Source organism: Flavobacterium sp. AG291 (genome assembly GCF_003350375.1).
GTDB classification, from domain to species: domain Bacteria; phylum Bacteroidota; class Bacteroidia; order Flavobacteriales; family Flavobacteriaceae; genus Flavobacterium; species Flavobacterium suzhouense.
The window spans coordinates 1-57,671 of record NZ_QQAR01000020.1; the positions used below are offsets into that span (position 1 = coordinate 1).

The following is a 57,671-nucleotide window of genomic DNA, read 5'->3' on the forward strand; positions in this document are numbered from 1 at the left end:
GCAGCTGCACAGCTATATGAACCTGAAGCAGTTGATAATTGCGGTGGTGCTGTTAGTTTTACCAAGACCTCAGGAACATTTGTTCAAAGTGAATGTGAAAACTCGGGAACTTATACCAATACCTGGGTTGCTTTGGATTTACGTAGAAATGCTTCATCAGTATTTACTCAGATAATTACAATAGAGGATACCCAAGCTCCTATTTGGTCAACAGAGGCATCATCTCTAAATATAACGCTGCAATGTAGCGATTCAGAAGGACTTGCAACTGCTCAGGCACAATCACCTGTTGCTATTGATAATTGCGGCGGTGCGGTCAGTTATAATAGAAGTTCAGGAGAATTTACCCGAGGCGACTGTGATAACTCAGGTACTTATACCAATACCTGGGTTGCTACTGATGGCTGTGGTAATGTATCAGAGATCTTCACTCAGGTGATTACTATTGAAGATACCCAGATTCCGTTATGGTCAACAGAGTCAGTAGCCCTTAATGTTACTCTTGAATGCAGCGATACAGAAGGACTGGCAAACGCTCAGTCGCAAGCCCCGGTAGCTACCGACAACTGCGGCGGAGTAATCATCTATACCAAAACCTCAGGGTCTTTTATAGCAGGACCGTGCGCCAACTCAGGTACTTATACCAATACCTGGGTTGCTACTGATGGATGTAACAACACCTCTTTGGTCTTCACTCAGGTAATTACTATAGAAGATACTCAGGTTCCTGTTTGGTCAACAGAATCAGTAGCCCTTAATGTTACTCTTGAATGCAGTGATACAGAAGGACTAGCAAACGCTCAGTCACAAGCTCCGGTAGCTACCGATAATTGTGGCGGTACAATTACCTACATCAAAATCTCAGGTTCTTTTGTAGCAGATTCTTGCGCCAATTCAGGTACTTATACCAATACCTGGATTGCTACTGATGTTTGCGGTAACGTATCAGAAATATTTACCCAGATTATCACCATTGAGGACACCCAGGTTCCTGTTTGGTCAACAGAGTCAGTAGCGCTTAATGTAACGTTGCAATGTAGCGACTCAGAGGGATTGGCCAATGCTCAGTCACAAGCTCCTGTCGCAACAGATAACTGTGGAGGAGTAATCACCTATACCAAAACCTCAGGTTCTTTTGTAGCAGGAGCGTGTGATAACTCAGGTACTTATACCAATACCTGGGTTGCTACTGATGGCTGTGGTAATGTATCAGAGATCTTCACTCAGGTGATTACTATTGAAGATACCCAGATTCCGTTATGGTCAACAGAGTCAGTAGCTTTAAATGTTACTCTCGAATGTAGCGACTCAGAAGGCTTGTCAAATGCTCAGTCACAGGCTCCGGTTGCTACAGATAACTGTGGAGGAGTAATCACCTATACCAAAACCTCAGGTTCTTTTGTAGCAGGAGCGTGTGATAACTCAGGTACTTACACCAATACCTGGACTGCTACCGATGGATGTAACAACACCTCTTTAGTATTTACTCAGGTGATTACTATTGAAGATACCCAGGTTCCTGTGTGGGGTACCACAGCATCATCTCTAAATGTAACACTGCAATGCAGTGATACAGAAGGCTTGTCAACTGCTCAGGCACAAGCTCCGATTGCTACAGATAATTGTGGAGGAGCAATCGCTTATACCAAAACCTCAGGAGAGTTTACCCGAGGTGACTGTGATAACTCAGGAACTTATACCAATACCTGGACCGCTACCGATGGATGTAACAATACCTCTTTAGTATTTACTCAGGTAATTACTATCGAGGATACTCAGGTTCCGGTATGGTCAACAGAGGCATCATCTCTAAATATAACGCTGCAATGTAGCGATTCAGAAGGACTTGCAACTGCTCAGGCACAATCACCTGTTGCTATTGATAATTGCGGCGGTGCGGTCAGTTATAATAGAAGTTCAGGAGAATTTACCCGAGGCGAATGTGATAACTCAGGTACTTATACCAATATCTGGGTTGCTACTGATGGCTGTGGTAATGTATCAGAGATCTTTACTCAGATAATTACCATTGAAGATACCCAGGTTCCTGTTTGGTCCACAGAGTCAGTGGCTTTAAATATTACTCTTGAATGTAGTGATACAGAAGGACTAGCAAATGCTCAGGCACAAGCTCCGGTTGCGACCGACAATTGTGGTGGTATAATTACCTACACCAAAACCTCTGGAGAATTTACCCGAGGCGACTGTGATAACTCAGGTACTTATATCAATACCTGGACTGCTGCCGATGGATGTAATAACACCTCTTTGGTCTTCACTCAGGTGATTACTATTGAGGATACTCAGGTTCCTGTTTGGTCAACAGAGTCAGTAGCCCTTAATGTTACTCTTGAATGCAGTGATACAGAAGGATTAGTAGCCGCTCAGTCACAAGCTCCGGTTGCTACCGACAATTGTGGCGGAGTAATCACCTATACCAAAACCTCAGGTTCATTTGTAGCAGGCGCGTGCACCAATGCAGGCACTTATACCAATACTTGGATAGCCAATGATGGATGTGGTAATTCTTCAGTTGAATTTACCCAGATAATTACCCTTGAAGATATTACATCACCAACTTTTATTGGAAATCTACCAACTGATATTACGGTATCATGTGATGAAGTTCCAGTGCCGGCTACTTTAGTAACTTCTGATAATTGTAATTCAGAGAATGTATCTGCAACTTATAACGAATCGATTATAAGCACCGAATGTAAATCAGATTATACTTTGATTCGTGAATGGATAGCCTCTGACTGTGCGGGTAATACTACTTCTTATACTCAAACTATAACAGTTAGAGATACTACACCTCCAACAGGAACTGCCCCTGAGGATCTTTATTTACAAGACGTATCTGATATACCAGATGCAAGTCCTTCAGCAGTGACTAATGTTATGGACAATTGTAGTGATACTGTAGATATATCGGTTACTGATGAAGATAATGGAGGAGTAGGATGTGCAGATGATCCTTACATCATAACACGTACGTTTATACTTTCTGATTGTTCAGGTAATACTACTACTCTGGTACAGACAATTACAGTTATATTGAGCGATCTCAATGTTCAGAGGGTTAGTGGTACTGCATGTAACCAAGATACTGTACAGGTTGATTTAAACAGTTTTTTACCTAATGATATACCGGCAGGAGGTACCTGGAGAGGTACAAATAATAGTCTGAATGTAGATCGAGGCCTTCTTGATGTTTTTGGTCTGCAGGCTGGTATATATGAGTTTGAGTATATAAAATTAGCTGAAATTTGCCCTAGTCTTTTTATGAGTCTGAGAGTAAATGAAAACTGTAAAGTAGTTGAATGTGAGCCTATATTGGTACATAATGCATTTTCTCCAAATGGCGATAATATTAATGAGAAGTTTGTTATTGATAACATTGATAATACAACATGTTATACTGATAACACCGTAGAAATATATAATCGTTGGGGAATACTGGTGTTCGAAACCAGAAACTATAACAACACTACAAATGCATTTGAAGGTATTTCTAAAGGAAGAACAACAATTAGTCAGGCAGAAGGACTTCCTACCGGAACTTACTTTTACATCCTTAACTACTCATCAGTAGATGGAAACGGTACAATTCAGACACATAATAAAAGTGGCTACCTGTTCCTTTCAAGGTAAGCTGCATCTTTCCTAATTCTTCTTCGGAAATGTTTAATAAATCTGCTTTTATAGAAAAATTAGACATTTCCGAAGATAAAAAATGAGGTGGAAAATAATTAAATCGAAACCTATTATGAAAACTAATATATATTTTTTCGTCCTGGTATTTGCATCTGTAATGAGTTATGGGCAACAAAATGCACAATTTACACAGTATATGTATAATACCATAAACATAAACCCGGCTTATGCCGGTTCACGAGGAGCATTGAGTATATTCGGTTTATACCGTACTCAATGGGTAGGGCTGGATGGTGCGCCTAAAACTAGTTGCTTTTCTGTTAATACCCCATTAAATAATAGTAACTTAGGGTTAGGCGTATCATTAGTTAACGATAAAATAGGACCTACTAATGAGAACAATTTCTCTGTAGATATTTCGTATACTATACATCCTTCAGAAACTTTAAAACTTTCATTTGGTTTTAAAGCTACTGCAAATCTGTTTAATCTTGATGTTAACAAACTAAACCCTGTTGAACAATCTGACCCACAATTCCAAAATTTTAATAATGTATTCAAACCAAATTTTGGAGCAGGGGTTTATTTGCATTCCAATAAAGGTTATGTAGGCTTGTCAGTTCCAAATTTAGCAGAAACTAATCTCTATAATGATAATGACATTGCTATATACAAAAGCAGAATAAATTATTATTTGATAGGAGGTTATGTGTTTGACTTAGGCCCGGATGTACAGTTTAAACCGTCAACTTTAATTAAAATGGTAGAAGGTAGTCCTTTACAGGTAGACGTATCGGCTAATTTTAGAATAGTAGACAAGTTTGTAATTGGTGCTGCCTATAGATGGGATGCTACATTTAGTGCTATGGCGGCATTTCAAATCAGTGAATCTCTTAATATAGGTTATGGATATGATTTGGAAACAACCAATTTGAGAAACTATAATTCAGGTTCGCATGAAATATTCCTGCGCTTTGAAATCTTTAAAAATAATGGAAATATGACTACTCCGCGTTTCTTTTAAAATGTTTATTATGAAAAATTATATTCTCCTTTTAATGCTAATACCGGTTGCTTTTTCTTCCAATAGTTATTCTCAGGAAAAGAAAGTAGCATCAGCGGATAAAAAGTATGATAATTATGCCTATATCAATGCTATAAAAACATATGAAAGAGTAGCCAATAAAGGTTATAGATCAGAAGATATGTTTAAAAAACTTGCAAATGCCTTTTATTTTAATTCGCAATTCGACAAAGCTGCGAAATGGTATGGTGAGCTTTTTACTATGAATGCACAACTTGAGTCTGAATACTATTATAGATATGCACAATGTTTAAAATCAATTGGTGAAATTGAACAATCAAATAAAATGCTCGATCTGTTTTATGAAAAATCAAAGAATGATGCCAGAGCTAAGTTGTATAATAACGCCAGGGATTATTATAAAGAAATTAAGGCAAATTCAGGTCGTTATAAAATTGAAGATGCAGGAATGAATAGTAAATATTCGGATTACGGAACTGCTTTTTATCAAAATAAGATTGTATATACTACAGCCAGAGATACAGGTAATTTTTGCCAGCGTAAGCATAAATGGACTGGTCAGCATTTTACAAACTTATATTCATCTGACATTGACAAAGATTATAATAGTGGCAAGCCTCAAAAGTTCAGTGCGAAAATAAATTCTAAATTTCATGAGTCAACACCTGTTTTTACGAAAGATGGCAAAACTGTTTACTTTACCAGAAATAATTATATTGAAGGTAAGAAAGGAAAAGATGCAAATAAAACCACTCTTGTAAAAATATATAAATCAACCCTGGAAGATGATAAATGGAACAATATTACTGAATTACCTTTTAATAGCGATTCATACAGTTCGGCACACCCAGCACTTAGTCCGGATGAAAAAACATTATACTTTGCTTCCGATATGCCTGGTACATTAGGACAATCTGATATATACAAAGTAAAAATAGATAAGGATGGCAAATTTGGATCTCCTGAAAATTTAGGGCCAACAATAAATACTGAGGGAAAAGAAACATTTCCTTTCGTAACAGATGAAGATGAAATTTACTTCGCTTCTGACGGACATCCGGGTCTAGGAGGTTTAGATGTATTTATGGGGAAAATCGATGATAGTGGTGTTTCTAACATTCAAAACATTGGAGCGGATGTTAATTCTTCTTTCGATGATTTTGCCTATATAATTGACACTAAATCGAGGAGGGGATACTTTTCTTCAAATAAAGAAGGAGGGAAAGGATCTGACGATATTTACAAGTTTTTAGAAACAAGAAAATTGACCTGCTTACAGGAATTATTTGGTGATGTAACTGATCTGGCTACGGGTGAACTGCTACCTAATACAAAACTTAGCTTATATGACAATAAATTTAATTTGGTAGATACCGTATACTCTGATCCGGAGGGATTTTACACTTTTAATGTTGAGTGCCGCATGATATACAATGTTAGAGCCGAAAAAGAAAAATATACAACGAAAGAAGTTAGTATAACTATTCCGAAAGAAAACGGAAGAACCAATTTACCTATAGCCCTTGAAAAATCAGAATGTGTTGTAACAATTGGTGATGATCTGGGTAAATGCTTTGGTATTAAAATGATTTATTTTGATCTTGATAAGTCTGATATTCGTCCTGAAGCTGCATTAGATCTTGAAAAAATACTTGATGTACTGAATCAATATCCAAATATGAAATTAGATATACGTTCTCATACAGATAGTCGTCAGACTTTTAAATACAATGAGGAGCTATCCGACAGGAGAGCTAAATCAACAATTAAATGGTTAGTTAGAAATGGCATTAATCCGAATAGATTGACCGGAAAAGGCTATGGAGAAACCCAGCTGGTTAATGGATGTAGTGATGGGGTAGAATGTACCGAAGAACAACATCAAATGAACAGGAGAAGCGAATTTATTATTTCTGCTTTGTAAACGAAAACGCAGACACACACATTAATCATTTGCAATGAACTGCAAATTTAAAAAACCTGCAAGTTTTTAAACCTGCAGGTTTTATATTTCTATAAATTAATGGAATTTGTTTTTGTCGCTTAACAATTAAAATATTCCAAATATCGGCTTAATAGCAACATTATTAGATTGTTTTTAAATTAAATTTTTTGTTTAAATATTTTTATTTTATTATTTAACAATCAGTTTTTTATATGTCTTAAAAATATTTGAACTTATTGTCACAAGGTATATTCCCGAAGCAAAATTATGATTGATTTTTCCGGATCCTTTTAGTCTGTTGATTAAAACCTGTCTGCCATTTATATCGGTAATTGTTATTGTAGCTACATCGTCTGATTGTAATTCCGGCATCGAAATATAAAATTCATTGTTGGTTGAAGGATTCGGATAAATAGTAATCAAAGAGTTATTTTCTGTTGCCATTTGTTCATCTTCATTGCTCATGCCAATCCTGGCAGATATAGCTGTCTCAAATAACCATTGAGCACTTTCCCAATTATTTTGAGCTCCTATATATTGAGCTGAACCATTCAGGTTTTCAATATGTATCATACTTCCTGTCTGCCATCTGTTTTTAATTCTTACCCATGTACCATCAACATTTTCGCTAGACCATTGAGCGCTCCACCACGTGGTTGGTCCGGCAGTACATTGTACAGATCCTGTTAAGTTTTCGATGTTCATGATATCTCCAGTACCAACATTTTGCAAGACATAATAAGTGGCATCTATGGCAACTTTTTGCCATTTATAATTATTGTTAGCAATGGTTGCTCCATATCCAACGTTGGCTCCGGCATCGTACAAATAGTTATTAGTCCATCTGTTTTTTATAGTATAATAGTTTCCCGAAGGAGTGGTATTAACTGTAATTGCACAATTTGTAGTTTTATTGCCATCAACGGTTGTTACTGTAATTGTTGCTGTTCCGGCGGAAACGGCTGTTACCAGACCTGAAGTATTAACAGTGGCAACTCCTGTATTCCCAGAAGAATAAGTAACAGATTTATTCGTTGCATTAGAAGGAAGTACTGTTGGTGTTAACTGTAAGGTTGCTCCAATATTTAGTGTAGCTGATGTTGGTGTAACAGTAACACTTGTGACAGCAACAACTGAAGTGCCCGAACAGCCCGAACCCGCTGACCATGAAAATGTACCGGCTCCACTTGTATTTTCATTGGTAGTGGCATTACCGCCTCTGTTTGAGTAATTCATATTACAATAGGTTGCATTCCCATTAGGCGCGCTTGCTATGAGTACAAAATATCCACGTCCCCAATCCCTGTTTAAGGCATTATTATAAGGAAATTCTTTTCCTGTGCCATTGATAGTTATATTGTTAAAGCTAAGATTATAAATTCCATCTCCTGATCTTTTGCTTATTGAAATAGCATCATTTCTGGAATCAAGTATGTCTAGGTTATAGAGCTGTACATTTTTTACCTGAGTTCCGGCGTTACTTGCGCTAAAAATGTCTACTGCCGCTACAGGATTATTGTAGGTGTCATTAAAAGTACCACATGCTGTTATGGTAATGTCATGTATTTCGTGGCTGCCATCATTGCTAAATGGTGCTCCGTCAAAATTGTTACTTACACGGATAGCTGCTTCCAGATTGTCTTTTATTATCAAATTATAGGCCTTGTTGTTTTTTCCTCCATAAATAGCTAAACCACAGGCTCTCCAACAATTTTCGGATGTATTGTACCTAAAAGTATTATTAATACATTCCTGACCGTTAGCGGGCCATATTGCCTGATCATCATCACCATTATTTCTAAAATTGCAATGCTCTACAATTGCGTTTGAAGTTCCCTTACAAAGATTTATTCCATCAGCATAATTATTTCTGAAGCGGCAATGCGAGAGCGTAAAACCATCAGCAATTGCAGGTCCGCCAACATTATATTGTGCAATCCATGCACCACATTCAAAATGTTCTGCCCATATATTCTTTATTGTTGATGTTGAGGTAAACACACCATTTATAGCCTTATATGAATTACTTCTTGAAGTTGAATTAGTAGTTAAATAAAGATCAGAAAAAGAAATGTTAGTCGCATTGCCTCTTAATCCGCCGTTACCGCTGCTTGTAGCAGTAAAATTAATTTGAGTATACCACATTCCCGCACCTATTAATGAGGTGTTATTAACGCCAAAATATAACTCTGTACTAACGTTATATACTCCACTTGGAATATATATCTTACTACCACCATTTTGATCAATAAAGGATTGTAGATTACTTCCGTTTCCGGTGTAGGTAACTGAACCCGACGGAGCAGTTATAGCTGTAGGTACAGGTTCCATCTCAGCAAAATCAAGATGAATGTTTCCAGTTTCCCTAACTAGTTTTAAAATTCCGGATACAGGTATCTTGGCCGGTAGTTTGTAACGTACTTCATCAAATCTCATTCTTGGGTTTTGGTTTGTGATTCCGTTATTGTTGGGATTTCCGTTGCTCCAAAGGTATTCCCAAGACCATGTTGAGGTAAGGGTCAGTGTTGTAATTTTTGTATTTCCATTATAAACACCTAGTGTGGCTGACTGTCCGTCAGGTACACTATAACGTATTACAAGGCCTTCAGCGGCTTCCGTAATAGTCCATTGTACTGTAGCATTCGTGGCTGACAGATTTACACATTGCTGATCTGAAGCCTCAGACTGAAGATCGGCCTGAACATAAGACTTTGAGGTTACTGTAGCACCATTAGACAATTGTCCCAAATTTGCCTCATAACGTTTATAAGGTGCATCATAATAGCCACGTTGGGCATATATGCTTAAATGTATTAAAAAAATAAAAACAAGATAAAAATGTTTCTTCTTGATGAAAATGTTAGGTAATTGATTATTCATAATTTGGATTTTTTAAGTTGTTGCTAATTAAGGATATAGCCAAAATACATCTTTAAAAACTCATTGAAAAAAGATGGATTTAAAATCAAGTGTGCTACAACGATTTAGTAGTTTTAATATGTTGGTATTAAGTGCTTTATTTTTAATTGTTAAATAAAAAATCAAGAAAAAATATAGTTTAAAATTCACTATTTAAGTATAAAAAGTATTCCTTAAACAATCTTTGTATAGCTTAAATCTTAAATATGTAAATCAAGGAAGGTATATTTTTAAAATATATTTTTTCATGGAGAGTATGCATGCGGTTTAATCTCTCCGTTTTTAACGTTGTTTATTCATATCTTAAATACTCTTTTTGATGAATGTATAGGCACAAATAAAAGACCGTAAATACTACTATTTACGGTCTTTTTAGCTCTTTTAAGATATTTACACTGTTATAAAGTCAAAGAAGATGTAAAAATTCTCTCTTAAGAAATAATAAATTGTAAGTACTGTTCAACACTTTCATAATCATTAGTGATGAGCTTTTTTTTGAGCCTCATTTTACATGCTCTTACGCTTTGTGGTGAAATACCCAATACATTTGCCATATCAGTAGCATTAAGCTGTAATCGCATCAATACCAATACCCTTATTTCGGCTTCTGAAACAGGAATGCCTGACGCTCTTATTCTATTGAAAAAATCAGGATAAATGGCTTCAAATCGTAGTTTGAACTTATCCCAACCGTCATCAGTTAGTATTTTTTGTTCAAGAAGGTTATTTATATCATAGTCCGGCTCTGTAATTTCCCTTTCAGGATACTGTAATCTGTTAATAATGTTGTTTTTATTGGTAAGATCTATAATGTATGTTTTAAGCTCTTCTTCTTTTATCTGTATAAGTTGTAATGAATTTTGCAATTGTAGTTCTAATTGACTTTTTCTGAATTTTATAACTGATAGATAACGGTAAATAAAAAAAGCAGCAATTAGTAATGCAATTATAACGCTTACCGCTATAAGCATAAAGCGGGTATTGGCAATTTCTTTTTCATTCTGAAGGTTTGTTATTCTTAAGTTTTTAACCTCCATACCCAAATTTGCCTGATATTGTGAAAGAAGATTACTTTGGTTGGCCTCCATAATTTCCTTTTCAGCGTCATAATGTTTCTTATAATAGTAAAGAGCCGAATCCTGAACGTTAAAAAGGTCGTAATTACGTGATAATTCCCGAAGTCCTTCACTGATGCGCACTTTACTTTTTACCTCGTAACTTAATTTCAGACATTTATGGCCTGCCCATAAAGCTTTTACTTTATTACCCTGTTTAGCGTATACGGTACTCAGGTTTTGGTAGGCTGTAGCCATACCTTCAAGGTAGTTTATTTTTTTACATTCTTCAAGAGATAGAAGGTAAAACTTTAAAGCAGGGGGGAAGGCCTCAGAAAATCGATATATCTGTCCCTGATTGTTGTAGGCTATGGCCAGTTCCCGTGATTCTCCAAGTTCTTTAAAAATATCAATGGCTTTATTATTTTGATCAAATGCAGCTTTAAAGTCACGTTGTTCTTTGAGTATGAGTGCACGGTTGGTATGCGTAAGGCCCAATAGCCTTTTCATGCCGTTCTTTTCAGCCATAACAGCTGCTTCAGTATAGCATTCCATAGCGGCTGTATTGTTTTCCAGTCGCCATTGAACTAATCCAAGATTATTAAGTAGGGTTGCAGTTTCTTTCTGATCCTTAGAAGCTTTGGCCATTTTATATGCACGTGTAAAGTAGCTAAGGGCTTCCTGATAGTTACCAATGCGCCATTGGTCGTTGCCCATGTCCGTAAGCTTTGCCGTGTTGTTCTCTCCGGGCAGATCTTTTTGAATATGCTTATCAGTGCTGTTTTCATTGCAGGCTAAGACAAGCAATAAAAAACATAAGCCTATAACTCTTATCCATTTTATTTTTTTTATATCCAGCATGCCCCAAATTTAGATTTTAAAAGGCAAATAACATAAAAAGGCCCCGTTTTTATGACGGAGCCTTTACTTCTTGTTTTGTTATGCTATTTGATAACCATCTTTTTTGCCTGTTTAAAACCTTGTGACTCTATTTGGTAAAAGTAGATGCCAGGAGCAATGCCGTTCGGTTCGAATTCTATAGTATTTGCACCCGGTGCATAAGTTTCATTGGCGATTTCCTTTACAAATCTTCCTTGTAAGTTGTATAACTTTATTGCGGCTTTGCCTCCGTTAACAAGTGTAAAAGGGATTGTTGTTTTTTCTTTTACAGGGTTAGGATAATTTTGTCCAAGTAGGTTAAGCGCTTTGTTTGGTGTTAAACCATCCGGTAAGCTAAGCGTCCCGTCATGCTCAGTTTCAAAGAAATAAGTACCTTCATAAAATGCCTGATTACCAACACTACCAGCCAGTAGTAGTCTGTTGTCAGAATGTGGAATTAGTCTTTCACCAAAAAACTCTGCGTATTGAGGGCCTACAAAAAATTCTTCATTATCGTTTTGCCCATTAGCATCAACAGTAATAAGTGTTGCAGTAGGGAAGGGAGAACTGAAAATTTTATGAGGGAATGGATCTACAATCATCTGATCCATTATATAACACACATCAGATCCGTCAATGTGAAAATCATTATAATAACGCATGTTTTCTGACTGGAAATCCCAAAGCTTTTCACCGTTAGAATTATATTTTATAAGGGCATTATGTATGTCACCGCTATTTGCAAGACTATAACCTATAACAGCAATATCACCATTACTGAAAGGTTTAAGTGTATATGAACGTTCTTTTTTGTCTTCTTCTCCAAAAGTTTGACTCCACAAAATTTCACCTGTAGCGTTTATTTTTGCGGTCAGGATATCTTCGTTATACGTTTCAGTGTTTTGTGAATAACCGTTTACATAGATACTGTTATCTGCTGATATAAATAAGTCGGTACCTGAAGAAGACTGACCTTGAATTACAACAGGAGTAATCCAACCCGGAGTACCATCGGCATTAAACTGAACAACAGTAAGGTTTACGTTTTGTGACATAAAGTTACCGCTTCCATGAGCACCTGTTAGTATTAGTCGGTCGTTGGTATCTACTTTTCCAGAATTTATTGTAAAAATGTTGTTTCCACTTATACCAGGCATAAATGTTTTCCATTCCTGTGTTCCCTGAGCATTAATTTTAATTCCAAGGAATGATGCATTCTGACTGTCTTCAGTTTCATAGGCAGTACCGCCAAGAAACACAGATCCGTCAGCTTGAGGTTCTAATACATGAACGGCAGGTGAGTAAAGTTCTATTTCAGAAGACCATAACTGTGTGCCTTCCGGAGAAAGTTTAATAACTTTTAGTACTGGCGGATATTCTTCAAAACCTGGCAGAAGGCATACATAAGCATTTCCATCAGCATCTGTACGGCCTATGATACCATCAGCAGCATTGCCATTGGCGGCATTGTATGCTACATTCCATAAAATATTGCCTTCAGCATCATGTTTAACGATAAAGTAATTAGGAACAAGCATTCCCTCTGTGAAATTATAGTATGATCCGGTAGAAAAAGTATTACCATTGCTATCAGCAAAAGCATTCAGCATTGATGCAGCAGGAGAACCCAGATTGCTATACATAGAACTCCATTGGATTTCAGGACTAGTGGTGTCAAATCCTGATTTAACTGTTTCAAAAACAGAACCATTTTCACTATAAAATGAGTTGACAGAGAAGTAAACGTTGCCGTTACTGTCAATTCCTGTCCCGGCACTGCCAGTCATACTTGCAGTACCATCTGTAGTAGATATAACAAAAGCTGCCTGACCTAAAAGATTGCCATCAGGCGAATATTTATAGGCACGGGCAGCTACGTCTTGTTCCCATTCTTCAGCTCCGGGAGTCATACCATTTGCGGACACTATTATATTTCCAGTAGTATCAAAACCTAATGTTGCATTTGCTGTTTCTATTAGGTCTGTGGTTTCTTGAACCCAATTTTGTGTTCCGTCGGTATTATATGACAGCAATACTGTACCGTCATCAGAAAAGCCACCTAAATGACTTCCTGCCACATATAAAGTATTGTTTGTTACGCTAATTTTCCAACCCAGGGTTATCTCAGTACCGCTTTTATAAGTTTGAACCCACTGTTGTGCTCCAGAACTATCATATTTTAAAGTACCAATACGGTTAAGGAAGGTATCAAATGTACCGGTAACAAAAATATTACCATCAGCATCGGTAGTAATAGCACGAGGTACAGAATTTGTTACGTCAGCAATATTATCAGGGTCAGTGCTTTCATAATTATAAGCTTGCTCCCATAATTTTGTACCATCCAGATTATATTTTATAGTATGGTAATTTAGCCAACCATCGGGATTAGGACTGTAACCTGTAACGATTACATTCTGATCAGCATCGACAGCAATAGCAGTAGCCTCGTTCCAGGTTTCACTATTAGCAGGGTTTTCAGTAATGTGCCATTGTTCCTGACCGTTGCTGTTGTATTTTAGGGTAAGGTAGTCAACCGAATTTCCTGACCAGGTAATACCTGTAATGTAAACACTGCCATCTACTCCTATAACCATGGCATTAGGTACTTCAATACCTTCGTTACCGTTGTCAAACGTGGTTTCCCAAAGTTTGTTTCCCTCAGGAGAATACTTCATAACACGGATGTCCATATCGTTTCCGTTCCACTTCAATCCGGATACTACGATGTTGCCTGAATTGTCAAACGCTATATTCATACCATATTCTACCGCATACATAAGAGCCTGTTCACGTTTCTGCCAAATGACTGTACCATCTGCTCCTATCTTTTGAGTAAAGAAATCACCGGAAGGCTGGTTTTCATTAGAACTACCTCCGGTAATATACGTATTGCCGAATGCATCGGTTATAGCAGCATAAGGAACATTATTACCTTTATAAGCTTCACCTCCATAAAATTCATAATTAGTAGAGTAAGTAGTGTTTTTAGCTTTAGGTTTACTTCCTGTTTGTGCCAGTACTTTTTGTTGCGGGTCGACGATTGGTGATTTACTGTAGTTGGGTTTAAAAGCATCCCATTTGGATAACGAATAAACCGCACCACTGTTTTTAGAGATCTGATACCCATTTTCGGATTTCAGATCGTTTTGCGCGAGAGCATTAAAGCTCACCAGCGCCAAAACCAGTGAGCTCAAGCTGTTCTTTGTAGTGAATTTCATATTTATGTAGGTTTGATTCAAATATGTAAATTTAATGCAGACAGTCACTTTCTAAAGGGGATTAGGTGTAGACATTGGTGTAGACAAATTGAGTTTATAACCTTTAGAAATGAGGCTACAACAAGTTTTATCGTGTTTACTGACAGCTTTTGTATTTAGAATTTAATAATTCATAATAATGAAAAAAATGTAATTGTGGCCCTGTTTATGTATTTGATAGAATTTCTGATAATCATAAAAAAACTCCTTAGCATTGTAAGGAGTTTTTATTTGAAATTTTTGTTTCAATGTTTTTTTAATAAGGCATTTTCAAATTACTTCTTGTTTAAACCATTGAACTTTTAAACAATTTTACCTTTCCATCCGGCTATGCCTCCTAATAAATTATTAGTTTCATTGAAACCCATATCATCCATAATCTGACATGCCGTAATGCTTCGCTGACCGCTTCGGCAATACACATAATAATTTTTATTCTTATCCATTTTTGATAATTCAGAATTAAAATTATCTCTTTGAAAAATATCTATGCATTGCGCATTTAAAAGCATCCCATTGCTACATTCCTGTTTTGTTCTTACGTCAATGATTACCGCATTAGGGTCAGAAGAGACTTTCTGTTCCCATTCTTTTTGATTGAGATTTTTCAATGTTATTTAATTAAGTTGAACAATTTCATTTCCTTTTTCTACCCATTCTTTCATTCCTCCTGAATAGTTTTTAACTTTTATTCCATTGTGTGCCAGTATTGACTGCGCAATTGTCGCACGATCTCCGCTTTGACAGTGTATCAGGATTTGTTTGTTTTTATCAATCTTCCCAATATTTTCTTCCAGGTTGCCTACAAAAATATTTTCTGATCCTTTTATATGGCCTGCTTTGTATTCATTTTCTCCACGAACGTCTATAATATGGATATTATCTTCATTAAGCATGGTTTTAAATGATTCAATATCTATAACCTCACTGCTTTCAGAATTTAACTCTAGTGAAGTTATATCGTCAATAAAGCCATATATATTATCAAGTCCAATACGCATTAGTTTTCTGGTAAGTTCGTTCATTTCGGTTTCATCTGCTATCAGTATAAACTTTTCATCATAATCTAAAAACCATCCGCACCAGGTAGCGAATGAATTATTTCCCTGAATATTAATACTGCCGGCAAGATGGGCTTTTGCAAAATCAGCCTTATTACGAGTATCAATTATTTTCATTCCGTTTTGAAAAGCTTCTAAAAATGCCTCTTTGCTTAGTTTTTCATGTTTAGGTACTTCAGTCAGTAACGGACGATCAACTTTGTTAAGATGCTTCATCATTGCGAAATACTTTGGAGGCTCCGGTTGTCCTTCTAATAAGTAATCAACAAATCCCTTTTCATTATTTTCATATTGAAAGGCCCAGTTTCTGATTAATTCGTAACCAACAGTTGTACTTGGGACTGCGCCAAGTGCTTTTCCGCATGCTGAACCTGCACCATGCCCCGGCCATACCTGAACATATTCGGGAAGTTGAGTAAAACGTTGTATAGACTCATACATTTGTTTTGCTCCTTTTTCTTGAGTACCGGTAAATCCAGCAGCCTTTTCCAATAGGTCGGGACGCCCTATGTCACCCACAAAAACAAAGTCTCCGGTAAATACCATAACAGGTCTATCGGTAGCCGGATGGTCTGTAAGTAAAAAGCTGATACTTTCGGGAGTATGGCCCGGTGTATGTAATACCTCTAACTTTAGATTGCCGACAGTTATAATATCTTTATGTTTTAAACCTACGTGATTAAATTCATATTGCCAGTCTTCACCTCCTTCATCAGATAAGTATAATTTTGCACCAGTTACGGCTGCAAGCTCACGCGATCCTGAAAGAAAATCGGCATGGATATGTGTTTCGGCAATATGAGTGATCTTCATATTGTTTTGTTTTGCAATATCAAGATAGGTGTCAATATCTCGTTTTGCGTCTATTACAATAGCTTCTCCTTTTGCCTGGCATCCTATAAAATAGCTAGCCTGTGCAAGTGATTTATCATATACATGTTGAAAATACATAGTTATAGTTTTTAAATTAAAAGTGTTTCGATATTTATTTATAGTAAAATTACTGCCTCTGTTTAGGCTGTGCAGTAACAAAAGTTACATAAACATTATTTTATAAAAAGCTCTTTACTAATAATATAAGCTCCCATCAACAATATAAAATAACCAAACCCTTTCTTTAGTTTTTTACCTTCAATTTTACGGGAAAGAAGTATGCCTATAAAAATTCCGGTTATCGCTGTTAACGTAAAGGGTAGGAGGAAAGACCAGTCTATGCTTTTTTGAAAACCATCTCCGGCAAAGCCTGCTAATGACTGTATGGCTATTATAAATAATGATGTGCCAACCGCTTTTTTCATTGGTAATCCGGCAAGGAAAACCAATGCGGGAATAATAAGGAAACCGCCACCGGCTCCCACAGCACCAGCCAAAAATCCCGTTATTATGCCGCTAATGATTATCTTTAACTTAGAAATTTTTGTTGCTGTAGCATCATTAATGTTCGATCTGATCATTTTAGTGGCAGCTAAAAGCATTACTATTGCGAAGGTGAGCATTAATAATAATTCTTTAGTAATTATGACGTGTTTAGTTTCCATAATAACGTGTGGTATTACCGGTATAAGTAATGCTCTTACCAAATAAGCTGTAATTAAAGAAGGGATGCCAAAAAGGAAAACTATATTGAAATTGATGTTCCCTTTTGAAATATTTCTGATACCGCCTACAAGTGCGGTTAAGCCAACTACGAATAGGGAGTAGCCTGTTGCTGTAATGGCATCAAAGCCTAACAGATATACAAGTATAGGCACGGTTAGTATAGAGCCACCGCTCCCTACCAGCCCAAGTGAAATACCTACCAAAAGAGCAAAAAAATAGCCTGACATAGCTAAAAGATCCATAAGATTAAATTTTAGTAATATCAGGCTAAATTATAGCAGTTGTAGAAGCTGTGCAGTAACAAAAGTTACACAGTATATTTATTTTAAGAGTACTATGGTATTTCTGTTCAATTTGATTATACCATCATTTTCAAGCGCTTTTAGCAGGCGTGATATTACTACGCGAGATGTATTAAGTTCATAAGCAATTTCCTGATGAGTGTTGGCAATAATCTTAGAATTATTCACTTTTGATTTTTCTTTCAGATAACCAAGAAGACGTTCATCCATTTTCATGAAGGCAAGATTGTCAATAGCCGACAGCATTTCTGAGAGTCTTTTATTATAACTGCTAAAAACAAAGTTTCTCCAGCTTTTGTATTTACCCAGCCACTCTTCCATTTTTCCTATTGGAATCATAGCTACAGTACCTCTATTTTCGGCTACTGCTCTTATTTCGCTTTTGGTTTCTCCAAGGCAGCAGGCAAGAGTCATGGCACAGGTGTCGCCCTTTTCGAGAAAATAGAGTAAAATCTCGCCTTCTTTACGGTCTTCCCGTATGATTTTGATGGCACCATTTAGGAGTAACGGCATTTGACGTATGTATTGCCCAATCTCAATAAGATGATCATCTTCTTTAAAGTCAACAAGACTGGCAACATGCACAATCTCGTCTATTAATCCGGATTCAAATGTATTACCGTAAGATTCTTTAAGTTGTTGTTCCATGAATAAATTGAAAGATTACTATAAAGGTACAAATTAATGCGGCATTTTATTTTTTACAATGCCGTATATCCAGGTACCTGCAATGGCTCCTGCAATTACAATCAACATCGGAAAAAATCCCGATCCTAAAAGCGTAAACATAGGTCCGGGACAAGCTCCTGTAAGTGCCCAGCCTAGACCGAAAATGATTCCGCCAAACATATAACGTGAAAAGCTTTTCTCTTTTGGAATAAAGCTTATTGCATTTCCTTCAATATATTTAAGCTGATAGCGTTTTATGATTTGCGTAATAATAAGTCCCAGGATTAATGCTGAACCTATTATTCCATACATGTGAAAAGATTTAAACATGAACATTTCATAGATACGAAACCATGAAGCAGCCTCTGATTTAAACATTACGATACCAAAAAAAGTACCTATCATCAAAAAAAGAATATTTTTCATTATTAATATTGTTATTTAAAATATGAAAGGAAATATAACATGTACCATTATAAGGCCGCCAATAAAAAAACCGGCGACGGCTATTAATGATGGTAGCTGTAAATTACTTAATCCTGATATTGCATGTCCCGAAGTGCATCCTCCGGCATAACGGGCTCCAAATCCTACTAAAAAACCTCCTCCTAACAATAGAACAATGTTTTTTACTGATGAAAAAGCATGGTTGCCAAATAATTCATTTGGGAGATAACTGCTACCTGCACTTTCAAAACCTTTTTGTTTAAGTTGTGCGGTTACTTCAGGATTAATTTGAGGTATAGGATTGTCTGATAGGTAATGCATAGCTACAAACCCTCCAATGACAGCTCCCGCTATCACAAAAAGATTCCAGCGTTGTCCTCTCCAGTCAAAGTCAAAGAAATCGCAACTTCTACCGGCTCCTAAAACGGCACAAACAGTACGAAGGTTAGACGACATTCCAAAGTTTTTACCAACAAACAAAAGTGCTGCCATAGTAGTAGCGATCAAAGGGCCCGATATATACCACGGCCATGGTTCCAAAATCCAGTTCATACTTTATTGTTTTTTAATTAAACGCAAAATAAAGTATCAATGAAAAATTCGTCAGTATCTTTTGTTACACAGAGTAAAAAAAAGGAGTTAAGAGACTTTAAAAGTATTACTGAAATATAAATACATTTATACTGTACAATGCATTTTGGTTAATATTCTATAATACTTTGTAAAAAAAAGATTAGATTTCACATCTAATCTAAGGTTTTAAAATTATTTCCGGTGGTGTATCAGTAAAATTGCCATTCTTATCAACATAAATAATCATACTGTCAAAACCTTTACCTTTGTTATTATTAGTTTTCCTTTCTTGTCTTTTTTGAGCTTTTTGCTTCTTTACTAATATTTTTTTTTTATTATTTTCTTTTTTAAAAAAAGAGTCAGCCATAATTGTATGAATTTTATTTGATGTTGTATTATTTAAATACAGTTAAATTATATGGTATTGGATAATTGCACACTATTGCTCAAAATAAAGGAATGGCTTAAAAAACCATTCCATTTTTGAGCTTGTAATGCTAATATCTTCTGTTTGTACCAGAATTTAAGTTAGTAGTTTTTGGACGTGCTTCGTTAACTGTAATAACCTGATCGTCTAATCGAGAATTATTAAGTTCATTTATTGCCTTTTCTGCTTCTGAATTATTAGGCATTTCTATAAAACCAAATCCTTTTAGACGACCTGTTAACGGATCTGAAATCAGTTTAACAGTTGTTACTTCTCCATAGGTGCTAAAAATATTACGTACCTGATCTTCTGAGGCTTCGTACCCGAAATTTCCTACATAAATGTTCATGATGTAAAATGTTTTAATTAAAATTAAGGCAGCTGAAACGCCTAAACTGAAGAGTAATTGAGAACAAATTTTACAAGATGGACAAATTTGCTTATCAGAGTGAGCATTGGCAGAAAACCAATATTTGGTAAAGATAGGTATAAAACATTGAGCAAAGTTTTATTTCACTTAAAATTAAAACATTCAACAGAATTTGTAATGCTGATGATATGAGCATATTATATCTGAATGTTTATAACTATTGGTTTATTGATGTCAAATTTATTTTTAAAACAGCTGTTTTTGCTTAGATTTGAAGTATAAACAAAGTAAAAAAAGCAGGAGAAATATGGGGATGTTTGTAATCAGCAAACGCTTTAACGGAGAATATAAATTTGTTTTTACATCCAGAAAGGGTAAAACTATTTTTACGAGTATAAGCTGTAAACAAAAGTCTGATTGCGAATTAATAATTGCTGCAATACGTGACAACGTTGAGCTTTTTGCGTTTACAAAAAATACCGCTACTTCGGGTAAGTATTTTTTCAGGCTTTCAAAAGGAGGACTTGTTTTGGCTACCAGTCGTAAGTATTCTACAGAATTACGACTTAAAAAAGGAATTGAAGAAATTACAAAATATGCTCCTAAAGCAGAAACACTCGATTTTTCCGAGAATGATTTTGTATTTCCTGATGCCGATTCTGTTTTTTTAGAACAGGATTAAATCTTATCTGATACTTTGCAATAAAATTCGGACGCCAACCAAACCCAGGCAAACTGCTAAGGCTCTTATTATGGTTTTGCTTTTTAGCTTATGCGAGTAGTAAGCTCCTATTTGTGCTCCCGGAATTACACCTAATGCAAGAAAGATAACCATTTTAAGAACTACTGGATCGTCGTAACTACCATTAAATATATGTGTTACTACAGTTACTGTGGCCATTACTGCTAATATAAAATGTGAAGTAGCTGTTGCAATATGTACGGGAAACTTAAGCCAGTTCGTCATTGCGGGAACGTGTATTATACCACCTCCGATACCTAAAATTGGCGATATGAAACCTACAATAATGCTTATGAGATTTCCGTAAAGTTCGCGGTAGCTGTACGAATATACTTCTCCTGATTTGTCAACGATAGTATGATGAATTAGTTTTTTGTTATTTGAATCAGATACCTGAATATCGTTTTTCAACTCTTTTTTTAAGATAAGGTAAGCTGAAAGAGCGAGCATAAGTACTCCAAACAGAGCATTGAAAAGCTTACCACTAATATATTCTATGATTGCTACACCCGCTATTGAACCCGGAATGGTAAATAAAGCAAACTTAATTCCTGCTTTATAATCAATACGTCCTGATCTGGCATAGGCAACTGAGCCTGAGATTGCATTGGCACATACAACAGCCATCGAAATAGCCGTAATAACTTCAGGAGAAAATTCCGGATAGAATATTAATAATAATGGAACAAGGATAAATCCTCCGCCAGCTCCTATAAGTGTACCTATAAAACCAATGAGTAGTCCTGCAAAAAGTAATAATATAGAAGTTTCCAAAAAAGCAGAATTAGATTAAAAACAGGTTGATGTCCCTATAGTTTAGTGAAAACCATTCGCCAATTGAACGATTGGTTAATACCCCATGATAATAATAAATACCATGTTTAAGCCCTGCATTGCAGCGTATTGAACTTTCTATACCTCCATCTTCGGCCATTTGTAATAAAAACGGACTAATTATATTACTAATGGATATTGAAGCTGTTTTTGAATAACGTGAGGGAATATTTGGTACGCAATAGTGTATTACGTTGTTTTTTACAAATGTGGGTTTTTCGTGCGTTGTTACTTCAGAGGTTTCAAAACAACCACCCGTATCAATACAAACATCAATTATAACTGCACCTTTTTTCATGTGCTCAACCATAGTCTCACTAACAATTATCGGTGTACGGTTTTTACCTTTCATAGCTCCAATAGCAACATCGCATCGCATTAAGGCTTTTAGTAACGATTTTTCCTGTATGGTAGAGGTAAATATACGCTGGTTAAGATTGTTTTGAAGTCTACGTAATTTGTTAATTGAATTATCAAACACTTTTACACTTGCACCAAGACCTAAGGCAGTTTTTGCTGCAAATTCAGCAACTGTACCGGCGCCAATAATTACAACTTCAGTTGGTGGTACGCCTGTTATATTGCCCATTAACAGGCCTTTACCAATTTTTTGATTGATCATCAATTCTGCAGCAATAAGTACTGATGCTGTTCCGGCAATCTCACTTAACGATTTTACAGCAGGGTAGGAGCCATCTTCATCTTTAATAAACTCAAAAGCAAGAGCTGTTATCTTTTTAGAGGCTAATGCCTCAAAATATTCTTTTTTCTGGGTTTTTAGCTGTATCGCTGAAATGATGAGTGTTTGCGGATTCATCATTTCGATTTCAGCTACTGTAGGTGGTTCAACCTTTAAGATAACTGGACAGCCAAATACTTTTTTTATATCCTGTGTTATTTCCGCGCCGGCTTCACTATATTCTTTATCACTATAACTTGAACTCAAACCCGCACCGGCTTCAATCATTACACGATGTCCATGGGCAGTAAGGGCATTCACTGCATCAGGAGTAAGGCATATTCTGCGTTCCTGATACGACGTTTCTTTTGGGATACCAATGAAAAGTTCACTCTTTTGGCGCTCAATTTCAAGTTTCTCTTCCTGCGGCAACAATTGCTGTTTTGTAAAAGGTGTTAGTGACAATGACATGGGTACGGATTGGGATAATTTGCTCTAATGTACAAAAAAAAGTGAAGGTTATTTAACTATTTTACGGTTAGATGACGGCGGCCATCCGGTAATTGTTTCATTGTAATGGAAGTATGCTCAATAGGTATTAAGTTTGGCGTTTTTTCAGGCCATTCTATCAGGCAAAGATTTCCTGAATAAAAATATTCATCCAGCCCCATGTCATAGGCTTCTTCTTCACTATTAAGACGGTATAAGTCAAAATGATAAAGAATATCACCTGAATTGGTTTCATATTCGTTTACAAGTGAGAAGGTAGGGCTGGAAGTCATATCCTTTACACCTAATTGTCTTGCAAGTGCCTTAATGAATGTAGTTTTACCTACACCCATTGCGGCGTGAAACAATATTGTTTTTTTAATATTTTGTGACAGGACTTTTTCTGCAACAGCATCTATTTCCTCTAAAGAAAATGTAATTTCCATATAAACGGGGGATTATTTAGGATTGAAAACAAGGAAAGGAATAATCATCTCTTCAAGTGATATACCACCATGCTGATAGGTATTTCTGTAATAACTTACATAATGATTATAATTGTTTACATAAGCAAGGAAATAATCATTCTTTGCAAAAATAAACGAACTACTCATATTAATAGTTGGTAAATGAATCGACTTAGGATCTTTTACATGATAAACATCCCTGTCTTCAAAAGTAAGGCTACGACCAGTTTTATAACGCAGGTTAAGACTGGTGTTCTTATCACCAATTACTTTACTCGGATTTTTAACGTTTATAGTTCCGTGATCGGTAGTTAATATTAGTTTCATGCCTAGTTGCTGTGCCTGTTGTATCATTTCCAGTAACGGTGAATTGCGGAACCAGCTCAAAGTAAGTGAACGATACGCTTTGTCGTTAGAAGCTAGTTCTTTAACCACGTCCATTTCGGTTTTGGCGTGAGAAAGCATATCAACAAAATTATAAACTACCGTTGTAAGGTCATTGTCTTTAAGCCCTTTAAAATTATCTACAAGTTTTTTACCATCTTTAAAATTGGTGATTTTGTAGTATTCCTGTTTTAAGCCCGACATGCCCAATCTTTTAAGCTGTTCGGTAAGGAATTCTGCCTCATAAAGGTTTTTTCCTCCTTCATCTACGTCATTTTTCCAATACTGAGGATATTTCTTCTCCATTTCAAGAGGTGTCAACCCGGAAAATATAGCATTACGTGCATACTGTGTTGCTGTTGGCAGGATTGAGTAGAATGGAGTCTCTTTCTCAAGCTTATAATGATTATTTACAACACTTTCGAAAGACTTCCACTGATCATATCTAAGATTATCAATTACCACAAAAAAGATAGGTTGTTTCTTTTTTAGTTCTGGTACTACAAGTTCTCTGAAAAGATTATGGGAAAGGACCGGTTTGTCGGCTTTAGGTTCAAACCACTCGTCGTAATTTTTCTCAATGAATTTGCCAAACTGTGAATTTGCCTCTACTTTTTGAGATTCTAAAATCTCAATCATGCTTTGGTCTTCTATATTTTCAAGCTCAAGTTCCCAGAATATAAGTCTTTTATACATATCAATCCATTCTTCCCATGAGTTGACCATCCCCATATCCATGGCAATTTTACGGAATTCCTTTTGGTAATCTAAAGTAGTTTTAGAAGATACAAGGCGTGAAATATCCAGGTTTTTCTTAAGTGAAAGGAGAATCTGATTAGGGTTTACCGGTTTAATAAGGTAATCGGCAATTTTAGATCCAATCGCATCTTCCATTATATATTCTTCTTCACTTTTGGTAATCATGATTACAGGTACAGAAGATTTTTTTTCTTTTATAAGTGTCAGGGTTTCAAGACCGCTGAGTCCGGGCATGTTTTCGTCAAGGAAAACAATATCAAAATTTTCCTGGTCAAAAAGATCAAGCCCATCCTGTCCGTTATTAGCTGTTGTTACCTTATAGTTTTTCTTTTCAAGGAAAAGAATATGGGGTTTTAGCATATCGATTTCATCGTCAACCCAAAGTATCTTGATCTCATTCATAATATGAGTATAGTTTTGTTCTTAAATTAATCCTGCAAGTTAGTAGAAAGTAGGGAAATTAATCCTAAAAAATTAATAAAAATAGTCGCTTTCCAAAACATCTTTTTTTAAATATTTATTGTGTACAAAAAAAGCCCTGCAGGTTTAAATCTGCAGAGCTCTCCTTCAATAACCTAAGTAACAAAAAATAACGTTATCATTGTTTTCCAGGATGTGTTGAAGTTTTTTTTAGCTTCTTTTTGGTAGCGTTTTTATCTTCCGCTTTTAGTCTTTGTTTTTCGGCTTCAGATTGCTTTTCTTTATCATGTTTTTCCCGCTCTTCTTTAGCCATTTTTTCATCTTTTTCAACCTGAGCCTGAGTTACAGCTGTAGGTTGTCTTTGTGTTTTATCTTCTTCTTCCTGAGCTTTGGCAAGAAAAGTAAATCCTAAAAAAGCAATTATTGTAAATAGTAATTTTTTCATTGGAGATAAGTTAGAACTATAAATATAGGTATTCTCTTTTAATACAGAATGATGGGCGATAATGATTAACCAATGTTTAACGCGGTAATACAAAATTAGACAATATCTGTGTTATTAAAAAACAGCTAATGTAGATTTAACCACTGTCTTAATTAGTATATTTGTGAAAATTTGCAATTGTGGGCGAAATAAATAAGCTTAAAATATTAAATGATCCTATCTATGGGTTCATTACGATAACAAATCCGTTGGTTTACGACCTTATTCAGCATCCTTATTTTCAAAGACTTCGCAGGATTTCTCAAATGGGAATGTCTTATCTTGTGTACCCTGGAGCTCATCATACACGCTTTCATCATGCACTTGGATGCATGCATATTATGCAGAAAACTATTCAGGTGCTTAAATTTAAAGGTACTGAAATTAGTGAGGAAGAAGAAACAGCTCTAAATATAGCAATCTTGTTACATGATATAGGTCATGGTCCTTTTTCACATGCAATGGAACACAGTATTGCCGAAAGTGTTCATCATGAAGCTATATCATTATTGTTCATGAACAGGCTTAATGATATTTTTGATGGAAAGCTTACACTGGCTATAAAAATTTTTAAAGGAGAATATCATCGCCACTTTATGTTACAGCTTATATCAAGTCAGCTTGACATGGATAGGATGGATTATCTTAAACGTGACAGTTTTTATTCGGGTGTTGCGGAAGGTAATATCAATTCTGAAAGGCTAATCCAGATGTTTGATGTTAAGGATGATATGCTCGTTATTGAAGAAAAAGGTATTTATTCGGTAGAAAAATTCCTTGTGGCGCGTAGGCTTATGTATTGGCAGGCGTATCTTCATAAAACAAGTGTAGCTGCCGAGCTGATAATGACTAAAATATTGAAGAGAGCCAAAGAGTTAACACAGTCAGGAATAACATTGCCAGCAAGTGAACCTTTACAGTTCTTTATGAAAAATAAAGTCACACTTGATGATTTTAATGACGATGTGCTTAATAAGTTTTCTTATCTGGATGATTTTGATATTGTTAGTGCAGTAAAATCATGGCAGTTTAATGACGATTTTGTCTTAAGTGAATTAAGCAAAATGATCATAAACCGTGACCTGCTTAAAATAAGAATGCGATCTGAAAAAGTTAGTAAAGAAGAGGTTTCAGATTTACTAGAAAGATTTGTAAAAATCTCCGGACTTACAGAAAAAGAAGCTGAATATTTTGTTTTTAAAGGCAAGATTAAGAATCAGGCGTATAATAAAACAGGAGAGCCCATACATATATTAAAGAAAGACCGAACAATTGAAGATGTTGTTGAGGCTTCTGACCAACTGAATTTAAAGGCCTTGTCTAAGCCGGTGACCAAGTATTATTTGTGTTTTCCAAAAGTGCTTTTAGAACAGGCAGCATTTTAATTAAATTTTATATTTTTGTCGGGATGAAATTTACAGCAGAACAAATAGCAGGTATACTGGATGGTGAGGTTGTGGGTAATCCACAGGCTGAAGTATACAAGCTGGCTAAGATTGAAGAAGGTATAGAGGGTTCGCTTACTTTTTTAGCAAATCCTAAATATCAACAATACATATATTCAACCCAGGCAACTATTACTATAGTTAACAAGACTTTTGAGCCGGAAAATACAATATCAACTACACTTATAAAAGTTGATGACGCTTACCAATCCTTTTCCAAACTACTTGAGTATTATAATCAGGTTAAATTAATGAAATCGGGCATAGAAGAACCTTCGGTGATTTCTGAAGGAACTGTTTACGGTGAAAACCTTTATTTAGGTAGTTTCTGCTATGTAGGAAAAAATGTTAAGATTGGAAATAATGTAAAAATTTACCCGAATACTTTTGTTGGTGATAATGTAGTTATTGGTGACAATACAATACTTTTTGCAGGTGTTCGCGTCTATTCGGAAACCGAAATAGGTAATGGATGTACTATTCATTCTGGAGCGATTATTGGTTCTGATGGATTTGGATTTGTACCAAATGAAGAAGGCGTTTATAGCAAAGTACCACAAATAGGTAATGTTATTATTGAAGACAATGTAGATGTTGGGTCTTGTACAACTATCGACAGGGCTACACTAGGTTCTACAGTAATAAAAAAAGGGGTGAAACTTGATAATCAGATTCAGATTGCTCACAATGTACTTATTGGTGAAAATACAGTCATTGCTTCTCAAACAGGTGTGGCCGGTTCAACTAAGATAGGCAGCAATTGTATTATTGGCGGACAGGTAGGTATTGTTGGGCATATTACTATAGGTAATGGCGTAAGGATACAGGCGCAATCCGGAGTTGGTAAGAGTATTCCGGATGGCGAAATTATTCAGGGTAGTCCTGCATTAGGCTACAATGATTTTAACAAGTCATACGTCCATTTCAGGAATTTCCCTAAAATCGTAGCTGATATCGACGAGCTAAAACAACAAATAAAACAATAAACAACAGATATAATGGTTAAACAAACCACAATCAAAAGTGAGATCTCATTAAAAGGAGTTGGATTACATACAGGTAAAGAGGTTACAATGACCTTCAAGCCTGCTCCTGTTAATAATGGCTATACTTTTGTAAGGGTAGATTTAGAAGGGCAGCCCGTTGTTGAGGCTGATGCCAATTATGTAGTTAATACCCAAAGAGGAACTAACCTTGAGAAAAAAGGTGTTAAGATACAAACGTCAGAACATGTACTTGCTGCATTTGTAGGTTGTGATGTTGATAATGTTATAATTGAATTAGATGCTTCTGAACCTCCAATTATGGATGGTTCGTCTAAATTTTTTGTTGAGGCAATTGAAAAGGTTGGAGTAGAGGAGCAAAATGCTGAACGAAAAATTTATGTTGTAAAAGAAGTTATTTCTTATACTGATGAAGCTACCGGAAGCGAAATTATCGTTATGCCGGCAGACGATTATCAGGTAACAGCTATGGTAGATTTTGGTACTAAAGTTTTAGGTACTCAGAATGCTACTTTAAAAAACATGGCTGACTTTAAAACTGAAATTGCGTCATCGCGTACTTTTAGTTTCCTGCATGAGCTTGAAGCTCTTTTGAACAATGGACTTATAAAAGGAGGTGACCTTAACAATGCTATTGTTTATGTAGATAAAGAAATATCAAATGAGACCATGGAAAGCCTTAAAACTGCCTTTGGTAAAGACAGTATTACGGTTAAACCTAATGGTATACTTGATAACCTTACACTTCACTATCCAAATGAGGCTGCCCGTCACAAACTACTGGATGTTGTTGGTGATTTAGCGCTTATAGGTACCAGAATCAAAGGTAAAGTAATTGCAAACAAACCTGGACATTTTGTAAACACTCAGTTTGCAAAAAAAATGTCTAAAATCATAAAAATTGAAGAGCGCAATCAGGTGCCGGTTTATGACCTGCATAAAGAGCCTTTGATGGATGTGAACAAAATAATGAGCATGTTGCCGCACCGTCCGCCGTTTTTATTGGTGGATAAAATCCTTGAGATGAGTGACAATCATGTTGTAGGTCTTAAAAATGTGACAATGAACGAAAGCTTTTTCGTGGGTCACTTCCCGGGCGCTCCGGTTATGCCGGGTGTTCTTATAGTTGAGGCTATGGCACAGTGTGGAGGTATACTTATACTAAGCTCTGTTCCGGATCCTGAAAACTACCTTACTTATTTCATGAAAATTGACAATGTTAAGTTTAAACATAAAGTACTTCCTGGTGATACACTTGTGTTTAAATGTGATCTTATTTCTCCTATCCGCAGAGGTATTTGTCATATGCAGGCTAACGCTTATGCAAATGGTAAACTTGTTGCTGAAGCAGAACTAATGGCACAAATTGTCAAAAATAGCTAAACAGAAATTTATGAATCAACCGTTAGCATACGTACATCCGGGCGCAAAGATTGCTAAAAACGTAGTAATCGAGCCTTTTACCACTATCCATAATAATGTTGAGATAGGGGAAGGAACCTGGATAGGTTCTAATGTTACTATTATGGAGGGTGCCAGAATTGGTAAAAACTGTAATATTTTTCCTGGCGCTGTAATATCTGCAGTACCACAGGATCTTAAATTTGGAGGTGAAGATTCACTTGCAATAATTGGTGATAACTGTACTATACGTGAGTGTGTTACAATAAATAGAGGTACAATTGCCTCTGGTCAGACAAGACTTGGAAACAATTGTCTGGTTATGGCTACTGCACATATTGCCCACGATTGTCATATAGGAGATAATGCAATAATTGTAAATGGTGTTGCTCTTGCCGGACACGTTACTGTTGGTAATTATGCTATCATTGGAGGGCTTGCAGCAGTACATCAGTTTATTAGTATTGGAGACCATGCCATGATTTCAGGCGGATCTCTTGTCCGTAAAGATGTGCCCCCTTATACTAAAGCAGCAAAAGAACCACTTTCTTATGTTGGTATTAACTCAATCGGTTTAAGAAGAAGAGGTTTTACCCCTGAAAAGATTAGAGAGATTCAGGATATTTACAGGATTTTATATCAAAAGAATTACAATACAACTCAGGCTTTAAGTATTATTGAAGCTGAGATGGAAGCTACTCCGGAACGCGACGAGATTATCCTTTTCATTAGGAATTCTTCAAGAGGGGTTATGAAAGGTTATACAGGAATTTATTAATAGCAATTGATTATTTGTGGATTCATTTTTTTGCTTTTCTACAAATTAACATGTTCACGAATATTTACATAAAACAAAATAAACAATTTAAAAATGGCAAGTACATCAGATATCAGAAACGGGTTATGTATTAAATTTAACCACGATATATATAAAATTATTGAATTCCTTCACGTTAAGCCGGGTAAAGGTCCTGCTTTCGTAAGAACAAAACTTAAAAGCCTTACTACAGGAAAAGTATTGGATAATACATTCTCTGCAGGTCATAAAATTGATGATGTAAGGGTTGAAACTCATAAATTCCAGTTTTTATATGCTGAAGGTGATAACTATAACTTCATGCATGTTGAAACTTATGAGCAAATCTCATTAAGTAAAGACATTCTTGATGCTCCGGATCTTTTAAAAGAAGGTGAAAATGTAATGGTTATCTGGAATACGGAAACTGATGCGCCTCTTTCTGTTGATATGCCTGCTTCTGTAATTCTTGAAGTTACTTATGCCGAGCCAGGTGTTAAAGGTAATACTGCTACAAATGCAACTAAACCTGCCAAAGTTGAGACAGGTGCATCAGTAAACGTACCTCTTTTCATCAATGAAGGTGATAAAATTAAAATTGATACAGCTTCAGGACAATACATGGAGCGTGTAAAAGAATAGATAAGCTACTGATTTATCAGATGGTTTGAAGGTTCGGTTGTTTTTGAATAGCCGAACCTTTTAAAAAAACAAATAAACGTAAGAAATGAAATTCCCAAAAGTTTATCCTTTAAAGGAAATTGCAGCTCTTATAGAGTGCAGTTATGTGGGTAGTGATGATTTCCCTGTTCATGGCATGAATGAGATTCATGTTGTTGAGCCAGGGGATATTGTTTTTGTAGACCACCCTAAATATTATGACAAAGCACTTCAGTCTGCTGCAACTATTGTTCTTATTAACAAAGAAGTAGAGTGTCCGGAGGGTAAAGCTTTACTAGTTTCTGATGATCCTTTCAGGGATTTTAATAAACTTACAAAACACTTTAAGCCATTTCAGTCTTCAGCAAGCAGCATATCTTCGAGTGCTGAAATAGGTGAAGGTACAGTAATACAGCCCAATACTTTTGTAGGTAACAATGTGAAGATTGGTAAAAACTGCCTTATCCATTCCAATGTTAGCATTTATGACAATACTATCATAGGTGATAATGTTATCATTCATTCAGGTACTGTTTTAGGTGCTGATGCTTTTTATTATAAAAAACGCCCTGAAGGTTTTGATCAGCTTTTATCAGGGGGTAGGGTTATAATTGAAGATAATGTAGGTATTGGTGCCTTATGTACCATTGATAAAGGCGTTACCGGTGATACAACAATTGGTTATGGTACAAAAATTGATAATCAGGTTCAGATAGGACATGATACTATTATTGGGAAAAAATGCTTAATTGCTGCCCAAACCGGAATAGCCGGTTGTGTTGTTATCGAAGATGAAGTAACGTTTTGGGGCCAATCCGGTACTACAAGTGGTATTACTATCGGCTCGAAAGCTGTTATACAGGCACAATCAGGTGTTGGTAAATCATTAGAAGGGGGTAAGGTTTATTTTGGCAGCCCTGCTGAAGAAGCGCGTTCTAAAATGAAACAAATGGCTTTTATAAAACGTATTCCTGAAATACTTGAAAAATTAAAATAATATGAGTGCTAAAGAATTGGTATCAGAATATTATTCTTCTGAAGCGTATAAATCAAAAGAATTAATGAAGCATTACCTTCATGATGATCTTGTTATACAATGGCATAGTTCTAAAGGCTATCTTCAATTGGATAAAAATGACTTGCTTACGCTTGCCGAAGAACTTGAAAAATCTTATTCTTCGTCATCTCTTGATATAACACATATCATAAGTGAAGATAATATTGTTACCGTTCGTTATACGCATTATGTCTATCCTATTGAGACTCCCAACGAGCAAATGCCACTTGCTCATTTTGTTGTAATCTGGGAAGTTTTGGATAATAAATTTTATAAAGGCTATCTGATGAGTCAGGTTGGTTAAAGCTAATATTATTTTTAGTAAAAATATCTTTATAAAAGTCATATAAAGCTTTAATAATATTTTACAAAACCCTATTTTTGCAACACGATTTAATAAAATAATTTAAAAAATATATCATGAGTGTTTTAGTTAATAAAGATTCCAAAATAATTGTTCAGGGATTTACAGGTAGCGAAGGTACTTTCCATGCTACTCAAATGATAGAGTACGGTACTAACGTAGTAGGTGGTGTAACACCGGGAAAAGGTGGTACAACTCACTTAGATCGTCCTGTATTCAATACTGTTAAAGACGCTGTAGATATCGCAGGTGCTGACACAACTATCATTTTTGTTCCGCCTGCATTTGCTGCTGACGCTATTATGGAGGCTGCTGAAGCTGGTATCAAAGTAATCATCACAATTACTGAAGGTATTCCGGTTGCTGATATGATTAAAGCTTATGACTATATCCAAGATAAAGATTGCCGTTTAGTAGGTCCTAACTGTCCGGGTGTAATTACTCCGGGTGAAGCTAAAGTTGGTATCATGCCAGGTTTTGTTTTCAAAAAAGGTACAGTTGGTATTGTTTCTAAATCTGGTACTCTTACTTATGAAGCTGCTGACCAAGTTGTAAAACAAGGTCTTGGTATTACTACAGCTATCGGTATTGGTGGTGATCCAATTATTGGTACGACTACTAAAGAGGCTGTTGAACTTTTAATGAACGACCCTGAAACTGAGGCTATCATCATGATTGGTGAAATTGGAGGTCAGTTAGAGGCTGATGCTGCTAAATGGATAAAAGCTGATGGTAACAGAAAGCCTGTTATTGGATTTATCGCTGGTGAGACTGCTCCTAAAGGACGTACAATGGGCCACGCAGGTGCAATCGTTGGTGGTGCTGATGATACAGCTGAAGCTAAGAAACGTATCATGAGAGAGAATGGAATTCATGTTGTTGATTCTCCGGCTGAAATTGGTAAAAAAGTAAAAGAAGTATTAGGTTAATTTCCTGATTCCAAATATAAAAGTCCCGCTATTAGCGGGACTTTTTTGTATTTATATATAATGCCTCTAGCTAAGTTTTACGAACTTATAAAACATGAATAGAGTTTTTAAAATACTTCTGATAGATCTTTTACATTTCTGAATCTTCCTCAGCTGCATCAAAATTTATAGTGTTGTATGCAGCTTCAGTCAGCGTAATATCAGCTTCTTTTTCTTCATTAAGAGTTTCGTGAAGTAAAGCCGCTGCCTCTTTTTGACCTAGGGTTTTGGCAAAAGCGCAAAGTGTACCATAAGTAGCAATTTCATAGTGTTCTATTTTTTGTGAGGCTGCAATTATTCCTGCATCCCTTACAGGGCCTGGCTCAGTACTTTCCATAATATCCTGGCCTTCTTTTATCAATCCGTCCATCGCATCACATTTTTTGGCTGTTGCTTTTTTACCTGCAAGCTCAAATACTTTTTCCAGTCTTGATATTTGCTCTTCGGTTACAGATAGATGGTTTTCTAATGAGGATATTAAGTTTTCGCTAGTTGCATTTTTAGCCATTTTTGGTAATGCCTTAGTTAGAGCTTTTTCTGCCCAGTAAATATCTTTTAAGCTATCGATATATAACTCCATAAGCCCTTCTGCTGCTGTGCTCTTAGCTTTCAATTTACGGGTAGTAGTTTTTGTAGTTGAAGCTTTTAGCGTTCTTGCTGCTCCAGTTGATTTTGTTGTTTTTGTTTCAGTTTTCATAATCCTTTTTTTAAATTAGTTTCTATTAATAACTTGTTGATAATCTCAAATTTAGAACTATCTGAAACCTCATGTTATTAACTAAATCATAAAAGAAATAGATGTAACAATACTTTAACTCAGTACGTTATAGCTTTATTAAAAACAATTCATTTATTTATAAAATCGATCAAAATATTTACAATCTGATGAAAAAAGCTTTTTTACCTTTTGTATATAAAGATTCACTAATACTCATATTAGGTACTATGCCAGGTGAAAAGTCTTTGGAGCTTGGAGAATATTATGGAAATAAAGGAAATCAATTTTGGAGACTGATATTTACTATTTTTAACTTGCCGCTGGAGCATGAATATAGCAAGAAGATAAATTTGCTAAAAGAGCATCGTATAGCTATTTGGGATGTGCTTGAATATTGTGAGCGGGAGGGGAGTCTGGATAGTAATATTAGGAATGAAAAAGCTAATGATTTTGAGAATTTCTACCATAACTATCCAAACATTAAACATGTATTGTTTTCAAGTAAAAATGCTGAAAAATATTACCTGAAATATATAGGTAAGAGACTGGATTTAAACTATGATACGTTGCCTTCGCCAAGTGGAGCTAATGCAACAAAAAACTTTGAAGAAAAGCTTGATGAATGGAAGAAAAAAATTTTGCCGCTGATCATGAACGACTAGCGGCAAAATTTGAAATGTTTAAATTTTAAGACATAAAATATCTTCTAAGCTTACGTTGCTTATAGTTTCTTACTATTTGAACAGTAAGAGACTTTACCTTTGCTTTTAATCCATTCCAGTTCATTTTACGCTTCATTTAATTTTGATGCAAGTTCAGTAAATAGTGATATACAACTTCAGAACTAAATGTTAATTGCGTATACTTTAACATAATTCGAATATAATCTAATGCTATTTTGCATTTTTGCATACTAAATATTAAAAAAAATGTACCCCTGAAATATATTTAATTTAATGTTAACATTATTTAAGTTATTTTTTGTAGATTTATATAACTATTTAACAAGGTTTTATCCTTTTGCACCTTACTTTACTAAGAAATTATGAAAAACAGTTAATAATTGAAAGAACTATTTATCCAATAGTCTTTCGAAGTTATTTGAATTAACCAATTAAACCAAGGATTATGAAGATGTTTAGTTTTATTTTTTCAGTAATTGCTTTTCTGGGAATAGGAAGTTATATTGTTTTAGATTTTCCTGATTTAAAAGACTCAAATGGCTTAATCTATTTTTTACTGTTATTTGTATTAGTACTAATGAGTCTTACCGGGATTTTTCTTAATATGCCTTTCTTTCATAGATCTTCTTCTAATAAAAGATAGTTGCAATATATGTTTATAAAAAAAGCATTCATAATGAATGCCTCTTTGTTTATTCCTGTTTTTTTCTCATTCTCATGTTGAGAAATTCGACCGCCAGGGAAAATGCTATTGCAAAGTATAGATAGCCTTTTGGTACAGCGCCAACGTGTTGTCCTGCAAGCTCTGCTTCTGATAAATGCATGCTTTCTGTAGTAAGCATAAATCCTATGAGTATTAAGAACGCTAAACCTAATATTTGTATTGATGGGTTAGCGTTTACAAAATTGCCAACAGGTACAGCAAATAACATCATTACTCCAACTGAAATCAGTACAGCTGCAATCATGATTGTCAAAGCGCCATCTAATCCGTTCGTCATACCTACGGCGGTTAAGATTGAATCAACAGAAAAAATTAAATCAATCATTAATATCTGCAATATGATAGATGAAAATGATTTTTTAGCTGTTCCGCTAAGTGTCTTTTCTTCATCACCTTTATGGTCAACTTTTTCATGAATTTCCTTAGTACTTTTGTAGATAAGAAAGATACCCCCTGCAAGAAGTATTACTGCCTGACCCGTAAAGTCGGCTTTAAACCAACCCCAGTCTACACTAAGGAAAGGTTCTTTCATTGCGATGAGAACACTTATACCAAATAATAAAGCAATACGCATAAACATGGCAAGAAAGAGACCAATACGTGTAGCTCTTTTTCGGTCCTCAACAGGTAGTTTTCCAGTGACAATAGAAATAAAGATTATATTGTCTATTCCTAATATTATTTCAAGAAATGTAAGAGTTAAAAGTGCCACCCAAGCGCTTGGATCAAGGAAAATTTCAAACATAATGATTTATTGATTATTTTAATTTTGTTACCGTCCCTTTTTGTTTGTTGGCATCACCAACTATTGAAAATTCAAACGCATATGAATCCTGACTTGTTGTCAAGATTTTCATATGTATGGCCTTTTGCTCGAGCATGTTTTTGGGATGTGTTTTTTGAAGTATATACTCACAATCATTTACCCAACGTACGCTTGCTGTGTCAGTTTTTCCATTAAACGTTTCTATTTGCAGGTTTTCAGTGCGCTCAAAATAGGTAACCTCTTTTTTACCGTTTATTTCATGCTCGAATTTGAATTTACCTGTCTTAAAATCTTTACAATTACGCTCCTGATGGTAGCATGAACTGAATAGTACTGTAATTACAATAGCAAAAATAAAATTCTTCATTATTGGTCAAATAAACTTTTCATAATTGTTTTAATACCTAAAAACATAAGTAACATTCCCGTTATACAGGTAATAATCCCTAATCCTAATACGGGTATGAACATAGGATGCCCCTGATTTTTAAACGAACTGTGAATAACTACAGGTCCTAAAAAAAATAATGGAAGTGCGCCACTGAGGTAGCGTATGCCTTTCATTAAAATGGTTTTATTTGTTCCCATAAGCTTCAATTGCTTTTCTTACGTTTTTGTATTCCTTAAGTAATGCCGATGCTACTTCCTTCGAAACATTAATCTCATCCATTATCATACGTACACCACGATCAACAAGCTTATGATTGCTCAATTGCATATCAACCATTTTGTTTCCCTTTACATGTCCCAATTGAATCATGGTGGTTGTTGATATCATGTTCAGTACCAATTTTTGAGCCGTGCCAGCTTTCATACGCGAACTTCCTGTAACAAATTCCGGGCCAACAACAACTTCAACAGGATATTTTGATACTTTAGCTAAAGGACTTCCATTATTACAAGTAATGCATCCGGTAGTAATGTTGTTTTCATTACATTTTTCGAGACCACCTATTACATACGGAGTTGTTCCTGAAGCCGCTATACCCAAGACAACATCTTTATGATTTATGTTGTATTCTGATAGATCTTTCCAGGCTTGTTCCTTATCATCTTCAGCAAATTCTACGGCTTTTCGTATTGCAGCATCACCCCCGGCAATAAGGCCTATTACCAAATCGAAAGGAACACCGAAAGTAGGTGGGCATTCTGATGCATCTACTATACCAAGTCTTCCGCTTGTTCCGGCTCCTATATAGAACAAACGACCACCCTCTTTTAGTAGGGAAACTATTTTTTCAACTAGCTTTTCAATTTGAGGAAGTGCTTTCTCAATAGCTAAAGGAACAGTTTTATCTTCGTTGTTTATGTTCTTGAGTAGTTCAGCTATGGGCATCTTTTCAAGATGATTATATTTTGAACTTTGTTCGGTAGTTTTAGTAAAAGGCATATTTAGGGCTTTAGCGTAAAATTAAAGAAAATAGGCCAGTATAACACCCAATATAATTACCAGCAACTTAGCAAGGTTAAATTTATGTCCCTCACTGCTCTCAAAGATGATAGTTGAAGATATATGGAAGAGTATACCTACAACGATTGCTGATATTTCGGTATAATAATGGCTGATAATTTCGAGTTGCCCGGAAACAAGCGTACCAAGTGGTGTCATGGCGGCAAAAGCAAGCATGAATAGCATGATGGCAGGCTTCTTAAGTCCCGAATTTATAAAGAATGCGGTCAGTATAATTGCAATAGGGAAGTGGTGTATTGCTATTCCCCATGCCATATCATGATGATGGCTAACGGGCATACCTTCTAATAATGCATGAATGCAAAGGCTTAAAAATAGTAGCCAGGGCATTTTATGTAAATGTTGGTCTCCATGTACATGTACGTGACCGTGCTCAGCACCCTTAGAAAAATACTCAAGTATGATCTGGAAAATTATTCCGGCCATTATAAATATGCCTACAGGGCTATTATGGCTGTGACCATGATCATGGCCTTCGTGTGCATGTGCAGCACTTTCATATACTTCAGGGAGAAGATGTAAAACTGTGAGAGATAGTAAAAATGAACCGCTAAAAGCAAGTAAAAGTTTAAGGCTTTTTTTATTGGAAGGTTTAAGTATTAAAGCAATACAATAACCTAAAATCACCGATAATAAAGGTAATAAGTATATCATTTTATTTGAAGATCATAATTAGACGTTCCGATTCATTCTTAAAGAATTTCTTAAGTTTATAATCACCAAAAGTATCCAGAAGATAAATACCGGCCTCATCCATCATAGCTTCAAAATCTTCAAGGGTTAGTGCCTGCACTTTTTCTGTAAAATGAAATTTTTGACCTTTATCTTCAAAATTTATTTCTTTGATGATATGATTATCGATATGGTAGCGCTTTATATGAAAGTCGATTCCATCAACAGTTTTAACTTCTTCAGGAACTAAATTATTAATTACGTGATTTACATTCATAAAATCAATAACGCCAAAACCATATTCTGAGAGGCTGTCATGAATAGCTCTTAAAGTAACAAGATTGTCACTGTCATTTTCAAAGTACCCAAAGCTGGTAAAAAGATTGAATATTGCATCAAACTTCTCTTCAAAAGGCATACGCATGTCATGAACAGTAAAATGCAGCTTTTCATTTGATGATTTAGAAGCTTCCTCAATACTGTTTTCTGATAAATCAGCTCCTGTTACATCATAACCTAATTGACTTAAGTAAATGGAATGACGGCCTTTACCACATGCTAAATCAAGTATTTTAGCATCGTCCGGCAGGTTAAGATATTGGGTAATATTATCCATAAAGAGCTGTGCCTCTTCATAGTCACGATCCTTGTATAATATATGGTAATAAGGTGTATCGAACCAGGATGCAAACCAGTTATTTGTTTCTTTTTGCATATTCATTGAATGTACCGGCAAAATTAGTTTATTTTTGCCAAGAATTTGATTCGTACACATGGAAAATAATTTTAAAATGATTGCTAAAACCTTTTTTGGCTTTGAAGAGATTCTGGCTAAAGAATTGCAGGTTTTAGGTGCACAGGATGTAGAACAGGGCGTAAGAATGGTTAGCTTTAAAGGAGATAAGGGCTTTATGTATAAAGCCAATCTTGCTTTAAGGACTGCTTTAAAGATACTTAAGCCTATATATCACTTCAGGGCTTATAATGAGCAGAGTCTTTACAAAGGTATTCAGGGTATAGACTGGTCGAAATACTTAAATGCAAACCAGTCGTTTGTAATTGATGTTACCTTGCATTCAGATCATTTTAACCATTCTCAGTTTGTAGCCCTGAAAGCTAAAGATGCTGTAGTTGACCAGTTCAGGGATCGCTTTGGCAAGAGGCCAAACATTGATAAAGATTTTCCGGATCTAAGAATAAACCTTCATATTCATAATGACCAGTGTTCTGTAGCTCTTGATACTTCAGGGCAATCTCTTCACCAAAGAGGGTATAAAACTGCAACCAATATCGCACCTATTAATGAGGTGCTTGCTGCCGGTATGTTATTGCTTTCCGGATGGGAGGGTCAGGGTGACTTTATAGACCCTATGTGTGGTTCAGGAACAATATTAGCAGAAGCCGCTATGATTGCCTGTAATATACCGGCTAACATCAACCGCAAAGAGTTTGCATTTGAAAAATGGAATGACTGGGACAATGATCTTTTTGATAAAATCGTTGATTCACTGATGAATAAGACACGTGAATTCCACTATACAATAAAAGGTTATGATAAAGCGCCTTCGGCTGTAACAAAAGCAAAAGATAATATCTACAATGCTAATCTTGCGGATTATGTTACTATTAGCCAGCAGGATTTCTTTACAACAGAAAAAGAGACAAGAGGTCCACTACATATGGTATTCAACCCGCCATACGGAGAAAGACTTGATGTAAACATGGAGCGTTTTTATAGAGAAATTGGTGATACACTTAAGCAAAGTTATCCGGGAACAAATGCATGGTTTATCACTGCAAATATTGAAGCACTTAAATTTGTCGGACTTAAGCCTTCCCGTAAGATAAAATTATTCAACGGTAAGCTGGAGACACGTTTTGTGAAATACGAAATGTATGAGGGCAGTAAAAGAGCTAAATTTCAAAATAATAATCAAGAAGAATAATCATGAATAAACAGAATAAAGCATTTGTATATAATCTTTTAGCTTTCGTTTTCTTTTATGTCCTGAGTTATGTATTGCTTTCAAATTTCACAGGCTTAACCGGTTTTTGGGTACCGTTGGCATCTGCAATGATAACTTTTATACTTACACCTAAATTTCAGTATGCCCGTCAGGCGGGGGGAGATAAGATCTATATGAGCTGGATGTTTATGAAAGGTGTTAAAGAGGTAAAATAATTTATATACAATATAAAAGAAAGCCTGATAGTAATTAACTGTCAGGCTTTCTTTTTTACATCTTTTTAAATCCGCTGATCCAACGCTGATTTTCATACAGGGTAGAGCGGCTTATTCTTTTATCAGGGTCTTTTGCAGTTCCTTTAAGATGTTTCTTGATTGTATTGTATATCTGTTCCGGCATTTGTTGACTAATCGTTACTTTCCGGATAACACTTAATGGAAATTCTATTTCGTAAAAATCCATTTTTTCATTGGTCTCATAGATTATACGATATTCTTCTTCGCAACGGTATGGCCATCTTTTTGTAAAAGGTACATCATCAAGTTCTATTCTCTTTTTTGAGGATACATCGTCTATCTTTTTATAAATAATCTTTCCGTGTTTTAATCCCGGAATTTCATCCAATATTGCAAATAGCTTTTTAGCGTCGAACTCAATTACACAACCGCTTGGCCCATTCGAATAGGTTTTCCAGTGATGTATAGTCTCGTCATCATGTGAAAAACATAATGCAAATAAATTCTCAATCCCTTTTCTGCTCTTATATTCCAGAATAATCTCTGAGTCATTTTTATCTTCCCAAAGTCTCGGGTTAAGTAAGGTAAGTTTCTTCCTTTCCAGCATATCAAGCAGAATGGGAAGTGTAGTAAAGCGGTTGAGTTTTGTGATTGGATTTTCCATAATGCTAAAAATATGTAATTGATTGGTTTTAATTGTACTATAATTTTTCACATATACCACATGACAATTCTTTTGGAGGAATCTGTTTATTAATTGAAAATAAAGACAAAAGAATAATTAGAATCCCTATAATAAGTAATCTTTTTGTAAATGTTTTGTCCTCTAATTTACTACTTGCATTTTCAATTTTGCTTGTATGCCTCCACATACTCCCTTTCCCAATCCAATAAGGAATAAACTCACGCTTATATTTTTCAAAATATACAAATCGTGTTAGATGATATAGTGAAAATGTAAATAGAGGAATATATGTATAAAGAATTTCTAAATCTATTAGTAACATGCAGCAAACTATCCAACTACACGAAAAATAGACGCTTCTAAATCGAATACCAAAAGGAGAGCTAATAGTCTGAAATGCAATAAACCAAATAATGAAAAACCTAAATCCAAAATCTTTGCAGGGACAATAATACTTTAGAAAAAGATGAATAATTACACTTATAGCTACTAAACTTAACCACAATATATCAGAATTTGATAGTGGACGTATTTCTAATTTACCTATTGTGAATTTTCTTTCTTTAATCATTTAGTCTTATAAAATAAAAACGGAGGCCTAAGCCTCCGTCAATATTATTACTTTTTAAGGTAAGTATCAAAATAATCAGCGATTTTCTGATTCAGGTGAATCCTGTCTTTACCGCGTACATTGTGTTCGTGGTTTGGATAAAGGAAATAATCAACCTGTTTTCCTGCTGCGATACACGCATTGATAAACTCCATACTGTGCTGTTGAACCACTACTGGATCCTGAGCTCCGTGAATAATAAGTAATCTGCTGTTAAGTTGTTTAGCTTTGTCAATGATGTTTGTTTTAGCATATCCCTCAGGATTCTCTTGTGGAGTATCCATATAACGCTCACCATACATTATTTCATAATATTTCCAGTCGCAAACCGGGCCACCGGCAACACCAACTTTAAATACATCACCATGATCTAATATGAGTGAAGACGTCATGAATCCACCAAAACTCCATCCCGAAACACCAATCCTGTTCTGGTCTACAAACGATTTGGATTTAAGGAATTCAACGCCTCGCATCTGGTCAGCCATTTCGTTAACTCCAAGGTTACGGTGAACTACATGTTCAAAATCACGACCACGGGCATCACTTCCTCGGTTATCTAATGTAAATACTACATATCCTTGTTGCGCAAGATAATAGTCAAACAATGAAGCACCACCTAACCATTTATTAGTAACCAACTGGGCATGAGGACCTCCGTATACATAAACAATTACGGGATATTTTTTTGTTGCATCAAAATCCGCAGGGTAAATCAATCGTCCGTTAAGAGGAGTTTTGCCGTCAGCAGAAGTTACAGTAACCAACTCCATTTTAGGTAATACAGTCTTGCCTGTATATGGGTTTTCAGCTTTAAGTACTGTATTAGTGTCTTTTTTATTGTTAAGATTGACAATTGTTGTTGTATTAGGTGTAATTGTGTTGCTGAAACTGTCAAGGGCAAATGTTCCATCTGTACTTAACAAAGTTGTATGCGTACCCGACTGAGTTGTAACAGGAATAGTTTTTCCCGATGAAAGCTCAACTTTATAAAGTTGTCTTTCAAGTCCGTTGTCAGCTGTCCCCATGTAGAATGCATTTTTAGCATTGCTGTCAAAGCCTAAAAACTCAGTAATTACTACATCCAGATAGCCAAGTTTTTTAAGTTGCTTGCCTTCTGTATTATAAAGATATAACTGCTCATAGCCGTCTTTTTCGCTTCTGTAAAGAAACTGATCATTTTTACCAGGAACAAAAGTAAGGTCATGAAGTGGCTCAACATAAGTTGAAGCCTTCTCTTCAAACAGTGTTTTTTCAAAATTACCTGTTAGAGCATCATAACGATTCAGTTTCAGGTCATTTTGCTCTCTGTTTAGGACACCTACATATACTTTTTTACCATCCGGTGACCATGTAACAGTAGTAAGATATTGCTCTTTAGGACCTTCGGTTTTAAGTGTTGTAGATTTTCCTGAAGCAATATCGTATACTACAAGGGTAACCTCTTCACTTTTCATACCCGCCATAGGATATTTGATATCTTTGTTTGTAGCTATGCGCTCATCCCAATTGGTAAGAGGGTAATTAGCAACCATTGTCTCATCCTTACGGTAAAATAATAGTTTATCACTATTAGGGCTCCACCACATTCCTTTGTCAATTCCAAATTCCTGGCGGTGAACATAATCACTTCCGTTTACAATACCTTTATCAGTATCATTAGTAACATTGATGGTTTTGCCATCAACAGTAGATATTACTATGTTGTTGTCTTTCAGCCATGAAGCGTTTGCGCCATTTGGCGAAAGTTGCTGTTGTGCTGCTTCGTTAGAAATAGCTATAGCGCTTTTAATTTCTTTTTTTGTAACATTAAACAAAACCAGATAGGTATTGTTTTTACCTGCAACTTCTAATACTAATGTGTTAGCATCATTCCATTTATAAGTATAAGGAAACATTCTAAGCTCAAATGTATCAGCTGGGAACTTCGCTTTTAGAGCATTAGTAAGTTCAGTCTTAGATATCAGGGTACTTTCAGTCCAGTTGTTTTCCTGGCTACGTGCCATCAGGTTGGCGTAACTATTATCAAGATAGGTTATGGTTTTAGAGTCCTTTCTCCAAGCCGGAGCAACAAGGCTTTTCGGGGCAAACATCTGATATTGACCCATTGTAGCTTCCTGTATGGTAAGGTTTTTTTGTGCTGTGGCAGCCATTCCCGCTAATAAGAACAGCCATACTGTTTTTTTCATGTATTTGTTGTTAGGTGGGCGAATTTAAATAAACTATACATCTCTACGAAATGTTTATCTGTTAATTAGTAGTTTGCCCAATGAAATTGTTACAATAAAAAATCCGTTCACTTTAGTGAACGGATTTGAATTATTTGATTGTTGATTAAACTGTAGCTGCTGCTTTAAGTACCCCAACTTCAATCATGCATTCTTTCATCATTTGGTAAGTACGCTCAATATCATTATCAAGACCTATTGAGAAACGGATAAGTCCATCTGTAAGTCCCATTTCTTTTTGCTCATCTAATGGAATTTCACTTGATGTTGATGACCCCGGAGCACTAAATAATGTTTTATAAAAACCAAGACTTACTGCAAGGTAACCAAGGTTACGGTTTTGCATAAGTTCCATTAATTCATTAGCCTTGTCAATAGTACCGGCATCTATAGTCATAAGTCCGCCAAAACCATATTCTTTATTGATCATACCTTTGTAAAGTTCATGTCCCGGGTGACTTTCAAGCCCAGGATAAACAACTTTAAGGCCATCTTTTTCAAATTTTTGAGCCAGATACATTGCGTTGTGGCTGTGTTGTTTCATTCTGATGTGTAGCGTACGAAGGTTTTTCAATACGCTTGCTGCACGAAGGCTGTCCATAGTCGGTCCAAGAAGCATACTGGCACCATCATTCACATTGCGAAGTGCATCAATGAACTCCTGAGTACCACAAGTAACGCCACCAACAGTATCACTGCTTCCGTTGATGAATTTTGTAAGACTGTGAATAACTACATCAGCACCCATCTTAGCAGGAGCAACAGATAGTGGTGAGAATGTATTATCTACAACCAGTTTAAGATTATGTTTTTTAGCGATTTTAGCAAGGCTTTCTATATCTGCAACTTCTAAAAGTGGATTACTAACTGTTTCGCAGTAAAGTACTTTAGTATTAGGAGTGATGGCAGCCTCAACAACATCAAGCTTAGTGATATCAACAAAAGTTGTATTGATGTTAAGTTTTGGTAGGAAGTTTTTCATAAAAGCATAAGTTCCTCCATAAATAGTACGACTGGTAACAATGTGATCTCCGGCAGCACAAAGTTGTAAAAGTACCGGAGTAATTGCTCCCATACCAGAAGCAGCAACATTTGCCGTTTCTGTACCTTCCATAGCGGCAAGAGCCTGACCAAGGTAAAGATTACTTGGTGAAGAGTGGCGTGAGTATAAATAACAGCCTTCAGCATTTCCTTCAAATGTATCAAACATGGTTTTTGCCGAAAGGAATGTATAAGTTGATGAATCAGAAATTGAAGGGTTCACTCCACCAAATTCTCCAAAATATTGTAAGTCCTGTATCTTGTCAGCCGGATTAAAGTCCATTTTTTAAAATTTTAAGTTTATGATTGTAGTTTTATCTTAGATTTTTGAAATACAAATAGAATGTTTTGTAAATTAAAAATCAACAGTATTGGCTTTTGTTAGATTATAAATCTATATATTTGATTGTATTTAAAATTTATTACAACAATCAGTATCGATTTCCTTACGATAAAAGAAAATTTTACGGGACAGTATGGATATAACCGACAGAAAACTGCTTATGTTATTGCAACAGGATAGCACTAAGACAACAAAAGAACTTTCATTAAAACTCAACCTTTCGGTAACCGCAATTTATGAGCGTATAAAAAAATTAGAGCGTGAAGGCATCATCAATAAATATGTTGCTATTATCGACCAGAAAAAGGTGGAGAAGAATTTTGTTGTCTTCTGCCATTTAAAACTTATTCAACATACAAAAGAGTATTTAACCCGTTTTGAACAGGAAGTAACGAAACTTGAAGAGGTGTTAGAATGCTATCACGTAAGTGGTGATTATGATTACATATTAAAGATATATGTAAAAGACATGGAAGCTTACCGCGAATTTATGGTGACTAAACTCACAACACTTCAGCATATTGGCAGTACACATAGTACTTTTATGATAAGCGAGGTAAAGAATACCAATATCATTACATTGTAATATTGGTTATATTTGTTAGAAACATCTATCAATATGACCAAAAAACACTTATTTTTAATCTTATTATTGCAGTTGTCGCTGGTTCTAACTGCTCAAAAAAATCCGCAGGCTAAAGTAGAGCAGGGGACACTGGAAGGTATCCTTTTGCCATCGGGAACTCAAAATTACAGAGGAGTACCTTTTGCAGAACCGCCTGTTGGTGACCTACGCTGGAAAGCACCTCAGGCTCCTAAAAAATGGGAAGGCATCCGAAAAGCCGATAAATTTGGAAGCAATGCGATGCAAAAACCTGTATATGGTGATATGAATTTTCGTGCGCCATCTATGAGTGAAGATTGTTTATACCTTAACATATGGACTCCTTCGAAAAAGCTTAATGAAAAGTTGCCGGTTCTTGTATATTTTTATGGTGGTGGATTTGTTGCCGGTGACGGTTCTGAAAACCGTTACGATGGTGAAAGCCTTGCAGAGAAAGGCATTGTAACCGTGACACTTAATTATAGATTGGGTATTTTTGGATTCTTTTCGCACCCTGAACTGACTAAAGAATCGCCCAATCATGCCTCAGGAAATTATGGACTGCTTGATCAAAATGCGGCATTGGTGTGGGTAAAGAAAAACATTGCTGCTTTTGGTGGAGACCCAAATAAAATTACAATTGCCGGTGAATCAGCAGGATCAATATCGGTATCAGCCCAAATGGCATCTCCTTTATCCAGAAATCTTATCTCCGGAGCGATAGGGCAGAGTGGAGCCATGATCAACCCTACACTTGATGCCGTGCCTTTAGCGGATGCGGAGAAAAATGGTGTGGCTTTTGCCTCTAAGATAAACAGCCCTGAACTTTCGAAACTACGGGCTATCCCGGCTGAACAACTGTTAGAAGAGGCTTCAAAATCTGGTGCTTTCAACACAAGAGCTACGGTTGACGGGTATTTTTTACCTAAGCTTCCGTCGGCTATTTTTGCAGCAGGCGAACAGGCTAACGTGCCTTTATTAGCCGGATGGACATCTGCGGAAATTCCGTATCAGGCATTTATGTATGGGCAATATCCTAATCCTGAAAACTATAAGAAAAGGGTAGAGGATACTTATAAAGATAAAGCGGCTGAAGTTTTTAAATTATACCCCGGTAATACCGAACAGGAAGTAATTGAATCTGCTACAGCATTAGCCAGTGATAATTTTATTGTTTATAGCACCTGGAAATGGCTTGATCAGCATAGGAAACTTACTAAACAGCCTACATATGCTTATGTTTTTTCAAAGGCCCGTCCACCAATGAAATCTGAATTGGGTAATGCTAAAGCCGGACTTGCTGGTGGTATCATAAAAGATGCCGGCAAAAAAGAAGAGAATAAGATGCCAGAACAACTTAAAGGAGCTGCACATGCTTCGGATATTGAATATATGCTTGGCAATTTGGCTTCAAATCCAGTGTATGAATGGACTAAAGACGATTATAAAGCTTCACAGATTTCCGAAGATTATATTGCAAACTTTATCAAAACAGGAAATCCAAACGGTAAAGGCCTATCTGACTGGCCAGTTAGTAAACCCGATGGTAATATGAATCTTATGATTCTTGATGTTACAAGTAGATCGGTTAAAGAGCCTAACAGGGATCGTTATTTGTTTCTGGATAGCTATTATAACATCAAGAAATAAAATATTTAAACATATAAATGTGAGATATTCAAAGAGGAATGTAAATTCCTCTTTTTTATTTATTCCATATTGAGGATTATCCCTAAATTTGCGTGACAATAAATAAAATCACACAAAAAAATATATTATGAGTTCATTTGACGTAGTCGTTATAGGTTCAGGTCCCGGCGGATATGTAGCAGCAATACGCTGTGCGCAATTGGGTTTTAATACTGCAATTATTGAGAAATACCCAACACTTGGAGGTACTTGCCTTAATGTAGGCTGTATCCCATCAAAGGCTTTGCTGGATTCGTCTCACCATTACCATGACGCTACTACACACTTTAAAGAGCACGGTATTGATATTGCCGGAGAAATTAAAGTGAACATCGAGCAGATGATTGCGCGTAAAAAAGGTGTTGTTGATCAGAATGTTTCCGGTATCAAGTACCTTATGGATAAAAACAAAATCACTGTTTTTGAAGGATTAGGTTCATTTGAAGATGCTACTCATATTAAAGTAACTAAAAATGACGGTTCTTCTGAAGTGATTGAGGCTAAAAACACCATTATCGCTACAGGTTCTAAACCATCATCACTTCCTTTTATCAAAATTGATAAAGAAAGAATAATAACTTCTACTGAAGCTCTTGAATTAAAAGAAGTTCCAAAACACCTTATTGTAATTGGTGGTGGTGTAATTGGTCTTGAGCTAGGTCAGGTTTACCTTCGCCTTGGTGCTCAGGTATCAGTAGTAGAATATCTTGATAGAATCATTCCTGGTATGGATGCAGGTCTTTCTAAAGAACTTACAAAAGTGCTTAAGAAACAAGGAATGAAATTCTATACTTCTCACAAAGTTAAATCTGTTGAAAGAAACGGAGAAGGTGTTCAGGTTCAGGCTGAAAATGCTAAAGGTGAAACTATCACTTTAGATGGTGATTACTCTTTGGTATCAGTTGGTCGTCGTCCTTACACAGACGGACTTAACGCTGAAGCTGCCGGAGTAAAAGTTACTGAAAGAGGTCAGATTGAAGTAAATGATCATTTACAAACTTCGGCTTCTAACATTTACGCAATTGGTGACGTTATCAAAGGAGCAATGCTTGCACATAAAGCTGAGGAAGAAGGTGTATTTGTTGCTGAGACGCTTGCAGGACAAAAACCCCACATCGATTATAACCTAATCCCTGGTGTAGTATATACATGGCCTGAGGTTGCTGCTGTTGGAAAAACAGAAGAACAACTAAAAGAAGCCGGTGTTGAGTACAAATCAGGAAGTTTCCCTTTCAAAGCGCTTGGACGTTCACGTGCAAGTATGGATACTGACGGATTTGTAAAAATCCTTGCTGATGCTAAAACTGATGAAGTTCTTGGTATCCACATGATTGGTGCCCGTACTGCTGACCTTATCGCTGAAGCAGTAACAGCTATGGAGTTTAAAGCATCTGCTGAAGATATCTCAAGAATGTCTCACGCACACCCTACCTATGCTGAAGCTGTTAAAGAAGCTGCTCTTGCTGCTACTGAAAACAGAGCTATCCATATTTAATAAAATATAATTCTATATATAACAGGCCCATTCCGTAAGGAATGGGTTTTGTATTTTATTTGTATTGTGTGTATTTTTGGAATATTAAATTAGAGCCTTGAGAACTTCCTATATCCTGACTATCGATAATACCGAATGGTATAAAAAACAGCTATTGGGCTGGGCACAACAATTTCGTGAAATAGTATTTCTCGATAGTAATGATTACCATCAGCAATACACTTCTTATGATGCGGTTCTGGCCGTTGATGCTTTTACTTCAATTAAAACAGACTATCATAATGCTTTTGAGGAACTTAAGGTTTATCAGCAAACAACAAAAGACTGGTTATTTGGCTACCTTTCCTATGATTTAAAAAATGATACAGAAGAGTTAACCTCTAATAATTTTGATGGACTGGGATTTCCTGATCTGTTTTTCTTTCAGCCCAAAAAAATGTTTCTGCTTAAAGGAAATGAACTTGAATTGCAGTACCTGAACATGTGCGATGATGAGATTGAAGAGGATATTAATTCAATTTTGAATTACAAATTAGGGGATTCAGGCATCAGTTCTCCAATAAACATACAACAAAGGATATCTAAAGAGGATTACATAGTGAAAGCTAATGATATGTTAGCTCATATCCACAGAGGAGATATTTATGAAGCTAATTTTTGCATGGAATTTTATGCAGAAAACGCCAATATAAATCCGTTTGATACCTATCAGAGGCTAAATGCAATTTCAGAGCCGCCCTTTGCGGTATTCTTTAGGAATTATAAACAATACCTCTTGTCAGCATCACCTGAACGATATATTCGTAAAGAGAATGATAAGATAATATCTCAGCCAATAAAGGGTACAGCAAGACGTAGTATGGACGAAGCTGAAGACAAGAGGATTCAGGAGGAACTTTATAATAATGAAAAAGAACGTTCTGAAAACATAATGATTGTTGATCTGGTTCGAAATGACTTATCTCGTACAGCGGCAAAAGGATCAGTCGAAGTTGAAGAGCTTTGCGGTACATATGCTTTCAAACAGGTACACCATTTGATTTCTACGGTTACTTCCAGACTTGCTGAAGGTTATTCTCCTGTGGACGTTATTAAGACTGCATTCCCAATGGGTAGTATGACCGGTGCACCAAAAATATCGGCAATGAACATTATCGAAAAGATTGAAGAAACTAAGCGTGGGGTTTACAGTGGTGCGGTAGGCTATTTTACGCCCGAAGGTAATTTTGACTTTAATGTGGTTATACGTAGTATACTTTATAGTCAGCTAAATAATTATGTTTCTTTTTCGGTGGGTAGTGCCATTACTTCTAAAGCCATTCCTGAAACGGAGTACGAGGAGTGCTTGTTAAAAGCTCGTGCGATGCGTTCGGTACTTGAGTCATAATTCGAACATAATTCACTAACTTTGAAAATGCTTTCAGAATTTAAAGAACATCTTACTGTAAATTTTCCCTTTTTTAAAGAATCTAAATTGCTTGTTGCTGTTAGCGGAGGTGTTGACAGTGTTGTTTTGGTACACCTTCTAAAGCAGCTAAATTATGATGTAGCCATTGCTCATTGTAACTTTGGACTGAGAGGAGAAGAGAGCGATGGAGATGAAAAATTCATTAGGAGTTATGCGTCAGATAATGCAATAAATATTTTTGTAACTCATTTTGATACAAAGACTTTTGCTATTGATAATAAACTATCAATTCAGGTGGCGGCCAGGCAGCTTCGTTATATCTGGTTTCAGGAATTACTTGAAGAAAATAGTTTAGACTACTTATTGACTGCACATCATCTCGATGATAATATTGAGACTTTTTTGATAAACTTTTCAAGGGGTACCGGAATAGAAGGTTTGACGGGCATTCCACAGCAAAACGGTAATATCATACGTCCACTCTTGCCTTTTACACGTGAAAATATTGAAAGATATGCTTCAGAAAATAGTATATCGTGGCGTGAAGACAGTAGTAATGCTTCTGATAAGTATTTAAGAAATAAGCTTAGACACAATATAATTCCTGAAATAAAAGAATTAAACCCATCATTCACTGATTCGTTTATTCAGACAATAAACAATCTCCAGCAATCTGCCTCATTGGTACATGACGCAGCAATAGTAATGTATCAGCAGATAGTTTCTGAAAAAGAAGGGCAGAAGCATATTGATATCGGGCAATTAAAGCGTTTACCTAATTTTAAAGCATACTTATACCAATGGCTTAATCCATTTGGGTTTACACCATGGGATGATATTTATGCTTTAGTTGATGCACAGTCAGGAAAGCAGATTTTTTCAGCTAATTACAGACTGTTAAAGGATAGGACTGTTTTAATTTTGGAACCCTTAAAGCCTAGTGACAGGAAAGTTTATGAAATTAGTGAGGGCCTTTCTCAAATTAATGAGCCATTAACAATAAAACTAGAATTAGTGGATAAAATTTCATCAGAATCCACAAAAAACGTTGTATTTGTTAATAATAACTTAATAAAATTCCCGTTATTTGTTCGCAAATGGAAGGAAGGGGATTATTTTTGTCCGCTAGGTATGAATGGACAAAAAAAGAAAGTATCTAAGTTCTTCAAAGACGAGAAAATGTCTCTGTCTGAAAAAGAAGATACCTGGATATTGACTTCCGGAAATGAAATCATCTGGATTATTGGCAGGCGTGCCGATGACAGATTCAAAATACGCAATACAACAGACACTATATTAAAAATTGAGCTTTTATAAAATGAAAAAGGGAGTTTTATTATTCTTTTTTGTGCTGTTATTTTCAGGATTAACGGCACAGGCACAAGGTCCTAAAGTTGTGCATCCTGTAAAATGGAAATCAAAAATTGAAAAAAAATCAGCAGACCAGTACTTACTGACCATGGATGCTGTTATTGAGGATGGTTGGCATGTGTATTCTCAATTTACCGATGAAAACGGTTCATTGCCAATGATTGTTGAGTTTATCAACAAAAAGGGCAATTTTGAAACTATAGGAAAAACGTCAGAGACTAAGCCTGAGCAAAAATACAGTGATATTTTTGGTGTTACGGAGAGTTTTTGGCATCATAAATTCCAATTGAAACAATTGGTTAAGGTTACCAATCCGGGACTTGATCTTGTACAGGTAAAAATTGACTATCAGGTATGTCAGGAGTCTTGTATACAGGAAATCAGCAATTTTGAATTCAATGTAAAGACACTTACTTCTAAAGAAGTGGTTAAGTTTTCTTCTGTAACTACTTCTGCCGCTGCTGTTTTAGATGAAACTGCTGTTTCGGTTTCTGATACAGCCAAAACAGATGCTGTTGATAAAGTACAAGCAGGAGGAACTACGGACGCTGCTGTAAACAATACTGAAGCGCCAAAAGAAAATAAAGAAGAGCCTAAAGATCCATGGACTATCTTTTTAGGTACACTGCTTGCCGGTATACTTGTGACATTCACACCTTGTGTATTCCCAATGATACCAATGACAGTAAGCTTTTTCCTTAAGCAAAACAGCAGTAAATCTAAAGGTCGTTTTAATGCAGTATTCTATGGTATCTGTATTGTAGCTATCTATATACTTCTGTCTGTTCCTTTTCATATTTTTGAAGGTATAAGCGAGAATGTTTTTGCAGACATATCTACAAACGTATATCTTAACTTATTCTTCTTTGCAATATTTGTAACGTTTGCAATATCATTCTTTGGAGCTTTTGAAATTACAATGCCTAACAGTCTTGCCAGCAAAGCAGATAATGCTTCTAATTCTGGAGGTTTGATAGGTGTGTTCTTTATGGCGCTGACTCTGATAATTGTATCATTCTCTTGTACAGGTCCGGCTTTAGGGCTTGTATTTGGTACGGTACTTTCTTCTGAGGGTGGGGCAATACTGCTTACAGTTGGACTTACAGGTTTCGGACTTGGTCTTGCTATGCCATTTATGGTTTTTGCATTATTCCCTAATCTTATGGGGAATCTGCCTAAATCAGGTGGATGGTTAAATACTGTAAAAGTTGTATTTGGTTTTATAGAACTTGCGCTTGCTTTCAAATTCCTTTCTAATGCTGATCTTGTTGAACAATGGCATATATTAGAAAGAGAGGTATTTATTGCAATCTGGATAGGGATATTCTTAACACTGACATTCTATTTATTTGGTAAATTTTCTACTCCTCATGATAGCCCGGTTCCTTTTATATCAGTAGGAAGAATGCTTTTAGGAGTATTGTCATTGTGCTTTACTATTTACCTTATCCCTGGCTTATGGGGAGCTCCGTTAAAAGTAATAAGTGGATTCCCACCACCGTTAAATTACAGTGAATCTCCTTTTGGTTTTGGAGGTTCAGGGGGAACAGGTGCTGCTGATGGTAAAGCGGAATTGCCGGCTAATGCTGAATATATTGTTCACGGAATTGTTGCTTTTCATGATTATGATAAAGGACTTGCTTACGCTAAATCGGTTAATAAGCCAATTCTGATTGACTTTACCGGACATGCATGTGTAAACTGTAGAAAAATGGAAGAGTATGTGTGGTCTGATCCAGCGGTTCTTTCTATTCTTAAAAATGACGTAGTACTTATTTCTCTTTATTGTGATTCAAGAAAAAAACTTCCTGAAAATGAGATTTTTACTTCTAAATCAGGAAGAGAAATTACAACAGTAGGAGAGAAATGGAGTGATTTTGAAGTAGAACGTTACGCTTCAAATGCAAGACCTTACTATGTATTGGTTAATCCGGCTGACGAGGCTAAGTTAAATGAGCCTGTTGCGTATACGCCAAATGTTGAGGAATATAAAGCATGGCTTACCTCTGGTATAGCCAACTTCAAAAAATAAAAATTAAAGCCTTCTGTAAAGAAGGCTTTTTTATTGATTAGAAAGGAGCTGGACCTGATCTTTAAGTCTTTCTATGAGCAGATTCATCATTCGTTTATTAAGATTCGAAGAGTTTTGAATATACTCTTTAAATTCTTCTATTGTAAATAATGCTATGATCATACCTTTGAGTGCATTTCTAAACTTTATATCTTTATGTACAGCATTGTCAATAAAGGTGAATTTCTTTTCAATCGTATATTGATAAAAATCACTTTTAGATTTATTTACATAATTTATGAATGATTCTACAAAAATGTCGTTCTGTAGTTTTAATATTGGTCGTATAGTTTTGTTTTGAAAAATTTCTTCTTTAGAGGATTGAGGGTATATTTCTCCAATGGCTTCGCCTCTAAGTGCGAGAATCTGCGTGTCGCGTTGGTTCATGGTTTTCTTTTAAAGATAAAAAAAAACCCTGCGAAAAACAGGGTTATTGATAAATATTTTTTAGAATTTGAATCTAACTCCTAAGGCGATATCTCCGGCAAAGTTATCATCTCTAAAATCGTTGAAATACAATTCAGGTCTGAAATCTAGTGATAATTGAAGAGGTATATCAAAGTTATATTCGATACCTATATCCCCGGCAACAAATGCAAATACTCCACTGTCATCATTTCCGTCGTAGTAATCAGGAACACCATCATTGAATTCCCAAGAACCAAGACCTCCACCTACACCGGCATACCAGTTAAAACCTCCCTCAATGTTCCATACCCATTGATAAAGACCTGTAAGTTTGATAGCATCATAATTTCTTGAATCACGCCATCCTAAATCTAATTCAAGTCTGTTGTTGCTGCTTAATTTTCTCTGATAAGAGATTTCTCCTCCAAAACCGTCATTGTCTCCAAGTCGAAGACCTAATGCATTTTTCTCCTGTGCTTGTGCGCTAAATGCTAATCCTCCTAGCATTAAAGCAGTTAACAATAATTTTTTCATAATGATTTACTGGGTTATTTATTTAACAAATATAAATCCACTTTATTTGTAAGAAAGTGTTTTGTTAAACTTTTAACAGTTATCATTTTGTTAAAGCTTTATTCTATATTGTAGTCTACAAGTACCTCTTCCTGATGTTCTGATGAAGTAGCAGGGATGGGTAGTTCTACGCCTGGAAATTGTGATAGATTGTAGGTTATATCAGTTATACTTTTTACCACTCCGATTTGTTCAGCGTAATATTGTGTTGATACTACTACGTTTTGTGGTTCCATTAAAGTTAGTGTCACTGGGAATCCCTGAATGGTTGTTGAAACTTTTATACTTAGATTTAAAGTTATCTCTGTAGGGGTTACAGTTGAATATTGTTCACTGCCTGAAGTAAAATTGGTTAAAGGTGATTTAGCTTTGGATGACAATTTATAATCAAACAGTAGGGTGTATTCTCCTAAGTCTTGAGAAAAACTATCTTCTGTCAAGGAAAGCTGCTGATTAGCTGAAGCGTTTTCGTCAAAAATAATGAAGTCAGTAATATTTATACTAAAAGGTAAATTTTCCGCGATGTTTAATCCTGCAGTTCCTGAAAGATAGATTTTTCCATTTTCCTGTCGTATGCCATTGTTAGTTATGGCATTTGAAAAGAATCCTGTAGCTATAGGGTCTTTAGATTTTACTTTTTTATATGTATTATTGTTTATAACAGTGTCTCCTGAAAAATAAACAGAGTCTCTTCCGTTTAATGATGTGCCCTGAACATCATAAACCCAATAATTACCTTCTGCGAGAGGTAAGAAATTCTCTGTTTGATTGTTACTGTTTCCTCCGTCGTCATCGTTTGAACACGAAATAGCAAAAAGACTCAATACTCCTAATAAATAAATTCGTTTCATGTTAGTTAGTTTTTTGCTAATATAACTAACTATTTGTTATTTTGTTTACTTATTATTGAATATCATAGCTGCAATGAGCTGATGGTCAAGTTTGGTTTCCATTTCAAAATAATCTTCCTCGATTATAGGTTCCATTTCAGCATGGCGGTATAATTTCCATCTTCTTTTATTGTATTCTAATGCAGTAAGATTTTCAATCCAGTCTCCGGAGTTCAAATATGTAACGCTACCTTTTTTGTTTTCTTTAACCGTTATTACCGGTTCATGGATATGTCCGCAAATTACATAATCATAGTTGTTTTCAATCGCAATGTCTGATGCAGTTTCTTCAAAATCTGAGATGAATTTTACGGCTTTTTTTACACTACTTTTTATTTTTTTTGATAGTGAGTACGGTTCTTTTCCCATTTTTTTCAGGCACCAGTTTACAAATCTGTTAAGAAGTATTAGGTAGTCATATCCAATCCCGCCCAGTTTAGCGATCCATTTTGCATGGTGTACAGAGCTGTCAAAAACATCACCGTGGAAAAACCATGCTTTTTTTCCATCAAGTTCAAGAACAACTTTGTCGCATAATGAAAAATTTCCCATTGAAGTGCCGCTGAACTTACGTAACATTTCATCGTGATTACCTGTTATGTAGTATACTTTCGTCCCTTTAGACGCAAAGTCTAAAAGCTTTTTTACGACTTTAAGGTGTGATTTAGGGAAATAGGATTTTCTAAATTGCCAGATATCTATTATATCTCCATTTAGAATAAGTGTTTTGGGTTTAATAGTAGAAAGGTAGGCGGAAAGTTCTTTAGCGTGACAGCCGTAAGTGCCTAAGTGAATATCTGATAAAACAACGAGATCAACATTCCTTTTTTTCATTAGAGTGTTTTTTCTTCTGCAAATTACTCATATATGTATGACTGTATGTTTATGGGAATGTTATTAAAATGTTCTCAAGATGTAGGGTGTGTTTGCGTATTTATTTTTGTAATAGAAGGGAAGGACTTACATTTGTTAAAAGAGCAATTAAAATATTATGGCAGGAAATACATTTGGTAAAAAATTTAGGCTTACAACATTTGGCGAATCACATGGTCTGGCTATAGGAGGAGTTGTTGATGGTTGTCCTTCTGGCGTATCTTTAGATTTTGAAGCAATACAATATGAACTTGATAGAAGAAGACCTGGGCAGTCTGCAATTGTGACACAAAGAAAAGAGGCTGATAAGGTAGAATTTCTTTCAGGTGTCTTTGAAGGTAAAACTACTGGAGCTCCGATTGGTTTTGTTGTTCAGAATACAAACCAGAAGTCAGGAGATTATGAACATCTTAAAGATGTTTACAGGCCGTCTCATGCAGATTATACCTACGATAAAAAATATGGTTTCAGGGATTATAGAGGAGGAGGAAGAAGTTCTGCACGTGAAACTATCAGTAGGGTTGTAGGTGGTGCGATTGCGAAACAACTTATGCCTGAAGTAAAAATAAATGCTTTTGTATCTTCTGTGGGAGAAATTTTTATTGATAAACCCTATCAGGCTCTGGATTTTTCACTTACTGAGACAAATGATGTTCGTTGCCCTGATCTGGCTACGGCACAAAAAATGGAAGAATATATCAGGCAGATTCGTAAGGAGGGAGATACAATTGGGGGGACAATAACTTGTGTGATACAAAATGTGCCTGCAGGATTAGGTGATCCTGTTTTTGATAAGTTACATGCAGAATTGGGAAAAGCAATGTTGTCTATCAATGCTGTGAAAGGTTTTGAGTACGGTAGTGGTTTTTGCGGAGCTAAAATGAGAGGTAGTGAGCATAATGATCTTTTTAATCCGGATGGTTCTACAAAATCAAATCTTTCGGGTGGAATTCAGGGAGGGATAAGTAATGGGATGGATATTTA

52 protein-coding genes (1 of these 52 running past the window's edge) are annotated in these 57,671 nt (G+C 35.8%); 22 read left to right on the forward strand and 30 right to left on the reverse strand.

All coding sequences use genetic code 11. The features are described from left to right. The 3 genes from DEU42_RS16560 to DEU42_RS16570 all read left to right on the forward strand — a co-directional run. The coding region (locus tag DEU42_RS16560; protein WP_147278148.1) for a gliding motility-associated C-terminal domain-containing protein at positions 1-3,654 on the forward strand (3,654 nt) is incomplete at its 5' end. A 115-nt stretch (positions 3,655-3,769) separates the two neighbouring features. Further along, positions 3,770-4,681 carry a type IX secretion system membrane protein PorP/SprF gene (locus DEU42_RS16565; RefSeq protein WP_114759510.1) on the forward strand — a complete coding sequence of 304 codons (912 nt, stop codon included), beginning with the start codon at positions 3,770-3,772 and terminating at the stop codon, positions 4,679-4,681. Positions 4,682-4,691: 10 nt separating this feature from the next. Then, positions 4,692-6,626, forward strand: a complete 1,935-nt coding sequence (locus DEU42_RS16570) for an OmpA family protein (RefSeq protein WP_114759511.1) — start codon at positions 4,692-4,694, stop codon at positions 6,624-6,626. Positions 6,627-6,836: 210 nt separating this feature from the next. Here the strand turns inward: DEU42_RS16570 and DEU42_RS16575 are convergent, their stop codons facing one another. From DEU42_RS16575 to DEU42_RS16625, 11 genes are all read right to left on the reverse strand, one after another. Continuing rightward, positions 6,837-9,527 (reverse strand): Ig-like domain-containing protein, encoded by a 2,691-nt coding sequence (locus DEU42_RS16575; protein WP_114759449.1) that lies wholly within the window; start codon positions 9,525-9,527, stop codon positions 6,837-6,839. A 470-nt stretch (positions 9,528-9,997) separates the two neighbouring features. Next, entirely contained in the window at positions 9,998-11,482 is a 1,485-nt protein-coding gene (locus DEU42_RS16580) for a tetratricopeptide repeat protein (RefSeq protein WP_114759450.1), read from the reverse strand. Between the two features lie 83 nt (positions 11,483-11,565). Continuing rightward, positions 11,566-14,721 carry a T9SS type A sorting domain-containing protein gene (locus DEU42_RS16585; protein ID WP_114759451.1) on the reverse strand — a complete coding sequence of 1,052 codons (3,156 nt, stop codon included), beginning with the start codon at positions 14,719-14,721 and terminating at the stop codon, positions 11,566-11,568. Between the two features lie 341 nt (positions 14,722-15,062). Further along, positions 15,063-15,371: a rhodanese-like domain-containing protein gene (locus DEU42_RS16590; RefSeq protein ID WP_114759452.1), complete on the reverse strand. Its 309-nt coding sequence runs from the start codon at positions 15,369-15,371 to the stop codon at positions 15,063-15,065. A 6-nt stretch (positions 15,372-15,377) separates the two neighbouring features. Then, positions 15,378-16,772, reverse strand: a complete 1,395-nt coding sequence (locus DEU42_RS16595) for an MBL fold metallo-hydrolase (RefSeq protein WP_114759453.1) — start codon at positions 16,770-16,772, stop codon at positions 15,378-15,380. Positions 16,773-16,867: 95 nt separating this feature from the next. After that, complete coding sequence (locus DEU42_RS16600; RefSeq protein ID WP_114759454.1) at positions 16,868-17,662, reverse strand: sulfite exporter TauE/SafE family protein; 795 nt, start codon at positions 17,660-17,662, stop codon at positions 16,868-16,870. 78 nt (positions 17,663-17,740) lie between these two features. Further along, complete coding sequence (locus DEU42_RS16605) at positions 17,741-18,370, reverse strand: Crp/Fnr family transcriptional regulator (protein WP_114759455.1); 630 nt, start codon at positions 18,368-18,370, stop codon at positions 17,741-17,743. A 33-nt stretch (positions 18,371-18,403) separates the two neighbouring features. Then, positions 18,404-18,817: a DUF6691 family protein gene (locus DEU42_RS16610; RefSeq protein ID WP_114759456.1), complete on the reverse strand. Its 414-nt coding sequence runs from the start codon at positions 18,815-18,817 to the stop codon at positions 18,404-18,406. Positions 18,818-18,832: 15 nt separating this feature from the next. After that, positions 18,833-19,390, reverse strand: a complete 558-nt coding sequence (locus tag DEU42_RS16615; protein WP_114759457.1) for a YeeE/YedE family protein — start codon at positions 19,388-19,390, stop codon at positions 18,833-18,835. Between the two features lie 199 nt (positions 19,391-19,589). Further along, the gene (locus DEU42_RS16620; protein ID WP_114759458.1) at positions 19,590-19,778 is read right to left on the reverse strand and encodes a hypothetical protein; all 189 of its coding nucleotides are present in this window, start codon (positions 19,776-19,778) and stop codon (positions 19,590-19,592) included. A gap of 130 nt (positions 19,779-19,908) precedes the next feature. Next, the gene (locus DEU42_RS16625) at positions 19,909-20,187 is read right to left on the reverse strand and encodes an RNA recognition motif domain-containing protein (protein WP_114759459.1); all 279 of its coding nucleotides are present in this window, start codon (positions 20,185-20,187) and stop codon (positions 19,909-19,911) included. A gap of 328 nt (positions 20,188-20,515) precedes the next feature. On the opposite strand from DEU42_RS16625, the gene DEU42_RS16630 reads away from it, so the two are divergent. Continuing rightward, a complete protein-coding gene (locus tag DEU42_RS16630) occupies positions 20,516-20,890 on the forward strand; it encodes a YegP family protein (protein ID WP_114759460.1) in 375 nt (124 codons plus the stop codon). A 3-nt stretch (positions 20,891-20,893) separates the two neighbouring features. Here the strand turns inward: DEU42_RS16630 and DEU42_RS16635 are convergent, their stop codons facing one another. The 5 genes from DEU42_RS16635 to DEU42_RS16655 all read right to left on the reverse strand — a co-directional run bounded on the left by DEU42_RS16635 (position 20,894) and on the right by DEU42_RS16655 (position 25,427). Continuing rightward, a complete protein-coding gene (locus DEU42_RS16635) occupies positions 20,894-21,724 on the reverse strand; it encodes a sulfite exporter TauE/SafE family protein (RefSeq protein ID WP_114759461.1) in 831 nt (276 codons plus the stop codon). Between the two features lie 10 nt (positions 21,725-21,734). Continuing rightward, on the reverse strand, positions 21,735-22,934 hold the full coding sequence (locus DEU42_RS16640; protein ID WP_199509108.1) for an alanine dehydrogenase: 1,200 nt from the start codon (positions 22,932-22,934) through the stop codon (positions 21,735-21,737). Between the two features lie 56 nt (positions 22,935-22,990). Beyond that, the gene (gene tsaE, locus DEU42_RS16645) at positions 22,991-23,398 is read right to left on the reverse strand and encodes a tRNA (adenosine(37)-N6)-threonylcarbamoyltransferase complex ATPase subunit type 1 TsaE (protein ID WP_114759462.1); all 408 of its coding nucleotides are present in this window, start codon (positions 23,396-23,398) and stop codon (positions 22,991-22,993) included. 12 nt (positions 23,399-23,410) lie between these two features. Then, complete coding sequence (locus DEU42_RS16650) at positions 23,411-24,964, reverse strand: bifunctional response regulator/alkaline phosphatase family protein (protein ID WP_114759463.1); 1,554 nt, start codon at positions 24,962-24,964, stop codon at positions 23,411-23,413. A gap of 196 nt (positions 24,965-25,160) precedes the next feature. After that, positions 25,161-25,427 (reverse strand): hypothetical protein, encoded by a 267-nt coding sequence (locus DEU42_RS16655; protein WP_114759464.1) that lies wholly within the window; start codon positions 25,425-25,427, stop codon positions 25,161-25,163. A 179-nt stretch (positions 25,428-25,606) separates the two neighbouring features. Here DEU42_RS16655 and DEU42_RS16660 point away from each other — a divergent pair, with 179 nt between their 5' ends. From DEU42_RS16660 to sucD, 8 genes are all read left to right on the forward strand, one after another. Next, positions 25,607-26,851: an HD domain-containing protein gene (locus DEU42_RS16660; protein WP_114759465.1), complete on the forward strand. Its 1,245-nt coding sequence runs from the start codon at positions 25,607-25,609 to the stop codon at positions 26,849-26,851. A gap of 23 nt (positions 26,852-26,874) precedes the next feature. Next, positions 26,875-27,897, forward strand: a complete 1,023-nt coding sequence (lpxD, locus tag DEU42_RS16665) for a UDP-3-O-(3-hydroxymyristoyl)glucosamine N-acyltransferase (protein WP_114759466.1) — start codon at positions 26,875-26,877, stop codon at positions 27,895-27,897. Between the two features lie 12 nt (positions 27,898-27,909). After that, positions 27,910-29,298 (forward strand): bifunctional UDP-3-O-[3-hydroxymyristoyl] N-acetylglucosamine deacetylase/3-hydroxyacyl-ACP dehydratase, encoded by a 1,389-nt coding sequence (locus DEU42_RS16670; protein WP_114759467.1) that lies wholly within the window; start codon positions 27,910-27,912, stop codon positions 29,296-29,298. Between the two features lie 10 nt (positions 29,299-29,308). Beyond that, entirely contained in the window at positions 29,309-30,094 is a 786-nt protein-coding gene (gene lpxA / locus DEU42_RS16675; RefSeq protein WP_114759513.1) for an acyl-ACP--UDP-N-acetylglucosamine O-acyltransferase, read from the forward strand. Between the two features lie 93 nt (positions 30,095-30,187). Beyond that, positions 30,188-30,754 carry an elongation factor P gene (gene efp / locus DEU42_RS16680; RefSeq protein ID WP_114759468.1) on the forward strand — a complete coding sequence of 189 codons (567 nt, stop codon included), beginning with the start codon at positions 30,188-30,190 and terminating at the stop codon, positions 30,752-30,754. A gap of 85 nt (positions 30,755-30,839) precedes the next feature. Then, positions 30,840-31,769 (forward strand): UDP-3-O-(3-hydroxymyristoyl)glucosamine N-acyltransferase, encoded by a 930-nt coding sequence (locus DEU42_RS16685; RefSeq protein WP_114759469.1) that lies wholly within the window; start codon positions 30,840-30,842, stop codon positions 31,767-31,769. 64 nt (positions 31,770-31,833) lie between these two features. Continuing rightward, complete coding sequence (locus tag DEU42_RS16690; RefSeq protein WP_147278149.1) at positions 31,834-32,133, forward strand: nuclear transport factor 2 family protein; 300 nt, start codon at positions 31,834-31,836, stop codon at positions 32,131-32,133. A gap of 116 nt (positions 32,134-32,249) precedes the next feature. After that, the gene (sucD, locus tag DEU42_RS16695; protein ID WP_114759471.1) at positions 32,250-33,122 is read left to right on the forward strand and encodes a succinate--CoA ligase subunit alpha; all 873 of its coding nucleotides are present in this window, start codon (positions 32,250-32,252) and stop codon (positions 33,120-33,122) included. Between the two features lie 130 nt (positions 33,123-33,252). On the opposite strand, the gene DEU42_RS16700 is transcribed toward sucD, so the two are convergent. Then, the gene (locus tag DEU42_RS16700) at positions 33,253-33,858 is read right to left on the reverse strand and encodes a ferritin-like domain-containing protein (protein WP_114759472.1); all 606 of its coding nucleotides are present in this window, start codon (positions 33,856-33,858) and stop codon (positions 33,253-33,255) included. 188 nt (positions 33,859-34,046) lie between these two features. Here DEU42_RS16700 and DEU42_RS16705 point away from each other — a divergent pair, with 188 nt between their 5' ends. Continuing rightward, a complete protein-coding gene (locus DEU42_RS16705; protein WP_114759473.1) occupies positions 34,047-34,541 on the forward strand; it encodes a DNA-deoxyinosine glycosylase in 495 nt (164 codons plus the stop codon). A gap of 713 nt (positions 34,542-35,254) precedes the next feature. Here DEU42_RS16705 and DEU42_RS16715 read toward each other — a convergent pair. From DEU42_RS16715 to DEU42_RS16740, 6 genes are read right to left on the reverse strand one after another with little or no spacing between them, the layout of a single operon-like run. Next, complete coding sequence (locus DEU42_RS16715; protein ID WP_114759475.1) at positions 35,255-36,031, reverse strand: TerC family protein; 777 nt, start codon at positions 36,029-36,031, stop codon at positions 35,255-35,257. Positions 36,032-36,044: 13 nt separating this feature from the next. Continuing rightward, a complete protein-coding gene (locus DEU42_RS16720) occupies positions 36,045-36,419 on the reverse strand; it encodes a DNA topoisomerase IV (RefSeq protein ID WP_114759476.1) in 375 nt (124 codons plus the stop codon). Further along, positions 36,419-36,640 (reverse strand): DUF6095 family protein, encoded by a 222-nt coding sequence (locus DEU42_RS16725; protein WP_199509109.1) that lies wholly within the window; start codon positions 36,638-36,640, stop codon positions 36,419-36,421. The genes DEU42_RS16720 and DEU42_RS16725 overlap by 1 nt, the downstream gene beginning before the upstream one ends. Further along, on the reverse strand, positions 36,627-37,442 hold the full coding sequence (gene murQ, locus DEU42_RS16730; protein WP_114759478.1) for an N-acetylmuramic acid 6-phosphate etherase: 816 nt from the start codon (positions 37,440-37,442) through the stop codon (positions 36,627-36,629). Before murQ ends, DEU42_RS16725 begins: the two co-directional genes overlap by 14 nt. Before the next feature lie 21 nt (positions 37,443-37,463). Beyond that, the gene (locus tag DEU42_RS16735) at positions 37,464-38,177 is read right to left on the reverse strand and encodes a ZIP family metal transporter (RefSeq protein ID WP_114759479.1); all 714 of its coding nucleotides are present in this window, start codon (positions 38,175-38,177) and stop codon (positions 37,464-37,466) included. A gap of 1 nt (position 38,178) precedes the next feature. Further along, entirely contained in the window at positions 38,179-38,910 is a 732-nt protein-coding gene (locus DEU42_RS16740) for a class I SAM-dependent methyltransferase (protein ID WP_199509110.1), read from the reverse strand. 58 nt (positions 38,911-38,968) lie between these two features. Between DEU42_RS16740 and DEU42_RS16745 the strand changes: the two genes are divergently transcribed. Both DEU42_RS16745 and DEU42_RS16750 read left to right on the forward strand, forming a co-directional pair. Continuing rightward, a complete protein-coding gene (locus DEU42_RS16745; protein WP_114759481.1) occupies positions 38,969-40,141 on the forward strand; it encodes a class I SAM-dependent RNA methyltransferase in 1,173 nt (390 codons plus the stop codon). 2 nt (positions 40,142-40,143) lie between these two features. After that, positions 40,144-40,377 (forward strand): hypothetical protein, encoded by a 234-nt coding sequence (locus tag DEU42_RS16750; RefSeq protein WP_114759482.1) that lies wholly within the window; start codon positions 40,144-40,146, stop codon positions 40,375-40,377. 55 nt (positions 40,378-40,432) lie between these two features. On the opposite strand, the gene DEU42_RS16755 is transcribed toward DEU42_RS16750, so the two are convergent. The 3 genes from DEU42_RS16755 to DEU42_RS16770 form a co-directional block, all read right to left on the reverse strand. Continuing rightward, positions 40,433-41,062 carry a DUF2971 domain-containing protein gene (locus DEU42_RS16755; RefSeq protein ID WP_114759483.1) on the reverse strand — a complete coding sequence of 210 codons (630 nt, stop codon included), beginning with the start codon at positions 41,060-41,062 and terminating at the stop codon, positions 40,433-40,435. Between the two features lie 639 nt (positions 41,063-41,701). Beyond that, the gene (locus DEU42_RS16765; RefSeq protein ID WP_114759485.1) at positions 41,702-43,882 is read right to left on the reverse strand and encodes a S9 family peptidase; all 2,181 of its coding nucleotides are present in this window, start codon (positions 43,880-43,882) and stop codon (positions 41,702-41,704) included. Positions 43,883-44,027: 145 nt separating this feature from the next. Continuing rightward, positions 44,028-45,245, reverse strand: a complete 1,218-nt coding sequence (locus tag DEU42_RS16770) for an aminotransferase class I/II-fold pyridoxal phosphate-dependent enzyme (RefSeq protein ID WP_114759486.1) — start codon at positions 45,243-45,245, stop codon at positions 44,028-44,030. A 193-nt stretch (positions 45,246-45,438) separates the two neighbouring features. Between DEU42_RS16770 and DEU42_RS16775 the strand changes: the two genes are divergently transcribed. From DEU42_RS16775 to DEU42_RS16800, 6 genes are all read left to right on the forward strand, one after another. Continuing rightward, positions 45,439-45,891 carry an Lrp/AsnC family transcriptional regulator gene (locus tag DEU42_RS16775; protein WP_114759487.1) on the forward strand — a complete coding sequence of 151 codons (453 nt, stop codon included), beginning with the start codon at positions 45,439-45,441 and terminating at the stop codon, positions 45,889-45,891. 33 nt (positions 45,892-45,924) lie between these two features. Beyond that, on the forward strand, positions 45,925-47,559 hold the full coding sequence (locus tag DEU42_RS16780) for a carboxylesterase/lipase family protein (protein WP_114759488.1): 1,635 nt from the start codon (positions 45,925-45,927) through the stop codon (positions 47,557-47,559). Positions 47,560-47,686: 127 nt separating this feature from the next. After that, positions 47,687-49,093: a dihydrolipoyl dehydrogenase gene (gene lpdA, locus DEU42_RS16785; RefSeq protein ID WP_114759489.1), complete on the forward strand. Its 1,407-nt coding sequence runs from the start codon at positions 47,687-47,689 to the stop codon at positions 49,091-49,093. Between the two features lie 97 nt (positions 49,094-49,190). Beyond that, positions 49,191-50,480 carry an anthranilate synthase component I family protein gene (locus DEU42_RS16790; protein WP_114759490.1) on the forward strand — a complete coding sequence of 430 codons (1,290 nt, stop codon included), beginning with the start codon at positions 49,191-49,193 and terminating at the stop codon, positions 50,478-50,480. Between the two features lie 27 nt (positions 50,481-50,507). Then, complete coding sequence (gene tilS, locus DEU42_RS16795; RefSeq protein ID WP_114759491.1) at positions 50,508-51,818, forward strand: tRNA lysidine(34) synthetase TilS; 1,311 nt, start codon at positions 50,508-50,510, stop codon at positions 51,816-51,818. A 1-nt stretch (position 51,819) separates the two neighbouring features. Continuing rightward, complete coding sequence (locus DEU42_RS16800; protein WP_114759492.1) at positions 51,820-53,904, forward strand: protein-disulfide reductase DsbD family protein; 2,085 nt, start codon at positions 51,820-51,822, stop codon at positions 53,902-53,904. A gap of 30 nt (positions 53,905-53,934) precedes the next feature. On the opposite strand, the gene DEU42_RS16805 is transcribed toward DEU42_RS16800, so the two are convergent. The 4 genes from DEU42_RS16805 to DEU42_RS16820 all read right to left on the reverse strand — a co-directional run bounded on the left by DEU42_RS16805 (position 53,935) and on the right by DEU42_RS16820 (position 56,648). Next, positions 53,935-54,330 (reverse strand): glyoxalase, encoded by a 396-nt coding sequence (locus DEU42_RS16805; protein ID WP_114759493.1) that lies wholly within the window; start codon positions 54,328-54,330, stop codon positions 53,935-53,937. Between the two features lie 60 nt (positions 54,331-54,390). Further along, positions 54,391-54,885 carry an outer membrane protein gene (locus DEU42_RS16810; RefSeq protein WP_114759494.1) on the reverse strand — a complete coding sequence of 165 codons (495 nt, stop codon included), beginning with the start codon at positions 54,883-54,885 and terminating at the stop codon, positions 54,391-54,393. Positions 54,886-54,983: 98 nt separating this feature from the next. Next, entirely contained in the window at positions 54,984-55,775 is a 792-nt protein-coding gene (locus DEU42_RS16815) for a hypothetical protein (protein WP_114759495.1), read from the reverse strand. Between the two features lie 45 nt (positions 55,776-55,820). Then, positions 55,821-56,648, reverse strand: coding sequence for a UDP-2,3-diacylglucosamine diphosphatase (locus tag DEU42_RS16820; RefSeq protein ID WP_114759496.1), 828 nt, complete (start codon positions 56,646-56,648; stop codon positions 55,821-55,823). Positions 56,649-56,805: 157 nt separating this feature from the next. Here DEU42_RS16820 and aroC point away from each other — a divergent pair, with 157 nt between their 5' ends. Beyond that, positions 56,806-57,671 carry the 5' portion of a chorismate synthase gene (gene aroC / locus DEU42_RS16825; protein ID WP_114759497.1) on the forward strand. Its footprint extends 178 nt past the window's final position, so the window shows 866 of its 1,044 coding nt (coding positions 1-866); its start codon is at positions 56,806-56,808; its stop codon lies off the right edge, out of view.

What these genes read in the sequence shown, in the direction of transcription:
- DEU42_RS16755 (WP_114759483.1), bottom strand. Translation starts at nt 41,062, where the DNA reads ATGGAAAATCCAATCACAAAACTCAACCGCTTTACTACACTTCCCATT.
- DEU42_RS16670 (WP_114759467.1), top strand. Translation starts at nt 27,910, where the DNA reads ATGGTTAAACAAACCACAATCAAAAGTGAGATCTCATTAAAAGGAGTT.
- murQ (WP_114759478.1), bottom strand. Translation starts at nt 37,442, where the DNA reads ATGCCTTTTACTAAAACTACCGAACAAAGTTCAAAATATAATCATCTT.
- DEU42_RS16585 (WP_114759451.1), bottom strand. Translation starts at nt 14,721, where the DNA reads ATGAAATTCACTACAAAGAACAGCTTGAGCTCACTGGTTTTGGCGCTG.
- DEU42_RS16705 (WP_114759473.1), top strand. Translation starts at nt 34,047, where the DNA reads ATGAAAAAAGCTTTTTTACCTTTTGTATATAAAGATTCACTAATACTC.
- DEU42_RS16765 (WP_114759485.1), bottom strand. Translation starts at nt 43,882, where the DNA reads ATGAAAAAAACAGTATGGCTGTTCTTATTAGCGGGAATGGCTGCCACA.
- DEU42_RS16820 (WP_114759496.1), bottom strand. Translation starts at nt 56,648, where the DNA reads ATGAAAAAAAGGAATGTTGATCTCGTTGTTTTATCAGATATTCACTTA.
- lpxD (WP_114759466.1), top strand. Translation starts at nt 26,875, where the DNA reads ATGAAATTTACAGCAGAACAAATAGCAGGTATACTGGATGGTGAGGTT.
- DEU42_RS16715 (WP_114759475.1), bottom strand. Translation starts at nt 36,031, where the DNA reads ATGTTTGAAATTTTCCTTGATCCAAGCGCTTGGGTGGCACTTTTAACT.
- DEU42_RS16735 (WP_114759479.1), bottom strand. Translation starts at nt 38,177, where the DNA reads ATGATATACTTATTACCTTTATTATCGGTGATTTTAGGTTATTGTATT.
- DEU42_RS16745 (WP_114759481.1), top strand. Translation starts at nt 38,969, where the DNA reads ATGGAAAATAATTTTAAAATGATTGCTAAAACCTTTTTTGGCTTTGAA.
- DEU42_RS16740 (WP_199509110.1), bottom strand. Translation starts at nt 38,910, where the DNA reads ATGCAAAAAGAAACAAATAACTGGTTTGCATCCTGGTTCGATACACCT.
- DEU42_RS16565 (WP_114759510.1), top strand. Translation starts at nt 3,770, where the DNA reads ATGAAAACTAATATATATTTTTTCGTCCTGGTATTTGCATCTGTAATG.
- DEU42_RS16720 (WP_114759476.1), bottom strand. Translation starts at nt 36,419, where the DNA reads ATGAAGAATTTTATTTTTGCTATTGTAATTACAGTACTATTCAGTTCA.
- sucD (WP_114759471.1), top strand. Translation starts at nt 32,250, where the DNA reads ATGAGTGTTTTAGTTAATAAAGATTCCAAAATAATTGTTCAGGGATTT.
- DEU42_RS16810 (WP_114759494.1), bottom strand. Translation starts at nt 54,885, where the DNA reads ATGAAAAAATTATTGTTAACTGCTTTAATGCTAGGAGGATTAGCATTT.
- DEU42_RS16805 (WP_114759493.1), bottom strand. Translation starts at nt 54,330, where the DNA reads ATGAACCAACGCGACACGCAGATTCTCGCACTTAGAGGCGAAGCCATT.
- DEU42_RS16700 (WP_114759472.1), bottom strand. Translation starts at nt 33,858, where the DNA reads ATGAAAACTGAAACAAAAACAACAAAATCAACTGGAGCAGCAAGAACG.
- tsaE (WP_114759462.1), bottom strand. Translation starts at nt 23,398, where the DNA reads ATGGAAATTACATTTTCTTTAGAGGAAATAGATGCTGTTGCAGAAAAA.
- DEU42_RS16570 (WP_114759511.1), top strand. Translation starts at nt 4,692, where the DNA reads ATGAAAAATTATATTCTCCTTTTAATGCTAATACCGGTTGCTTTTTCT.
- DEU42_RS16625 (WP_114759459.1), bottom strand. Translation starts at nt 20,187, where the DNA reads ATGAACATTTATGTAGGAAATTTCGGGTACGAAGCCTCAGAAGATCAG.
- lpxA (WP_114759513.1), top strand. Translation starts at nt 29,309, where the DNA reads ATGAATCAACCGTTAGCATACGTACATCCGGGCGCAAAGATTGCTAAA.
- lpdA (WP_114759489.1), top strand. Translation starts at nt 47,687, where the DNA reads ATGAGTTCATTTGACGTAGTCGTTATAGGTTCAGGTCCCGGCGGATAT.
- DEU42_RS16615 (WP_114759457.1), bottom strand. Translation starts at nt 19,390, where the DNA reads ATGAACTGGATTTTGGAACCATGGCCGTGGTATATATCGGGCCCTTTG.
- DEU42_RS16595 (WP_114759453.1), bottom strand. Translation starts at nt 16,772, where the DNA reads ATGTATTTTCAACATGTATATGATAAATCACTTGCACAGGCTAGCTAT.
- DEU42_RS16685 (WP_114759469.1), top strand. Translation starts at nt 30,840, where the DNA reads ATGAAATTCCCAAAAGTTTATCCTTTAAAGGAAATTGCAGCTCTTATA.
- tilS (WP_114759491.1), top strand. Translation starts at nt 50,508, where the DNA reads ATGCTTTCAGAATTTAAAGAACATCTTACTGTAAATTTTCCCTTTTTT.
- DEU42_RS16650 (WP_114759463.1), bottom strand. Translation starts at nt 24,964, where the DNA reads ATGAATGAGATCAAGATACTTTGGGTTGACGATGAAATCGATATGCTA.
- DEU42_RS16620 (WP_114759458.1), bottom strand. Translation starts at nt 19,778, where the DNA reads ATGGCTGACTCTTTTTTTAAAAAAGAAAATAATAAAAAAAAAATATTA.
- DEU42_RS16775 (WP_114759487.1), top strand. Translation starts at nt 45,439, where the DNA reads ATGGATATAACCGACAGAAAACTGCTTATGTTATTGCAACAGGATAGC.
- DEU42_RS16610 (WP_114759456.1), bottom strand. Translation starts at nt 18,817, where the DNA reads ATGAAAAATATTCTTTTTTTGATGATAGGTACTTTTTTTGGTATCGTA.
- efp (WP_114759468.1), top strand. Translation starts at nt 30,188, where the DNA reads ATGGCAAGTACATCAGATATCAGAAACGGGTTATGTATTAAATTTAAC.
- DEU42_RS16655 (WP_114759464.1), bottom strand. Translation starts at nt 25,427, where the DNA reads ATGAAAAAATTACTATTTACAATAATTGCTTTTTTAGGATTTACTTTT.
- DEU42_RS16630 (WP_114759460.1), top strand. Translation starts at nt 20,516, where the DNA reads ATGGGGATGTTTGTAATCAGCAAACGCTTTAACGGAGAATATAAATTT.
- DEU42_RS16780 (WP_114759488.1), top strand. Translation starts at nt 45,925, where the DNA reads ATGACCAAAAAACACTTATTTTTAATCTTATTATTGCAGTTGTCGCTG.
- DEU42_RS16640 (WP_199509108.1), bottom strand. Translation starts at nt 22,934, where the DNA reads ATGTCATTGTCACTAACACCTTTTACAAAACAGCAATTGTTGCCGCAG.
- DEU42_RS16580 (WP_114759450.1), bottom strand. Translation starts at nt 11,482, where the DNA reads ATGCTGGATATAAAAAAAATAAAATGGATAAGAGTTATAGGCTTATGT.
- DEU42_RS16725 (WP_199509109.1), bottom strand. Translation starts at nt 36,640, where the DNA reads ATGGGAACAAATAAAACCATTTTAATGAAAGGCATACGCTACCTCAGT.
- DEU42_RS16575 (WP_114759449.1), bottom strand. Translation starts at nt 9,527, where the DNA reads ATGAATAATCAATTACCTAACATTTTCATCAAGAAGAAACATTTTTAT.
- DEU42_RS16800 (WP_114759492.1), top strand. Translation starts at nt 51,820, where the DNA reads ATGAAAAAGGGAGTTTTATTATTCTTTTTTGTGCTGTTATTTTCAGGA.
- DEU42_RS16600 (WP_114759454.1), bottom strand. Translation starts at nt 17,662, where the DNA reads ATGGATCTTTTAGCTATGTCAGGCTATTTTTTTGCTCTTTTGGTAGGT.
- DEU42_RS16750 (WP_114759482.1), top strand. Translation starts at nt 40,144, where the DNA reads ATGAATAAACAGAATAAAGCATTTGTATATAATCTTTTAGCTTTCGTT.
- DEU42_RS16690 (WP_147278149.1), top strand. Translation starts at nt 31,834, where the DNA reads ATGAAGCATTACCTTCATGATGATCTTGTTATACAATGGCATAGTTCT.
- DEU42_RS16605 (WP_114759455.1), bottom strand. Translation starts at nt 18,370, where the DNA reads ATGGAACAACAACTTAAAGAATCTTACGGTAATACATTTGAATCCGGA.
- DEU42_RS16770 (WP_114759486.1), bottom strand. Translation starts at nt 45,245, where the DNA reads ATGGACTTTAATCCGGCTGACAAGATACAGGACTTACAATATTTTGGA.
- DEU42_RS16815 (WP_114759495.1), bottom strand. Translation starts at nt 55,775, where the DNA reads ATGAAACGAATTTATTTATTAGGAGTATTGAGTCTTTTTGCTATTTCG.